The organism is Microbacterium sp. Soil_C_42 (genome assembly GCF_057656735.1).
In genome coordinates this window covers 57,672-100,524 of sequence record NZ_JBDGJU010000013.1, presented here as the reverse complement: position 1 = coordinate 100,524, position 42,853 = coordinate 57,672, and the positions used below count along the sequence as shown (strand labels likewise).

Here is a 42,853-nt window from a genome sequence, read left to right as displayed (position 1 = left end):
GACCGGCACGCCGGCCGCGGCGGCGACCGCGCCGACGTGGGCGGGCACCTTGCCCGCCGCGGACTGGCCGTCGTACGACCCTTCGCCCGTGACGACGACGGATGCCTCGGCCACCGCCGCGTCGAGTCCCACCAGCTCTGCGACCGCCGCCGAACCGGGCACGAGGCTCGCGCCCCACGCGAGCAGTCCGAACCCGGTCCCGCCCGCCGCGCCGGCGCCCGGAGTCTCGGGGTCGGCGTCGACCAGCTGGGCGAGCCGCGCGAGCCCGGCGTCGAGCACCGCGATGTCGTCGGGCAGCGCACCCTTCTGCGGCCCGAACACCGCAGCCGCCCCGCGAGAGCCGAGGAGCTCGTTGGTCACATCGCTGAGCACCGTCACACCGCCGGGCGGGAGCGGCGCCAGTTCGGACAGGTCGGCCGCCGCCACGGAGCCGAGCCCACGTGCGCCGGCGATGACGGGCCGGGCCGCAGCATCCGTGAATCGCGCTCCGAGAGCGGTGAGCATGCCGGTGCCGCCGTCCGTCGACGAGCTCGAGCCGATGCCGAGCACGAGTCGCGAGACGCCGTGCGCGAGGGCGTCGGCGATCGCCTCGCCGAAGCCGCGCGTGTGCGCATCGAAGGCGCGCAGGCGCGGCGGGGTGCCGAGCAGCTCGATGCCGCTCGTGTTCGCGAGTTCGACGACGGCGGTCCCGTGGGGTGCGTCGGGCGTCGGCGGCAGCAGCACCCACGACGCCGCGACGGGCTCGTCCTCGGGGCCGGTCACGGTCACCGGCATGCGCTGCGCGCCCGGCACCGCGGCCGCGAACGCGTCGACGGTGCCCTCGCCGCCGTCGGCCATCGGCAGGAGCCGGAGGTCGCTGTCGGTGCTCTCGCGGCGCCACCCGGCGGCGAGGGCCTCGGCGGCGGCGGCCGCGCCGATCGTTCCCTTGAACGAATCAGGGGCGATCACGACGGTGTGAGCCATGGCGTCATTCTCCTCGGGCGTGCGCGGTGTTGTCTTTTCCGGCCGACACGAGCACGGGAAAGCGTTATCCTGCAGATCATGGTATCCATGGAGCGACCGGAAGCCGAGTCCAGCCCACGCCGCGCGGTGATCGCGACCGGAACCGGCCGGTACGCCGACCCGTGGCATCCGTTCCCCGCGACCAGTTCCCGCATCGCCGACGCGCTGCGCGCGGACGGCTGGGACGTCACGGTCGACGACGATGTCGACCATGCGCTCTCGAGCCTCGACGGATTCGACCTGCTCGTCGTCAACGCCGGCGACCCGTGGCGCGAGGGCGCGACCGAGCTGGGGCATCGCGCCGACCCCGCGGCGGACGCCGGCCTCCGCTCGGCGATCGCCCGCGGCATCGGGCTCATCGCCGTGCACGCCGCGCTCTCGAGCCTGCGCGACCACCCCGCCTGGCGGGAGGCCATCGGCGGCGAGTGGCAGCCCGGGCTCTCGTGGCACCCCCCGATCGGCGACGCGCGGGTGCGGGTCGTCGACGGCGATCACCCCGTGAGCGGACGGATGCCCCACCTCGACGTCTTCGACGAGCGCTACAGCGACCTCGTGGTCGACGACGGCGCACGCGTCCTCGCGGTGCACGACGTCGACGGTGCCGAGCACGCCGCCGTGTGGGTGCGGGAGGCGCCGACCCGTGCCGTCGTGTGCTCGCTCGGACACGACGAGCGCTCCTACGACGCCCCGGAACACGTGGCACTGCTCCAGCGCGCGGCGCGCTGGACCGCCCGGGTCTGAGGCTCGGCACCGGTGCACAGATCGGAGCCCTCGCGCGACACGCCGGATGACGGATGCCGCGACCCGGCGTGTCGGCCGAAACCTCCGACGCCGTGCACCCCGCCCGCCCGGCCGACATCGGATTCGAGGCATCCGTCGACCGGGCAGAATGGAGGCGGCGCCGCTCGGCGCATCCGCCCCCACCTGAATCCGGAGTGACATGTCCTGGCTCGTGACCGGAGGCGCCGGCTACATCGGCGCCCACATCGTCCGTGCGCTCGCAGATGCGGGCCTGAACTCCGTCGTGATCGACGACCTCTCGAGCGGGCATGCGTCGTTCGTGCCGGAGGGCGTGCCGTTCGTGCAGGGGTCGATCCTCGACGGCGAACTCGTCGAGCGCACCCTGCGCGAGCACGAGGTCATGGGCGTGATCCACCTCGCCGGCTTCAAGTACGCCGGGGTCTCGGTGCAGCGTCCGCTGCACACCTACGCGCAGAACGTCGAGGGCACGCGCGTGCTCCTCGCCGCCATGCAGGCGGCGGGTGTCGCGAACCTGGTCTTCTCGTCGTCGGCCGCGGTCTACGGCACCCCCGACGTCCCGCTCGTCACCGAGGACCTGCCCAAGCGCCCGGCCTCGCCCTACGGCGAGTCGAAGCTCATCGGCGAGTGGATCATCCGCGACCAGGCGATCGCGACGGCCGCCTCCGAGCACGCCCTGCGCTACACCGCGCTGCGCTACTTCAACGTCGTCGGCTCGGGCGACCCGTCGGTCTACGACACCAGCCCGCACAACCTCTTCCCGCTCGTGTTCGAGGCGCTGCTCGCGGGGAAGACGCCCCGCATCAACGGCGACGACTACGACACCCCCGACGGCACGAACGTGCGCGACTACGTGCACGTCGCCGACATCGCGGCGGCCCACGTCGCGGCCGCTCAGCGCCTGCTCGCGAACCGCCCGATCGAGCCCGCGTACAACCTCGGCTCGCAGAACGGCCTCAGCGTCCGCGAGATCATGAACGCGATGGCCCGCGTCACCGGCATCGACTTCACGCCCGAGATCGCACCCCGCCGGCCCGGCGACCCCGACCGCATCGTCGCCACCGGCGAGCTCGCGGCCCGCGACCTGGACTGGAAGAACCGCTACAGCGTCGACGAGATGGTCCGCACCGGCTGGGAGGCCCGCCAGGCCGCGACCCCCGCTCGGTGAGCGGAGGGCGCTCCGGCGCCCGCAGACGAAACGCCTCGACCCCTCGGTCTGCGCCGGGTTCGAGGCGTTTCGACTCGCTTCGCTCGCTCAACGACCGGGGATTGGGGCGGGCGCGGCGCACTCGCTTCGCTCGCTCAACGACCGGGGATTGGGGCGGGCGCGGTGCTCTCGCGCACGACGAGGCGCGTGGGCACGGTCTCGAACGCGGCCGGCGCGTCGGCCTCGATCCCGTCGACGAGGGCTGCGACCGCGCGCGCGCCGAGAGAGTCGAAGTCCTGCCGCACCGTGGTGAGAGGCGGCCGGTAGTCGGCGGCGTCCGCCACGTCGTCGAAGCCGACCACGCTCACGTCCCCCGGCACGGTGCGCCCCGACTCGGCCACGGCGCGCAGCACCCCCAGTGCCATCTGGTCGTTGGCGGCGAAGACGGCGGTCGCGGATGCGAGAAGAGCGGATGCTGCCGCGAAGCCCGACGCGGACGTCCAATCTCCGCGCACCGCAGGCGGCACGGGGGCACCGGCCGCCGACAGCGCCTCGTGCCAGCCGCGTTCGCGCTCCGCCGCGGCGAAGGAGCCTTCGGGGCCGGCGAGATGGTGGACGGTCGGGTGCCCGAGGGCGAGCAGGTGCTCGACGGCGGATCTCGCACCGCCGGCGTGGTCGGTCTCGACCACGCCGAACCGATCGTCGCGGGGCGAGTCGACCACCACGAGCCGGAGCCCGGCGGCGCCGACATCGGCTCCGCGGACGCGGGCCGTCGCCTCGTTCAGCACGATCGCCCCGTCCACGCCCTGCTCGGCGAGTCGCTCAAAGGCCGCGGCAACGTCTCCGTCGGCGCCGAGCGTCACCACCGTGAGCGCGTAGCCGCGGGTGGCCGCCGCATCCGCCACCGCCTGCAGCATGCGCGAGTTCCCCACCGAGGCGAGCGTCGACACCACGAGCCCGATGGTCTGCGTGCGGCCGGTGCGCAGGGCCCGCGCGGCCCGGTGCGGGCGATAGCCGAGCTCCGTCATGGCCGCTTCGACGCGCGCGCGGGTCTCGGGGTCGACGCGAGGGCTCGCGTTCACCACGCGCGACACGGTCTGACCTGAGACGCCCGCGCGCTCCGCGACGTCCGCCATCGACACGCGTCTGGCCGTCATGCCCCACCCCGATCCGCTGGGATGCCGTCGATGTCACATCGGGTCGCAGCATCCGTGTTGACGATAACATAGCCGAGTTGCTACCGTGTTGACGTGAACATGCCGCAGGATGACACCGTCGTGTCCGCCCAGGACCTTCCCGCCGAGACGCTCGGCGCGGGCGTGGTGAAGCGCCCGACCCGCCTCGCCGACGGTCGCGAGCTGATCTACTACGACGACCCCGAAACGACCCTCGGCCCCGACCGTGCAGTCGACGCGCGCGACCTCGCGCCGCGACCCGAGACCGCGACGATGCGCCGCGACGTGCTCACCGGGGACTGGGTGTCGGTCGCTGCGGCCCGGCAGAACCGCGCCTTCCTGCCACCGGCGCACCTCGACCCGCTCTCCCCGCAGACGCCGACCAACCCGTCCGAGATCCCGTCGCTGTACGACGTGGCCGTGTTCGAGAACAAGTCGCCGTCGTTCGGCCCCGCGCTCGCCGTCGCCCACGGCGATGCGCCCGCCGGCGTCGACGCTCCCCGCGACCTCGACGACCTCGTCGCGCCCGGTCTCGGCCGCACCCGCACGAGCGTGGGCCGCTGCGAGGTCGTGTGCTTCAGCCCCGAGCACTCGGGCTCGTTCGGCTCGCTCTCGGCGACCCGCGCCCGCACCGTGATCGAGGCGTGGGCGGACCGCACCGCCGCGCTCTCGGCACTGCCGGGGATCGAGCAGGTCTTCCCCTTCGAGAACCGGGGCGAGGCGATCGGCGTCACGCTCCCCCACCCGCACGGGCAGATCTACGCGTACCCGTACATCACCCCGCGCACGACGAGCCTGCTCGCCTCGATCGACCGCGAGGGGCCCGACCTGTTCTCCCGCATCCTCGAGTTCGAGCGCGCCGGCGATCGCGTGATCCTCGAGGGCGAGCACTGGACGGCGTTCGTGCCCTTCGCCGCGCGCTGGCCGATCGAGATCCACCTGCTGCCGCACCGCCACGTCGCGGATTTCGCCGGCACGACCGATGCCGAGCGCGACGAGCTCGCTCCGCTCTACCTGCGGCTGCTGCGCGGCGTCGACGCGCTCTACGACACCCCCACCCCGTACATCGCCGCCTGGCACCAGGCGCCGGTGCACCGCGGCCGCGACAGCGCGCGCCTGCACCTCCAGCTGACGTCGCCGCGCCGCGCGGCGGACAAGCTCAAGTTCCTGGCCGGATCCGAGGCCGCCATGGGTGCCTGGATCGGCGACGTCCCGCCCGAGACGGCCGCAGCGGCGCTGCGCGACGCCGTCGCATCCATCCCCGAGGAGACCCTGTGACCGCCACCGACATCCGTACCGCCGCCATCGCGCGCGCCCTCTTCGCCACTCGCTTCGGCGCCGACGCCGACGGCACGTGGTCGGCGCCCGGACGGGTGAACCTCATCGGCGAGCACACCGACTACAACGACGGCTTCGTGCTGCCGTTCGCGATCCAGCACCGCACCCACGTCGCGCTCGCCCCGCGCGCCGATGGCGTCTTCCGCGTGCGCGTCGCCTCGACCTTCGACGACGCGACCGTCGAGGTCGCCCTCGACGACCTCGACGCGCTCTTCCCCGCGCAGCGGGACGACGTCCCCGAGTGGGCCCGCTACCCCTTGGGCGTCGCATGGGCGCTGCTCGCGGCATCCGGAACCGATCCGCGGGCCGTCACCGGCGTCGATCTCGCCTTCGCGTCGGACGTGCCGGTGGGCGCAGGCCTGTCGTCGTCCGCGGCGATCGAGGGCGCGACCGCCGTGGCCCTCGCCGACACTTGGGGAATCTCCGTCGACCGTGTGGCGCTCGCGAAGGTCGGGCGTCGCGCCGAGAACGAGGCGGTGGGCGCGCCGACGGGAATCATGGACCAGATGGCGTCGCTCCTCGGCCGCGCCGACGCGGCGATCTTCCTGGACTGCCGCTCGCTCGAGGCCCAGGTCATCGACCTCGGCTTCGCCGACGCAGGCCTCGAGCTCGTCGTCATCGACACCGGGGTGAAGCACTCCCACGCGACGGGCGGCTACGGCGAGCGCCGCGCCGCCTGCGAGCGCGGTGCGGCCGCCCTCGGCGTGCCGGCACTCCGCGACGTGGGTGTCGAGGACCTCCCGCGACTCGCTGAGCTGGTCGACGACGTCACATACCGCCGCGTGCGCCATGTCGTCACCGAGAACCAGCGCGTGCTCGACACCGTGCGCACGCTCCGCGAGCAGGGCCCGTCCGCGATCGGCGACCTCCTCGTCGCGTCGCACGCCTCGATGCGCGACGACTTCGAGATCTCCGTCCCCGAGCTCGACACGGCGGTCGAGGCCGCGCTCGCGGCGGGTGCCGTCGGCGCCCGCATGACCGGCGGCGGCTTCGGCGGTGCCGCGATCGCGCTGGTCGCCCACGACAAGGTGCAGGCCGTGACGGATGCCGCCACCGCCGCCTTCGCGGCCGCGGGCTTCGCCGCTCCCACGATCTTCACGGTCACTCCGTCGGCAGGCGCCGCGCGCGACTGACGGTCTCGCGCCCGGGTTGCTCGCGGGCCCGACGCGTTTCGACTGCGGGCGCCAGAGCGCCCTTCGCTCAACGACCGGGAACTCCGGTCGTCGAGCGGGCGAGCCGAAACGCCCCAGGAACTCCGGTCGTCGAGCGAGCGAGCCGAAACACCCCGGGAATTCCGGTCGTTGAACGAGCGAGCCGAACACCCGGGAGCTCCGGTCGTTGAGCGAGCGAGGAACGAGCGAGCCGAACACCCGGGAACTCCGGTCGTTGAGCGAGCGAGGAACGAGCGAGTCGAAACGCCCCGCGCGCGGCGCAGACGCCTCGCTCTTGAACGGCGTGTGAACGCTCGTGACGAGCGGGCGCAAGACACTGGCGATGACGGATGCCGCGGCCTAGCGTCGAACGCAGGGTCGCGGCATCCGTTCGCGATCCGGAAGGAGCGATCGTGGCGTACATCACCGTCGGGACCGAGAACTCGGTGGACATCGACCTCTACTACACCGACCAGGGACCGTCGGACGCCCAGCCCGTGGTGCTGATCCACGGCTTCCCGCTGAACGGCGAGTCGTGGGGCAAGCAGCAGGCGGCGCTGCTGGACGCCGGGTATCGAGTGATCGCGTACGACCGCCGCGGATTCGGGCAGTCGAGCAAGGTCGGCTCGGGGTTCGACTACGACACGTTCGCCGGCGACCTGCATGCGCTCATCGAGGACCTCGACCTCCGCGACGCCGTGCTCGTGGGCTTCTCGATGGGCACAGGCGAGATCGCGCGCTACCTGTCGCGCTACGGCAGCGGCCGCATCGCGAAGGCGGCGTTCCTCGGTTCGCTCGAGCCGTTCCTGCTCATCACGGACGACAACCCCGACGGGGCAGGTCCCCAGGAGTTCTTCGACGGGATCGCGCAGTCCGTGCGCGACGACCGCTACGCCTTCATCGCCGGCTTCTACAAGGACTTCTACAACCTCGACGACACGCTCGGTTCGCGCATCTCGCAGGAGGCGCTCGATGCGAGCATCCAGGTCGCGACCTACGCCGGCAACGCCGCGATCGCCGCTGCGCCGCTGACCTGGCCGACGGACTTCCGCGCCGACATCCCCGCCGTCGACGTCCCCGCGCTCATCCTGCACGGCACCGCCGACAACATCCTGCCGATCGACAAGACGGCCCGGCGCTTCAAGGAACTCCTCCCCGACGCCACGTACGTCGAGATCGAGGGCGCCCCGCACGGCCTGCTGTGGACCCACGGCGCCGAGGTCAACGAGGCGCTGCTCGCCTTCCTCAACAGCTGACACCCGGAGCCGCCGGATGCCTCGGCGCCGAACCCTGAAGGGGCTCGGCGCCGAGGCATCCGGTCTTGCGGATCAGTCCTGCTGCGGGGCGTTGGCCATCGCGAGGAGGTCGTCGATCATCTCGGGGCCGGCCGCGCCGCCGTCGCCGGCGAGCGCGCCCATCATGCCGATGCGGCCGATCGGGAACGACTCCATCATCTTGGACATGTCCACGCCTTCGGGCATGATCGAGGCCGCGCTGTCGCCGAGGCCGCCCATCATCTGCGCCATCGCCGCCTGCACCACCGGGCCCGCGATCGGGTGGCTCAGCACCTCGCCCATCGACGACGTGCGCGACAGCGGCAGCGTGAGCGCGTCGCCCTCGACAGTCACGGCGACGGACGAGCGGATGTCGCGGCTCGACGCCGCGACATCGACCGTGTACTCGCCGCCCTCGACGACCCAGCGGTCGGCACGGATGTCCCAGTAGGCGAGGTCCTTGCGACGCACGGTCAGCGTCACGACCTGGGTCTCGCCCGGTTCGAGCGCGACCGACGCGAACGCCTTCAGCTCACGCGGCGCGCGCTGCACCGACGATCCGCTCAGCGACGTGTAGACCTGGACGACCTCGCGGCCCGCGCGGTCGCCGGTGTTCGTGACGGCCACGGTCACCTCGACGTCGCCGCTCGCGTCGACCTGAGCCGCAGCATCCGCATACGAGAACGACGTGTACGACAGGCCGTGCCCGAACGGGAACGCGACCTCGAGGCGGCGCGCGTCGTACCAGCGGTAGCCGACGAAGATGCCCTCGCCGTAGCGGGTGTGCGAGAACTCGCCGGGGAAGTCGAGGAACGCGGGCGTGTCCTCGAGGCGCGCCGGGATCGTCTCGGTGAGCTTGGCCGACGGGTTGACATCGCCGAACAGCACGTCGGCGGTCGCGCCGCCGCCGGCCTGACCGAGCAGCCAGCCCTCGAGGATCGCCGGCACGCGGTCGGCGAACGGCAGCGAGACGACGCCGCCGTTCGACAGGACCACGACGGTGTTCGGGTTCGCCGCCAGCACCGCGTCGACGAGCGCGAGCTGAGCCGCGGGCAGGTCGATGTCGTCGCGGTCGTAGCCCTCCGACTCGAGACGGGCGGGCAGGCCCAGGAACAGCACGGCGACGTCGGCGACGGATGCTGCCGCCACGGCCTCGTCGCGCAGCGCCGTGGCCTCGTCGACCGAGACCTCTAGCGCGTTGCTGAACCCCTGCGCGTACGCGACGTCACCGCTCGCGAGCGCGCGGATCCCATCGAGCGCGGTGTCGAGGCGCGTCGGGTTGATCATCGAGGAGCCGGCGCCCTGGTAGCGCGGCTTCTCGGCGAACTCGCCGATGACGACGAGCTTCGCGTCCTTCGCGAGCGGCAGCACGCCGCCGTCGTTCTTGAGCAGCACGATCGAGCGGCCGGCGGCCTCGCGGGCGAGGGCGTGGTGGGCGTCGACGTCGAGCGGTCCTGCGACCGCTCCGGCACCCTCACTCGCCTTGCGCACGAGGTCGAGCACGCGGCCGGCTGCGACATCCACCACCGACTCGTCGAGCGAGCCGTCCTGAACGGCCGCGACGATCTGCGCGTCGGTGACGCCGTTCGACGACGGCATCTCGAGGTCCATGCCTGCGGCGAGGCCCGGCACGCGCTCGTTGACGGCGCCCCAGTCCGACACCACGAGCCCCTCGAAGCCCCACTCGTCGCGCAGCACCTGGGTGAGCAGCCACGGGTCCTCCGAGGCGTACACGCCGTTGATGCGGTTGTACGAGCACATGACGGTCCAGGGCTGGGCGTCCTCGACGACGCGCTGGAACCCACGCAGGTAGATCTCGCGCAGCGGCCGCGGGTCGACGTCGGACGAGGACCGCATGCGGTCGTTCTCCTGGTTGTTGGCCGCGAAGTGCTTGAGCGAGGTGCCCACACCCTTCGACTGGATGCCCTGCACGATCGCGGCGCCGAGGACGCCCGACACGACCGGGTCCTCCGAGAGGTACTCGAAGTTGCGGCCGCACAGGGGCGAGCGCTTGATGTTGATGCCGGGGCCGAGCAGCACCGCGACGTTCTCGATCGAGGTCTCGGTGCCGAGGGCCTCGCCGACGCGGTGGACGAGGTCGACGTCCCACGACGAGCCGAGGCCCACGGCGGGCGGGAAGCACGTGGCGGGCACGCTGTCGCCGATGCCGAGGTGGTCGCCGCCCTCGCGCTGCTTGCGCAGGCCGTGCGGGCCGTCGGTCACCATGACGGCGGGCACGCCCGCACGGTCGATCGGCTTGGTGTACCAGAAGCTCGCACCGCTGGTGAGCGACGCCTTCTCTTCGAGGGTGAGTTCCGTGACATCGGGGATGCTCATGGAGGTCCTTCCATGCTGAGGGGGTGGCGAGCGCTCGGCGGTGAGCTCGCTCGCGAAAACCTTACGTTACTTGGTTTTGAGAAATCAAGGGATACTCGGGTTTACTTCTCTCATGACAGAGACCGGACCGGGGCGACGAGGCTCCTATGCGAAGGGCGTCGCGAAGCGCGAGGAGATCCTCACGCGCGCGCTGGACGTCATCGCCCGCGAGGGCTATCGCGGTGCATCGGTGAAAGAGCTGGCCGATGCCGTGGGCCTCAGCCAGGCCGGACTCCTCCACTACTTCGACAGCAAGGAGGAGCTCTTCACCGAGATCCTCCGCAAACGCGACGAGCTCGACTCCGTCGGGCAGGGCCTCGGCCGCGATCTCCAGCAGGGCCCGCCCGCGGCCCGCAGCGGCGAGCAGCTCGACATCCGGTCCGGCTACCTCGACATCATCCGCCACAACGCCGACGTCCCCGGGCTCGTGCACCTGTTCGCCCGGCTGTCGGTCGACGCGGCCGATCCCGAGCATCCCGCTCACCAGTTCTTCGTCGCCCGCGGCGAGAGCCTGCGCGGGTTCTTCGCCGCCGCGGTCGCGGCCCAGCAGCAGTCCGGCGAGATCACCGATCGTGTCGATCCCGACACGGTGGCACGCCTCTTCCAGGCGGTGGCCGACGGCATGCAGGTGCAGTGGATGCTCGAACCCGACGTCGACATGGCCGCGCCGCTGGCGGCATTGTTCGAGCTCCTCGCGCCCGCGTCGCCCGCCCCCGGCAAGGGCGAGAAGGGACCCACCCCATGACAGAGACCACCACCGCCCTCCGGTACGCGGAGGCCGACACCCTCACCGGGAGGGTGCGCGGCTTCTGGCGGGGCGAGCCGGGTGCCGGCGGATCGGCCGCGTTCCTCGGCATCCCGTTCGCGAAGCCTCCCGTCGGCGCGCTGCGCTTCGCCGCCCCCGTGCCCGCCGAGCCGTGGGAGGGCATGCGCGACGCCCTCGCGTTCGGCGCCACCGCGCAACGCGGCGACCCCGGCGTGACCCTCATCCCCGAGCCGTCCGTGCCGGGCGAGTCGACCCTCAATGTCAACGTCTTCACCCCGGCTCCCGGAGTGACGGATGCTGCGCTCCCGGTGCTCGTCTGGATCCACGGCGGCGGCTACTTCGCGGGATCGCCGGCGAGCCCCTGGTACGACGGCCGCTCGTTCAACCGCGACGGCGTGGTCACCGTGACGATCTCGTACCGGCTCGGCTTCGACGGGTTCGGCTGGATCGAGGACGCCCCCTCCAACCGCGGCGTGCGCGATTGGCTGCTGGCCCTCCAGTGGGTGCAGGACAACATCGCGAACTTCGGCGGCGATCCGTCGCGCGTGACGATCGCAGGACAGTCCGCCGGCGGCGGCGCGGTGCTGACGCTGCTCGGGATGCCGGCGGCCCAGCACCTGTTCCACTCGGTGTGGGCGCTGTCCGGCGCCACCGCCGACGTCGCGACGGATCGCTGGGAGGCGATCGGACGCGATGTCGCGGCGCGCGTCGGCGTCGCCTCAACGCGCGCCGCGCTGGGGACGGTGCCGGAGGAGCGCATCGTCGAGGCGCAGAAGGAGGCGACGAGCGTGGCCGGCCCGGACGCCATCACCAAGCTGCTCGACGACGGCCTGCTGCTCGGCCCCTCGATCGACGGCGACCTGCTCACCCGGCCCACGATCGCCTCGCTCGCGGCCGGCGTCGGCGCCGACAAGCCTCTCGTGCTCGGCGCGACCGACGACGAGTTCTCGATGGTCGTGGCGGGGCGGGCGAACACGCTCCGCTGGATCCCGCTGAGCCTTCTGCTCGGTCGGTCGGGGCTCAAGGGTGCGCAGCGCAAGGCGTACCTCGCGGCGAACCGGGACGTGGTGGCGCGCGGACACGCGGCCGTGCTCGGCCGCTACATCACCGACCGCATGTTCCGCAGCACCGTCGTCCGCACGGCGCGGGCACGCGGCGCTGCTCCGACGTGGGTCTACCGCTACGCGTTCCGCTCGTCGCAGCCCGGCGCGGTGAACGGATCGGCGGTGCACTGCATCGACGTCCCGTTCTGGTTCGACTGCCTGGACTCGGTGCAGATCGAGCCGCTGACCGGACCGAACCCTCCGCAGCAGCTCGCCGACCAGACGCACGCGGCTGCGGTGGGCCTGATCGTCGACGCCGATCCCGGCTGGCCGGCATGGTCGGGCGCTCCAGGCATCACGCGCGTCTTCGGCGGGCCGGCGGGCTCCCCCGACGTCGACCCTCACGGGTACGCGGCGGTCGCGTCGCTGCTCTGACCTCGGACTCCCGCCGCCCCTGCAGCGCGGGAATCGCGAAAGGGTGGGCGCCCGCCGATGCCGCGGTGAGGACCCACCCTTTCGTGTACGCGATGCGTCAGGACAGCGCCGCGACGACCTCGCGCTCGAACAGCTCCACGCCCGAGAGGTCGTAGGCGGCCTCGGGGAAGTAGTGGATCGCGTAGGCGATGCCGTGGCGCTCCCGCTCGGCCAGGCGCTCGGCGACCTGCTCAGGGGTGCCGAACGCGGGCGACGTCAGGTAGTCGTGCTCGATGTGGTCGGCGCGCTCCTGCCCGACGTGCGGCAGCAGACGCGCCTTGACCGCGGCCAGGCGGTCGCGCGCCTCGGCCTCGGTCGCACCGACGATCGTGTTGAAGTTCGACGTGCGCGTGATCTCGGAGAAGTCACGTCCGAGCGCGTCGCAGTGGCCCTGGAGGATGGCGCTCTTACGATCGATGTCCTCCAGCGAGCCGGCGTAGTTCGTGTACGACGCGTACTTCGCCGCGATCTTCAGCGTGACCTTCTCGCCGCCGCCGGCGACCCAGAGGGGGATTCCGCCGTCCTGCAGCGGCAGCGGCTGCACGATGGCGCCGTCCACCTGATAGTGCTTGCCGTCGAGCGTGGCACGCCCGGTCGTCCAGGCCTGCTGCATGATGTCGACGCCCTCGCGCAGCATCCGCAGCCGCTCCGGAACCGGCGGGAAGCCGTAGCCGTACGCCTCCCACTCGTGCTCGTACCACCCGCCGCCGATGCCCATCTCGGTGCGTCCGCCCGAGACGATGTCGACGGTGGCGGCGACCTTGGCGAGGTAGGCGGGGTTGCGGTAGCCCATGCAGGTGCACATCTGGCCGAGACGGATGCGGTCGGTCGAGGCCGCGAAGGCCGCCATGAGCGTCCACGCCTCGTGCGTCGCCTCGTCGCTCGGCACCGGGGTCGTGTGGAAGTGGTCGTAGACCCAGAGGGACTCCCACGGCCCGGCGTCGGCGCGTTGGGCGAGCCCCTTCATCACCGCCCACTGCTCGGAGGGATCGATGCCGACGAGATCGAATCGCCAGCCTTGGGGGATGAAGGTTCCGAAGCGCATGGTCCCCAGCCTAGGGAAGCTCGTTTCGACTCGCTCGTTCCTCGCTCGCTCAACGACCGGGGGTTCCGAACACGCGAGCATGCGGCATCCGTTCTCGCATCACGGCGATCGCGGCGGGGTTGTGGTCGACGAGCACCGCATCGCGGCCGAGCGCCGCCGCGACCGCGCCGGTCGTACCGCTGCCGGCGAAGAAGTCGAGCACCCGATCACCGGGGCGCGAGGAGGCCTGCACGATGCGCCGGAGGATCCCCTCGGGCTTCTGCGTCGGGTACCCGGTCTTCTCACGGCCCGTGGTCGGCACGATCGTGTGCCACCAGACGTCGGTCGGAAGCTTGCCGCGCTCGGCCTTCTCGGGGGTGACGAGGCCCGGCGCCATGTAGGGCTCGCGGTCGACGGCCTCCGAGTCGAACCAGTACGACTTCGGGTCCTTCACGTACACGAGGATCGTGTCGTGCTTCGTGGGCCACCGCTTGCGCGTCTTCGCCCCGTAGTCGTAGGCCCAGATCAGCTCGTTGAGGAACCGCTCGCGCCCGACGAGCGCGTCCATGAGCACCTTCGCGTAGTGCGCCTCACGGTAGTCGAGGTGGAGGTACAGGGTGCCGTCATCGGCGAGCAGGCGCCACGCCTCGATGAGCCGCGGCTCGAGGAAGCCCCAGTAGTCGTCGAACCGGTCGTCGTACGCGCGCAGATCGCCGCGGATCCGCTCGTACTCGCGCCCGTGGAACCCGCGCCGCACGACGCCGGGCGCCCCCGTCCTCGATACGCGAGAGTCCACCTGGTCGCCGAGAGGCTGGTTGCTTCCCGCTCCCTCGTCGACCAGCTGACCTTTCGCGGGGGAAGCGACCGACGCGGAGACGGATGCTGCGGACCGCGCGGTCTCGATGGACCGCTCCTGCGGGCGCCCGGTGTTGAAGGGCGGATCCAGGTAGATCAGGGTGAACGACGCGTCGGGCAGCGTGCGGGAGACCTCGAGGTTGTCACCGTGGTGGATCTGGACCGAGCCGGGAGGTGCAGCCGGGCTCACGCGCCCGGAGGCTCCGGGCGACGCGCCGGCGGCGCCTGGAGGGGGCGTGGGGCCCGGCGCCCCGATCAGGGGACCCGGCGAAGCCATGCGTCCGTCGCGAACTTCGACGCCACGAGGGCCTCGGCCTCGGCGTACTCGTCGTCGGCGATGTGCCCGGGGACCGCGCCGTAGAGGTGGGTGAAGGTCTCTTCGAGCTTGGCGATGATCGCCTCGCGGGGCAGGCCCGTCTGGCGGCGCAGGGGATCGACGCGCTTGGCCGCCGACGTCGTGCCCTTGTCGCTGAGCTTCTCGCGGCCGATGCGCAGCACCTCGGTCATGACCTCGCCGTCCATGTCGTAGCTGAGGGTCGCGTGGTGCAGCACTCCCCCGTTCGCGAGGCGCTTCTGGGCGGCACCGCCGATCTTGCCCTGCGGCGAGGCGATGTCGTTGAGCGGCTGGTAGGTCGCCTCGATGCCGAGCGCGCGCAGCGCCTGCAGCACCCAGTCGTCGAGGAACGCGTACGAGTCCGCGAACGTGAGCCCGGCGACGAGGGATGCCGGCACGTACAGCGAGTACGTGACGATCGAGTTCGCGCCCATGAGCATGGCGCCACCCCCGGAGATGCGGCGGACGATGTCGTACCCGTGGGCGGCAGCGCCGTCGGGATCGACCTCGTTGCGGAGGGACTGGAACGAGCCGATCACCACGGCGTTCTCGTCCCACTCCCAGATGCGCAGCGTGGGCCGCCGGCGGCCGTCGCCGACCCGGCCGGTGAGCACCTCGTCGAGCGCGAGGTTCATGCGGGGCGAGACCGGCTTGTCGTGCACGATCTCCCAGTCGAAGTCGCGCCATCCCGGGGCCGTCACGAGTGCGCGGCGGACCGCGGTGCCGACCGCCTCCGGCGTGAAGCCCAGCAGCTGAGCCCCGTCGGGGAGAGCGGAGCGGACGGCGGTGGCGATGGCCGCGACGTCCGCCTCGATCGGGAGCCCGTTGACGGCGGCGTCGATGTCGGCGAGTGCGTCGTCGGGTTCGAGGAAGAAGTCCCCCGCGAGGTGGAAGTCCGCGATGCGTCCGTCGCGCTCCTCGAGGTCGACGACCACGAGCTTGCCGCCGGGCACCTTGTATTCGCCGTGCATGGGGTTCAGCCTATTCGCGCGGCGGGCACGGGCGCCGATCGGACGGGCGCCGCCGCCGCACTCAGGTGCGGTCGGCGATGTGCTTGTCGAGCCAGGCGAGCAGGTCCGCGCGGACCTCCGCCTGCATGACCTCGTTGAAGATCTCGTGGCGCGCGTCCGGGTACACGAGCGTCGTCACGTCGGTGAAGCCCGAGCGCGTGCGGTACGCATCGGCCAGCCGGTGGACGCTGCGCGGACCGCCCACGGTGTCGTCGCGGCCGACCATGAGGATCGTGGGGATGTCGACGCCGAGGTCCTTGCGCGGCTTGCCGTACATGCGCAGGGAGTCGATCACACCGATGAGCTTGATCGGATCCTCGCTCGTGGTGAGCGGATCGTCGAGGAACGCCCGCCCCACCGACAGGTCGCTCGACAGCCACTCGGTGCCCATGGCGCCTGGACCGTCCCACGGCTTGTTGAGGCCGCTGGTGTGGATCGAACCCGGCATGCGCAGCGCCGTGCCGGTGAGCACGAGCGCGTCGTACGCATCGGGGTGCTCGTTGACGAGCATCTGGGCGAGCACCGAGCCGCCCGAGTGGCCCAGCAGCACCAGCGGCAGCCCCGGGTTCTCGGCGCGGATCTGCTGAGTGAACTGCCACATCGTGGCGAGCGCTCCCCGCAGGCCGCCGGGACCCAGATGACCGAGGCGGGAGACGTCACCGGCGTGCTGCCTCATGCCCGTGCGGCCGTGGCCGCGGTGATCGGCGGCGTACACGATGTACCCGGCCCCGGTGAGAGCGGCGATCAGCTCGCCGTATCGTCCGGCATGCTCACCGACGCCGTGCAGCAGCTGCACGATCGCGCGCGGCTCCACCTGCGCCGGATGGACGTCGTAGTAGATCGTGATGTCGTGCGCATCGATGAACTCGGGCATGCGGAGAAGTCTAGGGGGACGCTCCCCACGCCCCGGCGTTGCCTCGGCCCGCAGCATCCGTCCCATGTGAACTTTGTTTAGCAAGACTAATGAGCTAGGCTAAATATCCGGATGAGCAGCAACGAGATTTCAGATTCAGACACCGGCTCCGATGCCGGCCCTCACGCAGACCTCTCCCCCGCCGCCTCGCAGCTGCGCATCGCGACGTTCCGTCTCGCGCGGCGCATGCGCACGCAGCGCGCCGTCGACTCGATGAGCGACGGGCAGTTCGCGGTGCTCGCCGCCCTCAAGGTGCACGGTCCCCACACGCTCGGCGATCTCGCCGAGCGTGAACGCGTCTCGGCCCCGTCGATGAATCGCACCGTCAACTGCCTGCAGGACTCCGGCTACATCGTGCGCGGCGCCGACGAGCGCGACGGCCGGAAGGTCGTCATCTCGCTCACCCCCGAGGGCGTGGCGGTCGTCGAAGAGACCGCCCGCCGCCGCGATGCGTGGGTCGAGGCCTCGCTCGCCGAGCTCTCACCCGCAGAGCGCGAGACCCTCGCCGCCGCGGCCGACATCATGGAGCGGATGGTGGCCCGATGAGCGCCATGTTCCGCTCCTTCTCCGCGTTCAACTACCGCGTCTGGTTCATCGGCGCGCTGGTGTCGAACATCGGCGCGTGGATGCAGTCCACCGCGATCAGCTGGGTGGTGCTCACCGAGCTGACCGACAACGACGCCGCCGCGATGGGCGTCACGATGGCGCTGCAGTTCGCCCCGCCGCTGCTCCTCGTCGGCGTCACCGGGCTGGTCGCAGACCGCTTCGACCGCCGCAAGCTGCTCCTCGTCACGCAGAGCCTGCTGCTCCTGCTCGGCGTCGCGATCGGCGTGCTCATCTTCGCCGGCGCGATGACGCTGCCGATCATGTACGGGTTCGCACTCGCGCTGGGTGTCGTCGCCGCGTTCGACAACCCCGCCCGCCAGGCCTTCGTGTCGGACCTCGTCGCCCGCGAGAACGCGTCGAACGCGGTCGCGCTCAACGCGGCGTCGTTCAACGGCGCCCGCATGATCGGTCCCGCGGTCGCGGGCATCGTCATCGTCGCGATCGGCACCGGATGGGTGTTCGTCGCCAACGCCGTGACGTTCCTCGCGATGCTCGCCGCGCTCGTGCTGATCCGCACCCATGAACTCGTGCCGCGTGTGAAGGCGCCGCAGTCCTCGCGGCTCGCCGACGGATTCCGCTACGTCGCCGGCCGCCCCGACCTCATCGTGACGTGCGCGATGGTGTTCCTCATCGGCGCTTTCGGCATGAACTTCCCGATCCTCGCGTCGACCATGGCCGTCGAGTTCGGCAAAGAGGCCGACGGCTTCGGCCTGCTCAGCTCGATCCTCGCGATCGGTTCGGTCGCAGGCGCCCTGCTGGCCGCCCGCCGCGACCGTGCACGGCTGCGCGTCCTCATCAGCGGCACCGCGATGTTCGGGATCGCCGCCGTGGTGTCGGCGTTCATGCCGACGTACTGGCTCTACGCGATCACCCTCATGTTCACGGGCTTCTCCGTCGTCACCATGATGACCACCGCGAACGGCTACGTGCAGACCACCACCGACCCGGTGCTGCGCGGCCGCGTGCTCGCGCTGTACATGGCGATCCTCATGGGCGGCACCCCGATCGGCGCGCCCATCGTGGGATGGGTGGCCGGCGAGTTCGGTCCGCGCGCGGCGATCCTCGTCGGTGCCGTCGCCGCGTTCGTCGCCTTCGCGATCGGCGCCACATGGCTGCTCTGGTCGGGGCGCCTGCACCGCCACGAGCAGAAGCGGTTCCGCCTCACGCTCGACGAGACGCGACCGCTCACCATCGTCGCCCCCGAGGAGTTCAGCGACGAGGTCGCCGGCACCACGCCGATCCGCGTGCTTCCGAGCGACGAGGAAGACAAGCTCCGGGCCCGGGTCCGCGCCGGCTGACCCGCCGCTCCCGCGACTTAGGAGACGGTGAGCGCGACGGATGCTGCGGCCAGCCCGTCGGCGGTCACCGTCACCGTCGCCGATCCCGGCCCGGTGGGCCGCACGATCGCGAGGGCGCGCCCGTCGTGCGTGGTGACCGAGGGGCCCGCGAACGACTCCTCGGTGCGGATGCGTCCGGTGCCGAGTCCGACGAGTTCGGCGTCGCCGTCGACGGCCACCGTGACGAGCCGGTCCGCGTCGACCGCGACGACGCCGTCCGCGTCGGCCAGCGAGATCGCGACGAACCCCAGCCCGTCGGAAGAGATCTCGGACTCCTCGACGGATGCTGCGAGCCCCACGTCGCCGGCCGTCCGCAACGCCGTGCGCCCGACCTCGACGCCGCCGGTGCGGGCGATCGCGACGAGCTCACCCGGGCGGTACTCGGTCTCGAACCGGGCACGGAACGCCTTCTCGGCTCCGACCGCGGTCACACCGAGCGAGACGCCATCCCGCAGCAGCTCGACCTCCTCGGCAGGCGCGTAGACGTCGACCGTCACGGGGGCGCCGGGCTCGGCATCCCACGTCCATGACGACACCGATTCGTCCCAGGACCAGGGCGTCGTCGCAGTGGGCCGGCCGTGATGCCGCGGCGGGTGCACGGCCAGGTACGGCTCGGTGCGCAGGCCGAACACGATCTCGCGGTAGTACGAGACCGGTCGCCGGAAGCCCGTGATGTCGATGTCGCCGCACCCGGCGAGCAGGTGCGGATACGGGCCCGCCGTGCCGGTCGGCTCGTAGCCCGGCTCGTCGGTGTAATCGACGCGGCCGATGCCGGCCTCGCCGAGGTAGTCCCAGCCCGTCCAGGTGAAGTCGCCGACGACGTGGTCGAGCCGCTCGACGAGGTCCCACATCTTCTCGATGCGCGACGGGAAGGTCTCGGATCCGACGATCACACGGTTCGGGAACAGCTCGCGATCGAGTTCGTACCGCGACTCGGCGTAGTTCAACCCGACGACGTCGAGCACCGATGCCGACTCCTCGGTCGACGCGGTGACGAGCTCCGACGCATTGGCGCGTGCCATCGTGTCGCCCATCGTCGCCATCATCGTGTTCGGGTCGGTCGGCCCGGTCTCATCGGAGTCCTCGGGGCGGCCCATCTTGTCGAGATTCGCGATGATCCCGTTGATGCCGTTCGTGACGAGGCGCGTGTCGTCGGCCTCGCGGAAGGCCTCGGCGAGTCGCCGGCTCCACGCGGACCCCGCAGGCGTCGCCAGCTCGAGGATCTCATTCCCGATCGAGTACATGATGACGCTCGGGTGGTTGACGTCCTTCGCGACGAGCGCTGCGACGTCGTGGCGCCACCGGTCGGGGAAGCCCGGAGCGGCGTCGAACGCGACCTTGGAGCGGGTCCAGGTGTCGGTGAGCTCGTCCATCACGAGCACGCCGTGCCGGTCGCACGCGTCGAGCATGGCGCGACTCATGGGGTTGTGCGCGCTCCGCAGCGCGTTGAACCCGGCGGCCTTCAGCAGGCGCACGCGCCGGTCCTCGGCCGCGGCGAACGTCGCCGCGCCCAGCGGCCCGCTGTCGTGGTGCACGCACGCGCCCCGCAGCGTGACGGTCTCGCCGTTGATCCGCAGCCCGCGCGCCGCATCGACCTGCAGGCGACGGATGCCGAAGGTCGCGGCATCCGTGTCGATCAGGTCCCCGCTCTCGTCGGTGAGGATCGTCCGCACGCGGTGCAGCGCGGGGGCATCGACGCTCCACAGCGCAGGACCGTCGACCGCGAGGCGCACGCGGGCCACGGCGTCGGCGTTCGCAAGCACCGTCACCGGCGCCGTTCCCGTCGCGACGTCGGAGCCGTCCGGCGCCTCCACCGTCCAGGTGAGTCGCAGCGTGCGGGTGCGGCGCGTGCCGTTTCGCACCGTGGTCGCGACCTGCACCACCGCCCGATCGGCGTCGATGTCGGGTGTGGTGACGCGCGTGCCGTCGAGCGGGATGTGCACGGGATCGGCGACGACGAGGTGGACCGGGCGATAGATTCCCGCGCCGGAATACCACCGGCTGTCGCGGTGCGCGCGGGCCTCGACCGTCACGCGGTTGGGCTCGCCGGGCCGCAGGTACGGGTCGAGGACAGCCTCGAACGCGTTGTATCCGTTCGGCTCGTGCGTCACGGCGTCGCCGTTGAGGAACACGACGGCGTCGCGGTAGACGCCCTCGAACTCGAGGCGCACGGTCTTGTCGCGCCAGTCGACGGGAACGTCGAACGTCTTCGCGTACTCGAAGACCCCACCGGGGACGTACCCGGTGTGCACGCCCTGGTCACTGCCGGCCGAGCGCGGGAGGTCCCGCACCGCGTCGTGCGGCAGCCGCACCGGCCGCGGTGCGGATTCGGGTGTCGGCGCCTCGAACGCCCCGAGCTTCGGGCCTGCTGTCCAGCCCTCGAGAAACGGCTCGCGGATCATGCCTGCCCCTCCGACCCCTCCGAAGCGGGCGTGGTGCCGGCCTCGATGGATGCCGCCTCCGCCGCCTGCGCATCCAGAGCGTTCTCGATCGAGACGAGGTCGTAGCCGCGGATGAGGGCGCGGAGGGTCTCGTGGAGCGCCTCCGCCATGTCGGTCGAGTCGGGAGCGAGCAGCCACTGCACCTGCAGACCGTCCATGAGCGCGATCATGGCGACGGCCGCACGCCGGGGGTCGACGCCGTCGACCAGGCGACCTGCGGCGGCGGCGCGCTCGAACGAGCCCGTCACGCTGGTCCGGACCTCGTTGTAGCGATTGACGAAGTAGTCGTGCGCGGGGTGGGACGGCGCGGTGGCCTCTGCCGACAGGGTCGTGTACAGCTCGACGATGCCGGGCTGCGCCGCGTTGAACCGCGCCAGCTCGGCGAGCGCCCGCAGCGCCTCGACGCCGTCGGGGAGGTCGAAGTCGACGCGGGCGCGCGACAGCTCGTCGCGGTGCTCGAGCAGCGCCATCAGCAGGGCGCTCTTGCTCCGGAAGTGGTGCAGGAGCCCCGCCTCACTCATGCCGACGCGCTCCGCGACCTCGCGGAGCGATCCGGCCCGGTATCCCGACTGCGAGAACACTTCGAGCGCGGCATCGAGGATCGCCGTGCGTGTCTCTGCCGACTTGGCGTACTCGCCCCGCGGCTTGCGCGTTCTCGTGGGAGCGGTCCCCGCCTTTGTCTGAGCGGCAGTCGTCTCGGTCATCGTCACACCGTATCCCCGCATCAGTCGGGGCACCTCCGTCGGTGCCCGTCGGGGTCCTCTCCCTCCGTTCTATAACGAATTCCTAATGCTCGCTAGTTTTTTGGCTCTAAAACCTAGCGGGCACTAGAAATTGCTGTTAGCGTCTCCCGGCAGTAGGCGATCCGCAGGGGCATCGCCACAGATGAAGGGACCAAGGATGTTCCGTTGGAAGGCCACAGCAGCCACCATCGCGATCGCCGCTCTCGCCCTCACCGGCTGCGCCGGTGCCGGGGACGACGGGTCGGGCGCCAGCGACTCCGGCCGAGCAGACCGGCTCACGCTCACTGCGATCATCGGGCCCACGAGCTACGACATCGGACAGGGAGCGGAGTACGGCAACCGCAGCCCCTTCTTCCAGGCCGTGTTCGACACGCTGCTGCAGAAGAACTCCGACGGTGAGATCGAGCCCTGGCTCGCCACGGAGTGGGAGTACAACGAAGACAACACCGTGCTGACGCTGACGCTCCGCGACGACGTCGAGTTCACCGACGGCACCAAGCTCGACGCCGACGCCGTCGTGGCGAGCCTCGAGCGCTTCCGCGACGGCACCTCGCCGCAGGCCGCGACGCTGGCCGGCAAGGAGTTCGCGGCCGTCGACGCCACCACCGTGACCATCACGCAGGACGCGCCCGACCCGTCCCTGGTCAACATGCTCTCGATCGCCCCCGGTCTCATCCAGGCGCCGTCCACGTTCGACGACCCCGACTCGGCCACCGAGCCGATCGGCTCCGGCCCGTACGTGCTCGACACCGCGTCGACCGTCACCGGCACCACCTACGTCTATACAGCCAACCCGGACTACTGGAACCCGGACGCCGTCAAGTACGACAACCTGACGATCAATGTGATCGAGGACCCGACCGCGACGCTCAACGCCCTCAAGGCCGGCGAGGCCAACGGCGCGAAGATCGTGAACAACGACACGATCCCCGAGATCGAGGCATCCGGCTGGACGATCGAGTCCAACGAGCTCGACTTCCAGGGCCTGCTGCTGTTCGACCGCGCCGGAACGATGGCACCCGAGCTCGCCGACGTCAAGGTGCGCCAGGCGATCAACATGGCGTTCGACCGCGAGGCGCTGCTGGAGGCGCTGCAGGCCGGCTACGGAACAGTCACCGAGCAGGTCTTCCCTGCGACCTCCGTCGGCTACGACGAGGCCCTGGACAGCACCTACGAGTACGACCCCGAGGGCGCCAAGAAGCTCCTCGCCGAGGCGGGCTACCCTGACGGGTTCTCGATCGAGATGATGTCGACCCCGGCGTTCCAGACCACGTTCGACCTGGTCGCGCAGCAGCTCGCCGACATCGGGATCACGGTGAACTACACCGACCCCGGCACGGGCAACTTCATCACCGACATGCTCGCCCCGAAGTACCCGGCGACGTGGATGGCGCTCGAGCAGAACCCCGACTGGCAGCTGATCAACTTCATGATCGCGCCTGATGCGACGTTCAACCCGTTCCACTCGCAGGACCCGCAGGTCGACGAGTACATCTCGACGATCCAGCTGGGCACGCCGGAGGAGGCGGAACAGGCCACGAAGGACCTCAACGCCTACCTGGTCGAGCAGGCCTGGTTCGCGCCGTTCTTCCGGGTCCAGGGCACGTACGCGACCGACGCGAACACGAACCTCGAGTTCTGGCCCACCAACGCCTACCCGTCGATCTTCGACTTCTCGCCGAAGAACTGAAACCTCTCCCCGCCCGCCCGCACGCCGCGGGCGGGCGGGGAGACACCACCCACGGGAAAGCGACATGCTCTCATTCATCCTCCGGCGCGTACTGTCGGGCGTCATCCTCATCGCGGTGATCTCGTTCCTCGCGTTCGTCCTCCTGTACGCCGCGGGCGGCGACATCGCCCGCCGCATCCTCGGCGAGAACGCCACCGCCGAGACCGTCGCCAAGAAGACCGAACAGCTCGGGCTGGACCAGCCGCTGCTGCAGCAGTACTGGAACTGGGTCACCGGCGCCCTCACGGGCGACCTCGGTCGCAGCTGGTTCACCGGCGAGCTGGTCTCGACGAGCGTCAGCAACCGCCTCTCCGTCACCCTCGCGATCGTGATCGGTGCGACCCTCGTCTCGGCGATCGTCGCGGTCGTCCTCGGCATCCTCGCCGCCCGCCGCGGCGGCTGGGTCGACGGCAGCGTCCAGGTGATCTCCCTCATCGGCTTCGCGATCCCCGGCTTCCTCATCGCACTGGGCCTCGTGCTCGTGTTCGCGATCAACCTGGGCTGGTTCAAGGCGACCGGGTACGTGCCTGCGACCACCTCGGTGTCGGGCTGGCTCTCGTCCGTGACCCTGCCCATCGTGGCGCTGTCGATCGGCGCGATCGCGGCCGTGTCGCAGCAGGTCCGCGGCTCGGTCATCGACGCGATGTCGCGGGACTACGTCCGCACGCTCCGCTCGCGCGGCCTCAGCACGAACTCGGTCGTGTACCGCCACGTGCTCCGCAACGCCGGCGGCCCCGCACTGGCGGTGCTCGCCGTGCAGTTCATCGGCCTTCTCGGTGGGGCCGTCATCGTCGAGCAGGTCTTCGCCATCCCCGGTATGGGCCAGCTCACCGTCCGCGCCACCACCCTCGGCGACATCCCGGTCGTCATGGGCGTCGTGATCGCCTTCGCGGTCATCGTCGTCATCGTGAACCTCCTCATCGACCTCGCCCAGGCGGCGCTGAACCCGAAGGTGCGACTCTCATGACCGCCATCGACGTCCCCCTCGACGTACCGGTCGCGCCGGTACGCGTCTCGCTCTGGCGCCGGCTGGTGCGCCGCCCCGTCGGCCTCGCCTCGCTGATCTTCCTCGTGTTCCTGGGGATCATCGCGATCATCGGGCCGTGGATCGCTCCGCAGGACCCCAACTACGCCGACATCCGCAACGTCCTCGCGTCGCCCAGCGCAGAGCACCTCCTCGGCACCGACGGCAGCGGCCGCGACGTGTTCTCGCGTCTGCTGGCCGCGACCCAGACGACCGTCCTGGCCGCTCTTCTCGCCCTCGTGGTCGCGCTCGTCCTGGGTGTGGTCAGCGGCCTCATCGCCGGCTACTACCAGGGCTGGTTCAACAACGCTGCCACGTGGGTCACCGAGCTGAACATGGCCCTTCCCGGCATCGTGGTGCTGCTCGCGGCGCGCGCCGTGCTCGGCCCGTCGGTCTGGATCTCGATGTTCATCTTCGGCATCCTGCTCGCGCCGGCGTTCTACCGACTGGTGTACGCGTCGGTGACGGCGGTGCGCACCGAGCTCTACGTCGACGCCGCCCGCGTGTCGGGCCTCAGCGACACGCGCATCATCGGCCGCCACGTGCTCTCGGTCGTGCGCGCGCCGATCATCATCCAGTCCGCGATCATCGCCGGCATCGCCATCGCGATCCAGTCCGGCCTCGAGTTCCTCGGCCTCGGCGACATCGCCGTGCCCACGTGGGGCCAGATGCTCAACGACGGCTTCAAGAACATCTACAAGGAGCCCCTCCTGATGCTCTGGCCGTCGCTCGCGATCGCCCTCACCTGCATCGCGCTGACGCTCCTGGCCAACGTGATGCGCGACGAGATCGAGCGCACCGTCTCGGTGCGGCGCAAGCGCCGCCGCGCGGTCGCGACCGCGACCGGCTCGGTCGCCGCCGTCACGACGTCGGTGGGACTCAGCGGGGGCGACGTCGTCGACCTCGACGAGCCGCCGATCTTCGAGACCGACGGCGTCATCGTCCACAAGGGCGACGCGCGCAGCAAGGCGACCGAGAAGGTGCTCGACGTCCGCGACCTGCACGTCGGCTACGACCAGCCCGACGGCTCGCACATCGAGGTCGTCCACGGCGTCTCGCTCGACATCCGCAAGGGCGAGGTGCACGGTCTCATCGGCGAGTCCGGCTCGGGCAAGACGCAGACCGCGTTCGCGGTGCTGGGCCTGCTCCCCCGCGGCGGACACGTCACCGGCGGCTCCATCCTGTACGAGGGCACCGAGATCGCCGATGGCGACGACCGCGCCTACGCGGGCCTGCGCGGCAAGCGCATCGGGTACATCCCGCAGGAGCCGATGTCGAACCTCGACCCGTCGTTCACGATCGGCAGCCAGCTGGTCGAGCCGCTGCGCAAGAACCTCGGTCTCTCGAAGAAGGCGGCCACCGACCGCTCGCTCGAGCTGCTCGCCCGGGTCGGCATCCCCAACCCGAAGCGCACGTTCGACGCGTACCCGTTCGAAGTCTCGGGCGGCATGGCGCAGCGCGTGCTCATCGCAGGCGCCGTGTCGACCGACCCCGACCTCATCATCGCCGACGAGCCGACCACGGCCCTGGACGTCACGGTGCAGGCGGAGGTGCTCGAGCTGCTGCGCGACCTGCAGGCCGAGCGCCACATGGCGATGCTCCTGGTGACCCACAACTTCGGCGTCGTCGCGGACCTGTGCGACCGGGTGACCGTCATGCAGAGTGGCCGGTTCGTCGAGCAGGGACCGGTGCGCGCGATCTTCAACGACGCGCAGCACCCGTACACGCGGGCGCTGCTGGACGCGATCCTCGACGAGGGTCCCGCCCGCGGTCCGCTCGTCACGAAGGGAGCACGGGCATGAGCACTCCGCTGCTGGACATCAAGGACCTCGTCGTCGAGTACCCGGGCAAGGGCTTCCGAGCCCAGCCGTTCCGGGCCCTCAAGGGCGTGTCGCTCAACATCCTTCCGGGTGAGACGGTCGGACTCGTCGGCGAGTCGGGGTCGGGCAAGACCACGCTCGGCCGCGCGGCCCTGGGCCTCGCACCGGTGACCGAGGGGTCGATCTTCTACGGCGGCAAGGACATCTCGCACCTCAAGCGCCAGGAGCGCCGCGCGCTCAGCTCCGAGATCCAGGTCGTCTTCCAGGACCCGTACTCGTCGCTGAACCCGTCGATGACGATCGAGCAGATCCTCGCCGAGCCGCTCACCGCGGCGGGCGTCTCGTCGAGCGAGGCGAAGTCGCGGGTGCGCGATCTGCTCGATCAGGTGGGGCTGCCCGCCGACGCGCGTGGACGCCTCCCCCGCGAGTTCTCAGGCGGTCAGCGCCAGCGCGTCGCGATCGCCCGGGCGCTCGCCCTGCGACCGCGGCTCATCGTGTGCGACGAGCCGGTGTCGGCGCTCGATCTGTCGACCCAGGCCCGCGTGCTTGACCTCTTCATCGACATCCAGAACCGCACCGGTGTCGCCTACCTCTTCGTCACGCACGATCTCGCGGTGGTGCGCCACATCAGCCACCGCGTCGCGGTGATGTACCGCGGCGAGATCGTCGAGACGGGCGACGGCGACCGGGTGACCTCAGACCCCCAGCACCCCTACACCCAGCGGCTGTTCATGGCCGCGCCCGTGCCCGACCCCGACAAGCAGGAGGAGCGCCGCATCGCGCGGCGCGCACTCCTCGACGCCGAGGCGGCTGCGGGCGTCATCTGACCCGACGGATGCGGCGACCCGGCCCTCGCGGGCCGGGTCGCTGCATCCGCCCCTCTGATCCTCCCTCCGAGAACGGAAACCTCCCCCGATGACCGAGACCGCCACCTCCACGCACCCCGAGTCGGTGCTGCACCTCGTGCCGCTGCTCGAGCGCCTCACCCTCGAGCAGAAGGCGGCTCTCGTGCAGGGTGCCGACTTCTGGACGACCGTCCCCGTGCCCGAGATCGGGCTCCGCGCGATGACCCTGTCGGACGGCCCGGCCGGTGTCCGCGGTCCTCGCTGGGACGAGCGCGAGCCGTCGCTCAACCTGCCGTCGGGGTCGGCGCTCGCCGCCTCGTGGGACGTCGACCTGGCGTACCGGTACGGGGCGGCCGCAGCATCCGAGGCCCGTCGCAAGGGTGTCGACGTCGTCCTCGGACCGACGATCAACCTGCACCGCTCGCCGCTCGGCGGCCGGCACTTCGAGTGCTTCAGCGAGGATCCCGAGTTGAGCGCCGAGCTCGCCGCCGCGTACGTGCGGGGCCTGCAGGACAACGGCGTCGCCGCGACGCCGAAGCACTACGTCGCCAACGACTCCGAGACCGACCGCTTCACCGTCGACGTCCGCGTCGACGAGCGCGCGCTGCGGGAGCTCTACCTCGCCCCGTTCGAGCGCGCCGTCGAAGCGGGGGCCTGGACCATCATGAGCGCCTACAACGCGGTCGACGGCGTCACGATGACCGAGAACGACCTGCTCGAGACGCCGCTCAACTCGGAGTGGGGCTTCGACGGCGTCGTGATCAGCGACTGGACCGCCGTCCGTTCGCTCGGCTCCGTGCCGGCCGCGCAGGACCTCGCGATGCCCGGTCCCGCTCCCGCGTGGGCAGACCTGGTGGACGCGATCCGCGACGGCCGCGTGAACGAGGCCGACCTCGACCGCAAGGTGCTGCGCCTGCTGCTGCTCGCCGAGCGCGTCGGCGCCCTCGGTGACGCGACCCCTCTCGAGCCCGCTCCGCTCGACGGCCCCGCGTTCGCTCGCGACGCCGCCATCGAGGGCACGGTGCTGCTGCGCAACGAGGGGGTTCTGCCGCTGGATGCCTCGTCCCTCGGCCGCGTCGCCGTCATCGGGCAGAACGCCCGCGAGGCCCGCACGCAGGGCGGCGGCAGCGCCACGGTGATCCCCGAGTCCGTGGTCTCGCCGCTCGAGGCGATCCGCGCCGCGGTGCCGGCGGCCGAGCTGAACTTCGAGATCGGCGCGGTCGTGCAGGAGGGGGTCGCCGAGATCCCGCTCGCCCAGCTGACCAACCCGGCCACCGGCGAGGCCGGCATCCGCGTCGCGTTCTTCGACGCCGACGGCACCGAGCTCTTCGCCGAGAACCGTCGTTCCACGGCGCTGGTCTGGTTCGGCGGCGACGCCCCGATCTCGGCGAGCGCCACGGTGGTGTTCGAGACGGTGTACACGCCCGCCGAGTCGGGCGACATCGAGCTCGGCTTCGCCGGCGCGAACCCGGGCAAGCTCTATGTCGACGGGCGTCTCGTCCTCGACGACGCCCCGGTCATCGAGGGCACCGACCTGGGTGCGGCCTTCCTCAACCCGCCGTCGATCACCGCCACGGTGGCCGTCGAGGCCGGTCGCGAGACCGCGGTCCGCGTGGAGTTCACGCGCGAGAGCCACGGCGCGCTGTCCGGCGCCCTCAGCGCGACGCTGGGCATCGCGCCCGAACGCACCGATCCCGACGAGCTCATCGCGCGCGCGGTCGCGGAGGCCGCGGCATCCGAGGTCGCGATCGTCGTCGTGGGCACGAACGCGAAGGTCGAGTCGGAGGGGTACGACCGCACCAGCCTCGACCTCCCCGGCCGCCAGGACGACCTGGTGCGCGCCGTCGCCGCCACCGGGACCCCGACGGTCGTCGTGGTGAACGCCGGTTCGCCGGTCGTGCTGCCGTGGGCGGACGAGGTCGCGGCCGTCGTGCAGGGGTACTTCGGGGGCCAGGAGTTCGGGCACGCGATCGCCGACGTCCTGACCGGAGCCGCCGAGCCCGGCGGGCGCCTGCCCACGACGTGGCCGGCGGCCCTCGCCGACGTGCCGGTGACCGAGGTCGTTCCGATCGATGGCCGCCTCGACTACCAGGAAGGGCTGCACATCGGCTACCGCGCGTGGCTGAAGGCCGACGCCGAGCCGGCGTTCCCGTTCGGCCACGGACTCGGTTACACGACCTGGTCGTGGGGTGCGGCGCAGCGCATCGGCGACACGGTCGAGGTGACGCTCGCGAACACCGGCGAGCGCGCCGGCAAGCAGGTCGTGCAGGTGTACGCCGAGCGCGCGGAGTCCTCGGTGGAGCGCCCCGAGCGCTGGCTCGTCGGCTTCGCGACCGTGCACGCCGCACCTGGCGAGACCGTCACCGCGACCGTCCCCGTGCCCGCCCGCCGCCTCGCCCACTGGGCGGGCGAGTGGGTCGTCGAGCCGGGCGCGTTCACGCTCCGCGCCGGCGCCTCGGTGGTGGACCTGCCGCTCGCGGTCGACTGGACCGCGGCGTGAAGGCGCTCGACACCCCCCACCTGAGCGGGAGCGCAGACGAGCGGCTGGAGGAGGTCGTCACGCGCCTCGACGGACTGCTCGCCGCCGACCCCGATCTGTCGTTCCAGGTCGCGGCGTTCCACGACGGCAGGCCGGTGCTCGACGCGTGGGGCGGACCGCACCTGGCCGAGGACTCGGTCATCGTGCCTTACTCGGTCACGAAGAACACGATCGGGCTCTCGGTCGGCCTGCTCGTCGAGCGCGGAGAGCTCGACCTCGATGAGCGCGTCGCGACCTACTGGCCAGAGTTCGCAGCGAAGGGCAAAGCGCAGGTCACGGTGCGGCAGCTGCTGTCGCACCAGGCGGGCCTCCCGCAGGCAGACCCCGCGCTCAGCTGGGACGAGCTGCTCGACCACCATGCGGCGGCAGAGCGCCTGGCCGCGAGCCGGCCGTACTGGCACCCGGGGAGCGCGTTCGGCTATCACGCCATCACGATCGGCAACCTCGGCGACGAGCTCGTCTTCCGGGTGACCGGCCGCACGCTCCACCAGTTCTACGAGCAGGAGATCCGCGCCCCGCACGGCATCGACTTCTTCCTCGGCCTCCCGGCCGAGCACGAGTCGCGCCGCGTCGACGTCCTGCCGATGATCAGGCCGGTGTCCGACACGTCCGCCCCGACGTTCTCGGCGCTCGGCCCGGTCGTCTTCGGCTCGATGGGCGGTGAGGTCGACCTCGCCAACTCGCGTCGCAGCTGGCAGTACGGGCATCCCGCCGGCTCGGGCACCGGCACGGCCCGTGGCATCGCACGCCTGTTCGCGGCGGCCGTCACCGGCGTCGGCGGCGCCGGCCCCTTCCTCAGCGCCGACACCGTCGCCGCGATCGGCCAGCAGCAGATCCGCGGCTACGACGAGGTGCTGCACCAGCAGGACCGGGCGCACGCGATCGTGTTCCAGAAGCCGTCGCAGCAGCTCGCGTTCGGCGGGCCGCGCGCGTTCGGCCACGACGGCGCGGCCGGCGCGCTGGCCTGCGTCGACCCCGACACCGGCCTCGCGTTCGCGTGGACCATCGCGCGCGGCCCGTGGCCGGGCGGGGCGGACCCGCGCGCCGTGGCGCTCGCCCGGGAACTCGGCATCCGTCTCTCGTCCTGACCCTCGCCTCGGAAGGAACCTCGTGACCACGCTCTACAACCCCCTCATCAACGGCTTCCACCCCGACCCCAGCGTCGTGGCGGTGGACGGCGTGTACTACCTCGCGACCTCGACGTTCGAGTATCTGCCGGGCATCCCGATCCACCGCTCGACCGACTTCGAGACGTGGGAGCTCATCGGCCACGTGGCCACGCGCCCGGGCCAGCTCGGCGTCGAGACCGTGCCGACCGGGGGCGGCGCGTGGGCGCCGACGATCCGTCATCACGACGGCGAGTTCCACCTCGTCATCACCGACGCGATGGGCCGCGGCATGCTGCACTTCACGGCGACGGATGCCGCGGGCCCGTGGAGCGACGGCACGCTGCTCGTCAAGGCCGACGGCACCGGCACGATCGAGGGCATCGACCCCGACATCGCCTGGGATGCCGCCGGCACCTGCTACGTGACGTTCTCGGGGCTGCAGCTGACCGGGTCGCTCGACCCCAACCAGCCCGCGCACCTCGGCATCCAGCAGGTGCGGGTGGACCTGGCGACGCACCGCGCGCTCGAGGAGCCGCGCTCGCTGTGGTCAGGCACCGGGCTGATGTTCCCGGAGGCCCCGCACATCTACGAGGTCGACGGCGCGTGGTACCTGCTGATCGCCGAGGGCGGCACCGAGCGCGGGCACTCGATCTCGATCGCGCGCGGCGACTCGCCCGAGGGCCCGTTCACCGGCGCACCGGGCAACCCGCTCGTCTCGGCACGCTCGACGCCGCGCCCGATCCAGAACACCGGCCACGGCGACCTCGTCGTCGGCCCCGGCGGGCAGTGGCTCTGCGTGCTCCTGGGGGTGCGCCCGCGCAGCGGAACCCGCGCGTTCTCGGCGCTCGGCCGCGAGACGTTCGTCACCCCCGTCACGTGGACCGACGGCTGGCCGACGATCGCCCCGGTCGAGCGCAACCCCCGGCCGGGCACGCGCGTCGAGGTCGGCTTCGACGCCCCGCTCGACCGCGAGTGGATCGCCGTCCGACGCCTGCCCACCGAGATCGCCGACCTCGACGCACGCTCGGGTGCGCTCGTACTGCACGCCGACGGCACCACGCTCGCCGACTCGCGACCGGTCTTCGTGGGCCGCCGTCAGGAGCACCTGAACAACGCGGTCACCGTGCGCATCGACGTGAGCGCCGGCGTCGGCGGGCTCGCGGTGCGCTACGACGAGGGCTTCCGCATCGAGGTCGAGGCCGGCGACGGAACCGTCACGGCCCGCGCCTCGCTCGGCGGGCTGCACCAGGAATGGAGCGCCCCGCTCGCCACGGACGTCGTCGACCTGCACCTCGACTCGCGCCGGCCGGCACCGGGACGGGGCATCGTCTCGACCAGCGACATGTTCCACCTCGGGTTCACCCCCGACGGCGGCGGGCGCGTCGAACTCGCCCAGATCGACGGCCGCTTCCTCTCCTCCGAGGTCACCGAGTCGTTCACCGGTCGCGTCATCGGCGTGTACGCCGTCCAGGGCGACGTCGCCGTGCTGCGCTGGGTCGCGGAAGGAGACGACGAATGACGGCACCCGCGCCGCTGTCGGGCACCGCCACACACCGCCGCCCTCTGAACTCCACCCGCTGACCGGAAGGAACCCCGTGTTCGACCGCGCCTCCACCTTCGGAGACACCCTCGACAGCCCCGCCGGCCGCGCCGTGCTCGAGACCCATCTGCCCGGCATCGCGGCGTCGCCGATGGCGGCGCAGTACCGCGGCGTGCGGCTCGGTCAGCTCGTGGCGCTCGTCCCCGCCCTCGAGGACCCCGAGGCGCAGGAACTCCTGTGGGAGGCGCTCGCGGGCATCGAGGACGGCGACGACGAACGAGCGCCCTACGCGCCGGCGATCAGCCCCGACCCGGCCTACGAGGGCGACGAGGTGACGCGGGGCTCAGCATCCGTCGTCCTTCCCTCCCCGACGCCGCAGTGGGGCGTTCTCGAGGTGGGCTTCGAAGGGCCCAGCCACGGCAACCCGTTCGTCGACGTCGAGCTCGATGCCGTGTTCACACGGCCCGACGGCTCGACGGTCCGCGTGGGGGGCTTCTACGACGGCGACGGCCGCTACCTCGTGCGCGCCCTCGCCGACGCCGAGGGCGACTGGACCTTCGTGACCCGGTCGACCGCGCGCTCCCTCGACGCGATCGCCGGCACCGTCACGGTGACCGCCGCGCGCGACGGCTCGCACGGACCCGTGCGGGTGGACGGGTTCCACTTCCGTCACGCCGACGGCACGCGCCACCGTCCGCTCGGCACGACCGCGTACGTGTGGACCCACCAGAGCGACGAACTGCAGGAGCAGACGCTGCGGACGCTCGCCGAGGCGCCGTTCACGAAGATCCGCATGTGCCTGTTCCCGAAGTCGTACCTGTTCAACGCGAACGAGCCGGCCGACTTCGTGTTCCCCGGCTCGCTCGAGGACGGGTTCGATCTCGTGCGGTTCGACCCCGCGCACTTCCGGCGGCTCGAGCAGCGCATCGCGCAGCTCGGCGAGCTGGGCATCGAGGCCGACCTCATCCTGTTCCACGCGTACGACCGGTGGGGCTTCGCCGACCTCGGGCCCGCCGTCGACGAGCGGTACCTGCGCTACGCGGTGCGCCGCCTCGCCGCGTTCTCGAACGTGTGGTGGTCGATGGCGAACGAGTACGACCTGCTGTGGTCGAAGACCGGTGCCGACTGGGAGCGCCTGGCCGCGATCGTCGGCGAGGAGGACCCGTTCGGCCACCTCAACTCGATCCACAACTGCCGCCCGCTCTACGACTACGCCAAGCCGTGGATCACCCACGTGAGCATCCAGCGCGTCGACGTCTACCGCACCGCCGAGAACACCGACGAGTGGCGCGAGAAGTGGGGCAAGCCCGTCGTGATCGACGAGTGCGCCTACGAAGGCGACATCGACCAGGGCTGGGGCAATATCACGGGCGAGGAGATGACCCGCCGCTTCTGGGAGGGTGCGGTCCGCGGCGGCTACGTCGGCCACGGAGAGACCTACCTCCCCTCGGCGCTCGGGCTCGACGACGAGGTCTTGTGGTGGTCGAAGGGCGGCGCCCTGCACGGCACCTCCCCCGACCGCATCGGCTTCCTCGAGCGGCTGCTCGCCGACGCCCCCGACGGAGTCTGGGACCCCCTCCCCTCCGACTGGGACGTGCCCTGGGGCGGCAGTGACGCCCACCGCGTCGGCTACTTCGGCTTCAACCGTCCCCGCTTCCGCAACGTCGTGCTCGGCGACGGGGAATGGACGATCGACGTCATCGACACGTGGAACATGACCGTCGAGCGCCTGGAGGGCACCCACCGCACCACGGTGCGGGTGCCGCTTCCCGGCCGCCAGTTCATGGCCGTGCGCGCGATCCGCGTCGCCGACTGACCGGATCCGGGCACGCGGGCTGCCGCGCGAGCGACGCCGATCAGACCGCTGCGCCGCCGCCTGCGGCCACGGCGAGAACGACCGCGAGGCTCGTGATCCCGACACCGAGGACGAACAGGGCGAGCATGCCGAGGACACCGGCGCTCGGCATCCTCGCCCTGTCGCCCTCCCGGCGGAGAACCTCGTTCACGCGGCGGTAGCGCCGTCGCGCGCCGAGGTAGAGCCATCCGGCGGCCAGCAGGCCGACGACGCCGCCGAGCGCCCACCAGGCATCGCCGAACGCCGAGGGCAGGAGACGGAACGCCACGAGCGAGCCCACGGCGAGTGCCAGGGCTGTGCGCCGCCACGCCAGTTCGGTGCGCTCGGGCTGCAGGCCGTCGTCGAAGAGCGCGGTCATCGCAGCAGGATCGCCAGGATCACGAGGATGCCGGCCAGCGTCACCGAGGAGCCGAGGATGACCCCGAGCGGCGAGGTCGGCAGGGGCCTGCGCTCGCGGAGCGCGAGCTCGGTGCGCATCCAGCCGAGCCAGGCGAGCGCCGGCGTGAGGATTCCGACGGCGACGAGCACCAGGGACGCCGCCAGGCGGAGCCCCGGGTGGAGGTCGAGCCCGAGCACCTCGAGCGCGACGCCGCCCGCGATCAGGGCGAGCGCCGTGCGGATCCACGCGAGAAAGGTGCGCTCGTTGGCGAGCGTGAATCGGGCGTCGGGCTCGGTCCCTCGCGAGAACACCGCACGCGGAAATCGCTGATCGCTCATGCCGCGACCGTCCGGGGCTTCATTGCGACGTCCATCGAGCCCGGTCAGCGGGCTTCGCGCACGCCGAGGCGCTCGAGGTGCGCGTTCGAGAAGCGGCCCTCGGGGTCGAGGCGCTCGAACACCGCGCGCGCGTCGGCGAGACGCGGGTGCACGCGCTCGATCGCAGCGCGGTCGAAGCCGTGGACCTTGCCCCAGTGCGGGCGCGCGTCGAAGGGCTCGAGCGCGGCCTCGACGCGTGCGACGGCGGCGGCGACGTCGTCGGGGTGGTTGTACCAGGTGAAGTGGATGATCACGACGTCGCGACGGTAGGCCGGGCTCAGCCACAGCTCGTCGGCGGCGGCGGTGCGCAGCTCGGTCCAGATGAGATGGGGACGGATGCTGTCGCCCAGCGTCCGCACCGCCTCCAGCGCTGCCCGCGCATCGGCGCGTGCCACGAAGTACTCGCTCTGGATCTCGTCGCCGAACGACGGCTCGGCGTCGAGGCGGAAGTGCGGCAGGCGCAGCATCCACGGTCCGGGGACGCCTGCGATCTCGGTGATGTTGTCCTCCACGCCGAGGGGCGAGTCGCCCTCCGTCGCGCGGACGCCGTCGAGGATCGTGTCGGGCACGGGGTCGTCGTCCGCGTCCAGGCGCGTCTTCAGCCACACGTAGCCGACCGACGGCTCCTCCCAGCGCGAGAACACCGACACGCTGTATCCGGCGGAGGTGAGGGCGTCGTAGTCGGCGAGAGCGGCCTCCCACGTGATGCCGGTGTAGATGTCCTGCCGCACACGGAACGCGGGCACGACGTCGAGGGTGAGCGACACCACGATGCCGTAGGCGCCGAGGCCCACGACGAGGGCGTCGAAGACGGGGTCGCCGCGGCGCACCTCGTGCATCTCGGCGTCGGCTCCGACGTAGCGCAGTGCCCGGACGGAGGCCGAGAGCACCGGATTCGCGTCGCCCGAGCCGTGAGTGCCCGTCGCCGTCGCCCCGCCGACGTTGATGTGCGGCAGCGAACCCATGTTCCCGAGCGCCCACCCGCGGTCGTCGAGCCACACGGCGAGCACTCCGTAGCGGATGCCGGCGGGCACCGTGACCGTCTGCGCGGCCTCGTCGAGCTCGAACTCGGCCGCGAACCCGGTCACATCGACGAGCGTGCCGGTGGTGTCGGGGAGATCGGTGAACGAGTGCCGCGTGCCGAGCGCGCGCACGCGCCCCGGCTCACGCAGCACCCGCTGGACGTCGTCGACCGACGTCGCCTCGACGATCCGGTGCGCGGCGTACTCGTACGTTCCAGCCCAATTGCGCGGCATCGCGCCTCCTTCGGACGATCCGGGTCAGTGTGCGGCTTCGGCCGCGAGGCGCTGCGAGGCGGTCGCCATGTGGAGGGCCATCGCGGAGGCGGCGCCGTCCTCGTCCTGCGCCTCGATCGCGCGGAAGACGGCGTCGTGCTCGTCGATGGCGGTGCGCGCCTCGGCCTCGTCGTGGACGGCCCGGTCGGCGTACACCTGCAGCAGCGACCGCACCACGTGCAGCAGGTCGATCAGCGTGTCGTTGCCCGCGGCCGCGGCGAGCGCGTGGTGGAAGTCGAGGTCCGCGCGCGCGAAGGCCTTGAGGTCGCCCACTCCGGACCGCATGCGCTCGAGGGACCCTGCGATCGCGCGGAGATCGGATGCCGCGGCCCTGCCCGCGGCGAGCCGCGCGACGTAGATCTCGAGCCCCGAGCGCAGCTCGAGCAGCTCGGCCGTGTTCTTCTGTCCGATGAGGAGCCCCCAGCGCAGCGTCTGCGGAAGCAGCTCGCTCGCGGTGCCGCGGAGGTACGTGCCCGAGCCGGGACGCACGTCGACGATGCCGAGGATCTCCAGCGCCGCGAGCGCCTCTCGCACCGCGGACCGCCCGACGCCGAGCGTCGTGGCCAGCTGTCGCTCCGGGGGCAGACGGGTGCCGGCCTCGAGGTCGCCGCTCGTGAAGAGGTCCATCAGGCGGCGGGCGACCTCTGACACCGGTGTGCCGGTCGGAAGGGCGCCCAGGGCCGCCGTGATCTCGGCCGAGCGATCGTCGGGGTAGGCGGGCATGCGAACAACTTACGGCAGTCGCGACGATTCCGGGATTGCTTTCGGTCAACCGGTTTGTCAGACTGTGCACAGGCGACGTCGGTCGCCTTTCTCACAGCTAAACAAGAAAACGTTTCCTGAAGCTCGAAGACGAGAGGTCGATCACAATGAAGTTCCGAACCAGGAAGCTCATCGCGGGAGTGGCGGGGGTGGGCCTGATCGCCCTCGCCGGACTCACGGGCTGCGCGTCCGCCGCCCCCGCGAGCAGCCAGCCGACCCTCGACCCCGACGAGGAAGCGTCGATCACCTTCACCTTCTGGGGCAACGACGTGCGCGCCGAGCTCTACAACGAGGCGATCGCCGTGTTCGAGGAGCAGAACCCCAACATCGATGTCTCCGTGCTGTTCCTCTCCCCCAACGACTACTGGGAGAAGCGCCAGATCGAGGCCAGCGGCGGGGGCCTGCCCGACGTGGTCACGATGGATCTCGCCTACATCCGCCAGTACTCGCAGAGCGGCTCGCTGCTCGACCTCGAGCCGTACCTCGGCAGCATCATCCAGACCGATCCGATCGAGCCGTCGGTGCTCGGCGCCGGCGTGGTCGAGGGGGTCACCACGGCGGTGCCGATCTCCACGAACGCCTGGTCGATGTTCATGAACACGACGACCCTCGACGAGGTCGGCGTCGAGCCGTTCGCCGGCGGGACGTGGGATGAGTACTACGAGTGGGTCGCCGAGGTGACCGACGCCGCGCAGGCAGCCGGCGTGCCGGACGTCTGGGGCGGCGTCGACCCGTCCTCGCGCTTCGTGAACTTCGAGATGCAGCTGCGCGCCGAGGGCAAGGACCTCTTCGACGACGAGGGCAACCCCGGCTTCGACGAGGAGCGCCTCACGGAGTACTGGGAAGAGGGCGCCGACGCGCGCGAGGGCGGCGCCTTCGTGCCCCAGCAGCGGGTCGCCGAGGTGCAGCCGCTGACCGCCTTCGACGCCGGACTCGGCGCGAGCGACACGCAGACGGACAACTTCCTCGCGGGCTACCTCGCGAACCTGGGCGAGGGCAACGAGGTCACGCTGCAGGCACCTCCGCTGTCGGTGGACGGCGCGAAGGACCTCTACCTCAAGGCGTCGCAGATGTACTCCATCGCGGCGAACTCGGAGCACCCCGCCGCGGCGGCCACGCTCATCGACTTCCTCATCAACTCGCCGGAGTCGGGCGAGATCTTCGGCACCAACCGCGGCCTGCCGGCTTCGGCGACGGCACGGGATGCCGCGGAGCTGGACCCGGTGAGCCAGGACATCGTTGACTACGAGGCGTCGATCGCCGACCGGCTGGGCGACGCGCCGCCGGCGCCGGTCGTCGGCTACGGCTCGCTGCACGAGAAGTTCCGCGAGCTGACGGAGGAGCTGAACTTCGGCACGCTCACGGTCGACCAGGCCGTCGAGCAGTTCTTCGCCGAGATGGACGTGGTGCTGAACCAGTAACCCGTCCCGCGCGGCGGCCGGCTCCACGCGACGTCGGCCGCCGCACGCACCTCCCTTCCACCTCCGAGGAGCCTCCCCGTGCCCGTCGACGAATCCGCAGCCCCCTCATCCAGCCCCGCCCCGAGCCGGCCGTCCCTCGGCATCCAGGGGCCGGTGGTCGCGTTCCAGGACCCCTGGGCGGGGGCCGCCTCGGACGAGATCATGCGCACGGGGACCGGCATCCCCATCCCGTCGCAGGATCCGCCGCCGACGCCGCGCGAGTTCGTGGGAGTGCTCGGTGACCTCGGCGCCGACTTCTACGTGCATCACGTGATCCCGACCCACGCCGACCACGGCGCACTGCTCGGCGATCTCGCCGACGCCGGTATCGACCTCGTGCTGGGCAACGAGTACGGCAACATCAACGGGCCCTTCACCGACGGCACGAACCGGTACGACCTCCCGGCCGAGTTGATCCGGGATGCCGCGGCCGCCGGCGTGCTCGCCGGCGTGCTGTACGACGAGCCCGAACACCTCCAGATCCACGCCGATCAGTACCGCCATGACGCCCACCTGCCCCACTTCGGTCAGACCGAGGGTCTCGGGGCGGACGAGGCCGTCGCGGTGATCGACGACACCGTGCGCGGCATCGTGCGCGATATCCACGCCGCGACCGCCGCGGCGCGCTCCGCGGCTGTTCCGGTGCTCGCCGAGCAGGTGTTCCCGGTGATGTTCCATACGCTCGCCCGCGCCGGGATGACGCCGACACCCAAGGTGATGAAGGAGTCGTTCCAGCCGCTGCAACTGGGCACCGCTCTGGGTGCGGCCCTCCAGTACGGGCGCGAGCTGTGGATCTGCGCGGATCTCTGGGGCCCCGACATCGGGCCCTGGCTCACCCGCGCCCCGGGCTTTCCCGGGCACTCGCCTGCCGAGTTCGCGTCGGCGCTGCGCCTGGCGTACCTGTTCGCCCCGACGCGGCTGTTCGTCGAGAACATCGACGTGCTCGTGCGGCACCGCGGTGCGGGGGCGTTCGAGCGCACCGCCCACGGCGAGGTGTGGCGGGAGTTCGTCCGCGACTTCGTGCCGAGGCATCCGCTCCGCTGGAGCCATCGCGATGCCCGCCCCGACATCGCCCTCGTCCATGCCGACGACAGCGACTTCGGCCGCGCCGCGCGGCCGTTCGGCAACCGTGCGACGACGGCGCCCGCCACCTCCCGCAGCGTCTTCGCGGCCTGGAACGCGCTCAGCCACGGGCAGCTCCCCGACCACGGGAGCTGCCTCCACATCCCCGGCTACGACTTCCCCCGCCACGAGCTGAACGGCATCCCCCGTCCGCAGTTCCCCCTCGACGAGGGCGCCGCCGAGCCGACCCGCATGCACGGGCTGTTCCAGCCGACGCGCAGCACCCTCGTGTTCGACGAGCACGTGCGTGCCGATCAGCTCGCCGACGCCGGTCTCGTCGTGGTCGCGGGCAGCCGGCTCCCCCGCACGACGCTCGAGGCGCTGCGCGCCCACGCGCAGTCGGGCGCGACCGTGCTGATCGCCGCCTGGCTGTGCGATCCCGAGCGTTCGCGGTCCGCGCGGGTCGGCCGCGGAAGCTGGGTCGTGTACGAGACGCTCGACGACGACGCCGCGCACGATGCGATCACCGCACACGCGGGCGAGCCCGACGTCTGGACGCAGCGCTTCGGCGATGTCGAGCTGCGCATCTCCGCGACGAGCCCCGGCGGCGAGACGCTCGAGTTCGAGATCGCGGATGCTGCAGCCCGCCGCGTCGCCTGACGCCGAGCTGCGTCGCGGTTCGGCGTGGGCACAGCGCCGCGGGTGACGCGGCAGCGCGCGGCCGCGGCATCCATTCTCACTTGCAATTGGTCAACCGGTTTGTCACAATGGTCGTCGGAAACCACCTCGATCACCGTCGATGAGCAGGAGTCACCGTGGACCAGAACCAGACCGTCGCCGACGCGCCCCCCGTCGCGCGATCCGCCATCCGCAAGGTGTCGATCCGCCTCGTGCCGTTCGTCGCGCTGATGTTCTTCATCAACTACCTCGACCGCACCGCGATCGGCTTCGCCGCCCCCAACGGCATGAACGAAGACCTCGCGCTGAGCGCCGCTCAGTTCGGATTCGCCTCGGGCGTCTTCTTCATCGGCTACATCCTTCTCGAGGTGCCCTCGAACCTGGCGCTGCACAAGTTCGGCGCCCGCCGCTGGCTTTCGCGCATCATGGTGAGCTGGGGCATCGTCGCGCTGCTGTTCACGTGGGTGCAGAACTTCGAGCAGCTCGTCGTGCTGCGCTTCCTCCTCGGCGTCGCCGAGGCCGGCTTCTTCCCCGGCGCGATCCTCTTCCTCAGCCTCTGGGTGCCCGCGCAGTACCGCGGCCGCATCCTCATGCTCTTCTACCTGGCGCAGCCGCTCACCACCGTCATCGGCGCCCCGCTGGCCGGATGGCTCATCCAGCAGCACGAGGTGTTCTTCGGCCTCGAGGGCTGGCGCTTCATGTTCTTCGGCGTCGCGATCCCGGCGATCATCGTCGGTGTCATCGCGTGGTTCTACCTCAAGGACAAGCCGGCCGACGCGAAGTGGCTCACCCGTGACGAGCAGGTCTGGCTGACCGACGCGCTCGACCGCGAGAAGGCCGCCACGCAGAAGAAGGAGCACGGCCACGTGTCGGCGCGCTTCGCTTTCAAGAGCGGTCGCGTGTGGGTGCTCTCGTTCATCTACTTCGGCTTCATCTACGGCCTGTACGCACTCGCGTTCTTCCTCCCCACGATCATCGAGGGGTTCCAGAGCCAGACCGGTCAGACCTTCGACACGCTCCAGAAGGGCCTCATCACCGCGATCCCGTACCTGCCGGCCGCCGTCGTCATGTACTTCTGGTCGCGAGACGCCTCCAAGCGCGGCCTCAAGACGTGGCACATCGCGGGTCCCGCGATCGCCGGTGCCGTCAGCATCCCGATCGCCCTCTTCACCGGTTCGCCGGCGGCCACCATCGCGGTCATCACGATCACCGCGTGCGCGATCTTCGCCGCGCTGCCGAACTTCTGGACGCTGCCGACGCGCTTCCTCACGGGCGCCGCTGCGGCCGCAGGTGTCGCGCTGATCAACACGATCGGCAACCTGGCGGGCTTCTCGGCTCCGTTCGTCACAGGCTTCGTGCACGACTGGACCGGCGGCTACGAGGTCCCGATGTTCATCGTCGGCTTCGTCATGCTCGTCTCGGCGGTGCTGATGGTGCTGCTGGCCCGCAGCAACCGCATCAACGCGGTCGTCGTCGACGACGCAGCGGAGAGCACGCACACGGCACCCGCCGTGGACGCCGAGGCTCTGCACACCGCGGCAGACCCCCAGGGGGATGCGCGATGACGCGGTTGTGGAATGAGCCGGCGGATTTCGCCGACGAGATGATCGACGGGTTCGTCGCGGCGAACGAGCGGTACGTGCGACGGGTGCCGGGCGGCGTGGTGCGTTCGACGGTGTCGCCGGCGGGTCAGGTTGCGGTCGTGGTGGGCGGCGGCTCGGGCCACTACCCGGCGTTCGGCGGGCTGGTGGGTCCGGGGCTCGCGCACGGCGCGGCGATGGGCAACCTGTTCGCGTCGCCCTCGACGCAGCAGGTGTACAACGTGGCGAAGGCCGCTGACAACGGCGCGGGCGTCTTCTTCTCCTATGGCAACTACGCCGGCGACGTGCTCAACTTCGACGCGGCCCAGGAGCGGCTGCGTGCTGAGGGCATCGCGTGCGAGACCGTCACGGTGACCGACGACATCGTCAGCGCGAGCGCCTCCGAGAAGCACAAGCGGCGTGGTATCGCGGGCGACCTGACGGTGTTCCGCATCGCGGGCGCCGCGGCCGAGGCGGGCGCCGACCTCGCCGAGGTCACCCGGCTGGCCCGTCACGCGAACGAGCGCACCCGCTCGTTCGGGGTCGCGTTCACCGGCTGCACGCTGCCCGGCGCCGAGAAGCCGCTGTTCACCGTCCCGGAGGGGCGGATGGCGATCGGCCTCGGCATCCACGGCGAACCCGGCATCGACGAGACCGGCATCCCGACCGCCGACGGGCTCGCGGAACTCCTGGTCTCGCGCCTGCTGGGCGAGGTGCCGGCCGGCGTGCAGGTCGCGGGCGCCCGGGTGGTGCCGATCCTGAACGGCCTCGGGTCGTTGAAGTACGAGGAGATGTTCGTCGTCTACCGGCGCATCGCCCAGCTGCTCACCGACGCCGGCCTCGAGCTGGTCGACCCGCACGTCGGGGAGTACTGCACGAGCTTCGACATGGCCGGCACGTCGCTGACGCTGTTCTGGCTCGACGACGAGCTCGCCGGCCTGTGGGAGACCCCGGTGGACACCCCCGCCTACCGGCGCGGGTCAGTCGCCCCGCAGGAGCGTCTCGCCGTCGCCGACACCGCGGCGACCGTG

34 protein-coding genes (1 of these 34 running past the window's edge) are annotated in these 42,853 nt (G+C 71.3%); 21 read left to right on the top strand and 13 right to left on the bottom strand.

All coding sequences use genetic code 11. The features are described 5' to 3' along the window. On the bottom strand, positions 1-963 hold a 963-nt coding region (locus AC3A46_RS10260), incomplete at its 3' end, for a glycerate kinase (protein WP_487665098.1). A gap of 87 nt (positions 964-1,050) precedes the next feature. On the opposite strand from AC3A46_RS10260, the gene AC3A46_RS10255 reads away from it, so the two are divergent. Next, entirely contained in the window at positions 1,051-1,743 is a 693-nt protein-coding gene (locus tag AC3A46_RS10255) for a ThuA domain-containing protein (RefSeq protein ID WP_487665097.1), read from the top strand. Between the two features lie 199 nt (positions 1,744-1,942). Further along, positions 1,943-2,929, top strand: a complete 987-nt coding sequence (galE, locus tag AC3A46_RS10250; RefSeq protein WP_487665096.1) for a UDP-glucose 4-epimerase GalE — start codon at positions 1,943-1,945, stop codon at positions 2,927-2,929. A gap of 134 nt (positions 2,930-3,063) precedes the next feature. Here galE and AC3A46_RS10245 read toward each other — a convergent pair whose 3' ends face one another. Then, on the bottom strand, positions 3,064-4,065 hold the full coding sequence (locus AC3A46_RS10245) for a LacI family DNA-binding transcriptional regulator (RefSeq protein WP_487665095.1): 1,002 nt from the start codon (positions 4,063-4,065) through the stop codon (positions 3,064-3,066). A gap of 99 nt (positions 4,066-4,164) precedes the next feature. On the opposite strand from AC3A46_RS10245, the gene galT reads away from it, so the two are divergent. The 3 genes from galT to AC3A46_RS10230 all read left to right on the top strand — a co-directional run bounded on the left by galT (position 4,165) and on the right by AC3A46_RS10230 (position 7,828). After that, positions 4,165-5,361 (top strand): galactose-1-phosphate uridylyltransferase, encoded by a 1,197-nt coding sequence (gene galT, locus AC3A46_RS10240; protein WP_487665100.1) that lies wholly within the window; start codon positions 4,165-4,167, stop codon positions 5,359-5,361. Then, complete coding sequence (gene galK / locus AC3A46_RS10235; protein WP_487665094.1) at positions 5,358-6,554, top strand: galactokinase; 1,197 nt, start codon at positions 5,358-5,360, stop codon at positions 6,552-6,554. The genes galT and galK overlap by 4 nt, the downstream gene beginning before the upstream one ends. A gap of 431 nt (positions 6,555-6,985) precedes the next feature. Next, positions 6,986-7,828: an alpha/beta fold hydrolase gene (locus AC3A46_RS10230; RefSeq protein WP_487665093.1), complete on the top strand. Its 843-nt coding sequence runs from the start codon at positions 6,986-6,988 to the stop codon at positions 7,826-7,828. Positions 7,829-7,900: 72 nt separating this feature from the next. Here AC3A46_RS10230 and AC3A46_RS10225 read toward each other — a convergent pair whose 3' ends face one another. Then, on the bottom strand, positions 7,901-10,183 hold the full coding sequence (locus tag AC3A46_RS10225; RefSeq protein ID WP_487665092.1) for a glycoside hydrolase family 3 C-terminal domain-containing protein: 2,283 nt from the start codon (positions 10,181-10,183) through the stop codon (positions 7,901-7,903). Positions 10,184-10,295: 112 nt separating this feature from the next. Between AC3A46_RS10225 and AC3A46_RS10220 the strand changes: the two genes are divergently transcribed. Continuing rightward, positions 10,296-10,967, top strand: coding sequence for a TetR/AcrR family transcriptional regulator (locus AC3A46_RS10220; RefSeq protein ID WP_487665091.1), 672 nt, complete (start codon positions 10,296-10,298; stop codon positions 10,965-10,967). Beyond that, the gene (locus AC3A46_RS10215; protein ID WP_487665090.1) at positions 10,964-12,466 is read left to right on the top strand and encodes a carboxylesterase/lipase family protein; all 1,503 of its coding nucleotides are present in this window, start codon (positions 10,964-10,966) and stop codon (positions 12,464-12,466) included. The genes AC3A46_RS10220 and AC3A46_RS10215 overlap by 4 nt, the downstream gene beginning before the upstream one ends. Before the next feature lie 97 nt (positions 12,467-12,563). On the opposite strand, the gene AC3A46_RS10210 is transcribed toward AC3A46_RS10215, so the two are convergent. From AC3A46_RS10210 to AC3A46_RS10195, 4 genes are all read right to left on the bottom strand, one after another. Further along, a complete protein-coding gene (locus tag AC3A46_RS10210) occupies positions 12,564-13,550 on the bottom strand; it encodes an LLM class F420-dependent oxidoreductase (protein ID WP_487665089.1) in 987 nt (328 codons plus the stop codon). Positions 13,551-13,599: 49 nt separating this feature from the next. Next, positions 13,600-14,661: a DNA-methyltransferase gene (locus AC3A46_RS10205; protein WP_487665088.1), complete on the bottom strand. Its 1,062-nt coding sequence runs from the start codon at positions 14,659-14,661 to the stop codon at positions 13,600-13,602. After that, positions 14,640-15,689, bottom strand: a complete 1,050-nt coding sequence (gene lplAB, locus AC3A46_RS10200) for a lipoate-protein ligase LplAB (RefSeq protein WP_487665087.1) — start codon at positions 15,687-15,689, stop codon at positions 14,640-14,642. Before lplAB ends, AC3A46_RS10205 begins: the two co-directional genes overlap by 22 nt. Before the next feature lie 61 nt (positions 15,690-15,750). Beyond that, a complete protein-coding gene (locus tag AC3A46_RS10195) occupies positions 15,751-16,602 on the bottom strand; it encodes an alpha/beta hydrolase (protein ID WP_487665086.1) in 852 nt (283 codons plus the stop codon). A 111-nt stretch (positions 16,603-16,713) separates the two neighbouring features. Between AC3A46_RS10195 and AC3A46_RS10190 the strand changes: the two genes are divergently transcribed. Next, positions 16,714-17,187, top strand: coding sequence for a MarR family winged helix-turn-helix transcriptional regulator (locus AC3A46_RS10190; RefSeq protein WP_487665085.1), 474 nt, complete (start codon positions 16,714-16,716; stop codon positions 17,185-17,187). Next, positions 17,184-18,545: an MFS transporter gene (locus AC3A46_RS10185; protein WP_487665084.1), complete on the top strand. Its 1,362-nt coding sequence runs from the start codon at positions 17,184-17,186 to the stop codon at positions 18,543-18,545. The genes AC3A46_RS10190 and AC3A46_RS10185 overlap by 4 nt, the downstream gene beginning before the upstream one ends. Positions 18,546-18,562: 17 nt before the next feature. Here the strand turns inward: AC3A46_RS10185 and AC3A46_RS10180 are convergent, their stop codons facing one another. Next, entirely contained in the window at positions 18,563-20,986 is a 2,424-nt protein-coding gene (locus AC3A46_RS10180) for a glycoside hydrolase family 2 TIM barrel-domain containing protein (protein ID WP_487665083.1), read from the bottom strand. Further along, entirely contained in the window at positions 20,983-21,729 is a 747-nt protein-coding gene (locus AC3A46_RS10175; protein ID WP_487665082.1) for a TetR/AcrR family transcriptional regulator, read from the bottom strand. Before AC3A46_RS10175 ends, AC3A46_RS10180 begins: the two co-directional genes overlap by 4 nt. Positions 21,730-21,925: 196 nt before the next feature. Between AC3A46_RS10175 and AC3A46_RS10170 the strand changes: the two genes are divergently transcribed. The 8 genes from AC3A46_RS10170 (at position 21,926) to AC3A46_RS10135 (ending at position 34,190) form a co-directional block, all read left to right on the top strand. Next, positions 21,926-23,458, top strand: coding sequence for an ABC transporter substrate-binding protein (locus AC3A46_RS10170; RefSeq protein ID WP_487665081.1), 1,533 nt, complete (start codon positions 21,926-21,928; stop codon positions 23,456-23,458). Positions 23,459-23,522: 64 nt separating this feature from the next. Beyond that, positions 23,523-24,464, top strand: coding sequence for an ABC transporter permease (locus AC3A46_RS10165; protein ID WP_487665080.1), 942 nt, complete (start codon positions 23,523-23,525; stop codon positions 24,462-24,464). Next, complete coding sequence (locus tag AC3A46_RS10160) at positions 24,461-26,323, top strand: dipeptide/oligopeptide/nickel ABC transporter permease/ATP-binding protein (protein ID WP_487665079.1); 1,863 nt, start codon at positions 24,461-24,463, stop codon at positions 26,321-26,323. Before AC3A46_RS10165 ends, AC3A46_RS10160 begins: the two co-directional genes overlap by 4 nt. Next, the gene (locus AC3A46_RS10155; RefSeq protein ID WP_487665078.1) at positions 26,320-27,168 is read left to right on the top strand and encodes an ATP-binding cassette domain-containing protein; all 849 of its coding nucleotides are present in this window, start codon (positions 26,320-26,322) and stop codon (positions 27,166-27,168) included. The genes AC3A46_RS10160 and AC3A46_RS10155 overlap by 4 nt, the downstream gene beginning before the upstream one ends. Before the next feature lie 88 nt (positions 27,169-27,256). Beyond that, a complete protein-coding gene (locus AC3A46_RS10150; RefSeq protein ID WP_487665077.1) occupies positions 27,257-29,686 on the top strand; it encodes a beta-glucosidase in 2,430 nt (809 codons plus the stop codon). Next, positions 29,683-30,813, top strand: a complete 1,131-nt coding sequence (locus AC3A46_RS10145; protein ID WP_487665076.1) for a serine hydrolase domain-containing protein — start codon at positions 29,683-29,685, stop codon at positions 30,811-30,813. The genes AC3A46_RS10150 and AC3A46_RS10145 overlap by 4 nt, the downstream gene beginning before the upstream one ends. A 22-nt stretch (positions 30,814-30,835) precedes the next feature. After that, the gene (locus tag AC3A46_RS10140) at positions 30,836-32,353 is read left to right on the top strand and encodes a glycoside hydrolase family 43 protein (protein ID WP_487665075.1); all 1,518 of its coding nucleotides are present in this window, start codon (positions 30,836-30,838) and stop codon (positions 32,351-32,353) included. Between the two features lie 76 nt (positions 32,354-32,429). Then, positions 32,430-34,190: a DUF5605 domain-containing protein gene (locus AC3A46_RS10135; protein ID WP_487665074.1), complete on the top strand. Its 1,761-nt coding sequence runs from the start codon at positions 32,430-32,432 to the stop codon at positions 34,188-34,190. Positions 34,191-34,230: 40 nt separating this feature from the next. On the opposite strand, the gene AC3A46_RS10130 is transcribed toward AC3A46_RS10135, so the two are convergent. The 4 genes from AC3A46_RS10130 to AC3A46_RS10115 are packed head-to-tail and all read right to left on the bottom strand — an operon-like array spanning position 34,231 to position 37,003. Next, positions 34,231-34,587: a DUF202 domain-containing protein gene (locus AC3A46_RS10130; protein ID WP_487665073.1), complete on the bottom strand. Its 357-nt coding sequence runs from the start codon at positions 34,585-34,587 to the stop codon at positions 34,231-34,233. Continuing rightward, complete coding sequence (locus tag AC3A46_RS10125; RefSeq protein WP_487665072.1) at positions 34,584-34,946, bottom strand: YidH family protein; 363 nt, start codon at positions 34,944-34,946, stop codon at positions 34,584-34,586. The genes AC3A46_RS10130 and AC3A46_RS10125 overlap by 4 nt, the downstream gene beginning before the upstream one ends. Before the next feature lie 44 nt (positions 34,947-34,990). Beyond that, positions 34,991-36,241: a D-arabinono-1,4-lactone oxidase gene (locus AC3A46_RS10120; protein ID WP_487665071.1), complete on the bottom strand. Its 1,251-nt coding sequence runs from the start codon at positions 36,239-36,241 to the stop codon at positions 34,991-34,993. 24 nt (positions 36,242-36,265) lie between these two features. Then, complete coding sequence (locus tag AC3A46_RS10115; RefSeq protein ID WP_487665070.1) at positions 36,266-37,003, bottom strand: FadR/GntR family transcriptional regulator; 738 nt, start codon at positions 37,001-37,003, stop codon at positions 36,266-36,268. Positions 37,004-37,149: 146 nt separating this feature from the next. On the opposite strand from AC3A46_RS10115, the gene AC3A46_RS10110 reads away from it, so the two are divergent. The 4 genes from AC3A46_RS10110 to AC3A46_RS10095 form a co-directional block, all read left to right on the top strand. Continuing rightward, complete coding sequence (locus tag AC3A46_RS10110; protein ID WP_487665069.1) at positions 37,150-38,463, top strand: ABC transporter substrate-binding protein; 1,314 nt, start codon at positions 37,150-37,152, stop codon at positions 38,461-38,463. A 78-nt stretch (positions 38,464-38,541) separates the two neighbouring features. Beyond that, on the top strand, positions 38,542-40,224 hold the full coding sequence (locus AC3A46_RS10105) for a hypothetical protein (protein ID WP_487665068.1): 1,683 nt from the start codon (positions 38,542-38,544) through the stop codon (positions 40,222-40,224). 155 nt (positions 40,225-40,379) lie between these two features. Beyond that, complete coding sequence (locus AC3A46_RS10100; protein ID WP_487665067.1) at positions 40,380-41,807, top strand: MFS transporter; 1,428 nt, start codon at positions 40,380-40,382, stop codon at positions 41,805-41,807. Then, positions 41,804-42,853: the 5' portion of a dihydroxyacetone kinase family protein gene (locus AC3A46_RS10095; RefSeq protein ID WP_487665066.1), read on the top strand. 717 nt of this gene lie beyond the right edge of the window; only the first 1,050 of its 1,767 coding nucleotides appear in the window; the start codon lies at positions 41,804-41,806; the stop codon falls past the right edge of the window. The genes AC3A46_RS10100 and AC3A46_RS10095 overlap by 4 nt, the downstream gene beginning before the upstream one ends.

What these genes read in the sequence shown, in the direction of transcription:
- AC3A46_RS10255 (WP_487665097.1), top strand. Translation starts at nt 1,051, where the DNA reads ATGGAGCGACCGGAAGCCGAGTCCAGCCCACGCCGCGCGGTGATCGCG.
- galE (WP_487665096.1), top strand. Translation starts at nt 1,943, where the DNA reads ATGTCCTGGCTCGTGACCGGAGGCGCCGGCTACATCGGCGCCCACATC.
- AC3A46_RS10245 (WP_487665095.1), bottom strand. Translation starts at nt 4,065, where the DNA reads ATGACGGCCAGACGCGTGTCGATGGCGGACGTCGCGGAGCGCGCGGGC.
- galT (WP_487665100.1), top strand. Translation starts at nt 4,165, where the DNA reads ATGCCGCAGGATGACACCGTCGTGTCCGCCCAGGACCTTCCCGCCGAG.
- AC3A46_RS10225 (WP_487665092.1), bottom strand. Translation starts at nt 10,183, where the DNA reads ATGAGCATCCCCGATGTCACGGAACTCACCCTCGAAGAGAAGGCGTCG.
- AC3A46_RS10220 (WP_487665091.1), top strand. Translation starts at nt 10,296, where the DNA reads ATGACAGAGACCGGACCGGGGCGACGAGGCTCCTATGCGAAGGGCGTC.
- AC3A46_RS10215 (WP_487665090.1), top strand. Translation starts at nt 10,964, where the DNA reads ATGACAGAGACCACCACCGCCCTCCGGTACGCGGAGGCCGACACCCTC.
- AC3A46_RS10210 (WP_487665089.1), bottom strand. Translation starts at nt 13,550, where the DNA reads ATGCGCTTCGGAACCTTCATCCCCCAAGGCTGGCGATTCGATCTCGTC.
- AC3A46_RS10205 (WP_487665088.1), bottom strand. Translation starts at nt 14,661, where the DNA reads ATGGCTTCGCCGGGTCCCCTGATCGGGGCGCCGGGCCCCACGCCCCCT.
- lplAB (WP_487665087.1), bottom strand. Translation starts at nt 15,689, where the DNA reads ATGCACGGCGAATACAAGGTGCCCGGCGGCAAGCTCGTGGTCGTCGAC.
- AC3A46_RS10195 (WP_487665086.1), bottom strand. Translation starts at nt 16,602, where the DNA reads ATGCCCGAGTTCATCGATGCGCACGACATCACGATCTACTACGACGTC.
- AC3A46_RS10190 (WP_487665085.1), top strand. Translation starts at nt 16,714, where the DNA reads ATGAGCAGCAACGAGATTTCAGATTCAGACACCGGCTCCGATGCCGGC.
- AC3A46_RS10185 (WP_487665084.1), top strand. Translation starts at nt 17,184, where the DNA reads ATGAGCGCCATGTTCCGCTCCTTCTCCGCGTTCAACTACCGCGTCTGG.
- AC3A46_RS10180 (WP_487665083.1), bottom strand. Translation starts at nt 20,986, where the DNA reads ATGATCCGCGAGCCGTTTCTCGAGGGCTGGACAGCAGGCCCGAAGCTC.
- AC3A46_RS10175 (WP_487665082.1), bottom strand. Translation starts at nt 21,729, where the DNA reads ATGACCGAGACGACTGCCGCTCAGACAAAGGCGGGGACCGCTCCCACG.
- AC3A46_RS10170 (WP_487665081.1), top strand. Translation starts at nt 21,926, where the DNA reads ATGTTCCGTTGGAAGGCCACAGCAGCCACCATCGCGATCGCCGCTCTC.
- AC3A46_RS10165 (WP_487665080.1), top strand. Translation starts at nt 23,523, where the DNA reads ATGCTCTCATTCATCCTCCGGCGCGTACTGTCGGGCGTCATCCTCATC.
- AC3A46_RS10160 (WP_487665079.1), top strand. Translation starts at nt 24,461, where the DNA reads ATGACCGCCATCGACGTCCCCCTCGACGTACCGGTCGCGCCGGTACGC.
- AC3A46_RS10155 (WP_487665078.1), top strand. Translation starts at nt 26,320, where the DNA reads ATGAGCACTCCGCTGCTGGACATCAAGGACCTCGTCGTCGAGTACCCG.
- AC3A46_RS10150 (WP_487665077.1), top strand. Translation starts at nt 27,257, where the DNA reads ATGACCGAGACCGCCACCTCCACGCACCCCGAGTCGGTGCTGCACCTC.
- AC3A46_RS10130 (WP_487665073.1), bottom strand. Translation starts at nt 34,587, where the DNA reads ATGACCGCGCTCTTCGACGACGGCCTGCAGCCCGAGCGCACCGAACTG.
- AC3A46_RS10125 (WP_487665072.1), bottom strand. Translation starts at nt 34,946, where the DNA reads ATGAGCGATCAGCGATTTCCGCGTGCGGTGTTCTCGCGAGGGACCGAG.
- AC3A46_RS10120 (WP_487665071.1), bottom strand. Translation starts at nt 36,241, where the DNA reads ATGCCGCGCAATTGGGCTGGAACGTACGAGTACGCCGCGCACCGGATC.
- AC3A46_RS10115 (WP_487665070.1), bottom strand. Translation starts at nt 37,003, where the DNA reads ATGCCCGCCTACCCCGACGATCGCTCGGCCGAGATCACGGCGGCCCTG.
- AC3A46_RS10110 (WP_487665069.1), top strand. Translation starts at nt 37,150, where the DNA reads ATGAAGTTCCGAACCAGGAAGCTCATCGCGGGAGTGGCGGGGGTGGGC.